Here is a 56,722-nt window from a genome sequence, read left to right on the forward strand (position 1 = left end):
CTAATTTATTACTGACGGAATTAATTCTTAATTCCTTACCTTTGCTTTTGTTCAGTTTTCAAAGAACTTGTTTGTTTAAAGCTTGTCGCTCGTTTTGGCGACTTTATTAGGTTATCATGCCGCAACCCTTGTTGTCAACAGCTTTTTCGAAAAACTTTAAATCGTTTTTGATAAGCAATCAACACGTTAGTATTCCTTGCGACGAAGAATAATATACCACCATTTTCACTCTTGTACAATAGTTTTTCTTAAAATAGTTAAACATTTTTTCTTCAAACAATCCCGCCTTAAAGCTAATTACAATATGGGCTAAACAATTAACCTTCAAACACAAGATATTGTGAAATGGCAATTATTCTACCAGCACCTCAATTATCTTTCTCAAAACAAAAACAATTCATTCCTGTATAAATAAAAAAACCAGCACAGGGCTGGTTTTAAAATAACTATTTCTCTGAATGGCGCATTTGCGGGAATAACAATACGTCACGGATAGATGGTGAGTTCGTTAATAACATAACCAGGCGGTCAATACCGATTCCCAGTCCGCCAGTTGGAGGCATACCATATTCAAGTGCTTCTACAAAATCTTCATCCATCATGTGTGCTTCATCGTTGCCTTCAGCACGTTCTTTTAATTGTTCTTCAAAACGTTCGCGCTGATCAATCGGATCGTTAAGCTCAGAGAAAGCATTAGCATGTTCGCGCCCTACGATAAATAGTTCGAAACGGTCAGTAAAGCGCGGATCCTCTGGATTCTTTTTAGCAAGAGGAGAAATCGCAACCGGATGTCCGTATACAAATGTTGGCTGAATAAGCTTTTCTTCAACAAAATGCTCAAAGAATTCATTTACAACATGTCCATAAGACATATTATCTTTTACTGGCACGTTATGCTTTTTAGCTAGTTCGCGAGCTTCTTGATCTGACATTTCCGGCCAGAAATCCACACCCGCTGCTTCTTTAATAGCATCGACCATATGAACTCTCTTCCAGCGAGGCTTAAGGTCTACTTCATAATCACCATACTTTACAGTGGTTGATCCGAGCACATCTTCCGCAATATGTGCTATCAGGTTTTCAGTAAGTTCCATAATATCAAGGTAATCAGCATAAGCTTCATACAGTTCAATCATCGTAAATTCCGGGTTGTGGCGAGTAGATACACCTTCATTACGGAATACACGGCCGATTTCATAAACTTTTTCAAGACCACCTACGATCAGACGCTTTAAGTGAAGCTCGATCGCAATACGCATGTAAAGCTCCATGTCCAATGCATTGTGATGTGTAATAAACGGGCGGGCAGATGCTCCCCCAGGAATAGAATGCATCGTTGGTGTTTCAACTTCCAAATAGCCATGGTCATCTAAGTAACGGCGCATAGAACGAATAATCTTTGAACGGGAGATAAAAGTATCTTTTACTTCTGGGTTCATGATTAGATCGACATAACGCTGACGGTAGCGCTGTTCAACATCTTTTAATCCATGGAATTTGTCTGGAAGAGGACGCAAGGATTTAGTTAAAAGCTGAAAGTCTTTTGCTTTAATAGAAAGTTCCCCGACTTTTGTTTTGAATACCAATCCGGTAACTCCTACCCAGTCACCGATATCAATAGTATTGAACAAATCATATTGATCTTCGCCGACTGCATCCTGTCTTACGTAAATCTGAATTTTACCTGTTAAGTCCTGAATATGAGCAAAACCAGCTTTACCTTTTCCGCGCTTAGTCATGATACGTCCAGCAAGAGTAACTTCGATCTCCTGGCTGTCCAGTTCTTCTTTTTCAACTTCTCCATATTCAGTTACAAGATCAGCAGCTGTATGAGTACGGCTAAACTTTGTACCAAACGGATCTAATCCTTTTTCTGTTAGAGAAGCTAACTTTTCGCGCCGCACACGCAGCAAATCATTTAATTCTACTTCTTGACTCATGGGAACACTCCTACCTTTAGCAGTTTTGAATATCTATTATGTTATAAGTTAAATTTTCACCCGCCGGTACTTGAATACAAATTAATGTATTTACCGTTTTACCAATAGCGGCTTTTGCAATCGGGGAATGAACAGAAATCATATTATCACGGGGATCCGCTTCATAAGGATGAACAATTGTATATGTGTATCTCTCTTTAAAGACGGTTTCCTCTATTGTAATGGTTGAACCGGCTTCTACAAAATCTCCCGCTTCCCTTACAACTGGCCAAGTAACAGAAGATGATAATACTCTCTCTATCTCTTCCATCCGGCTTATTATGAAATCTTTTTCCGGTGAATTCCGGAATTCCTTTTTGCGTTTTTTCAGGTATTGAAGTTCTTTCTCAAGCTTCCTGGTGCCTTCTTGTGTGAGTTTTAGCATATTCATATGCTATTCCTCCTCAGTTTTTAATAAAAGGAAACACCGGCTGCTGTTTTGAGCACTTAAGCAAACAACAGCCAGTCATCTGATGATCTGGCTGTATGTCACTTTAATCAGCTGATTTTTTGCTGTATTTCTTCGACCTGTTCTACGTAATTGAACAATAACTTGCTCATGTCGTCACGTGTCGTCATCTGGTTAATTTCATTTCGGACAGATCCTGTCTTCGGTAACCCTTTTAGATACCAAGCTGCATGTTTTCTCATTTCTCGGACTGCAACATCTTCGCCTTTAAGTTCGATCAAACGATCCATGTGGAGCATGCAGATATTCATTTTTTCACGAGCATTCGGTTCAGGAAGGATCTCTCCAGTTTCAAGGTACTGAACGGTACGGTAGAGCATCCAAGGATTTCCGAGAGCCGCTCTCCCGATCATTACACCGTCAACGCCATATTTCTGGAGACACTCTTTCGCTTCTTGAGGTGTTGAGATATCACCATTTCCGATTACAGGAATCGAAACATTTTCTTTTACTTGTTTGATGATGTCCCAATTTGCTGTTCCTTCATACATCTGAACACGTGTACGGCCATGAACCGCTACTGCTGCGCCGCCTGCACGTTCGACTGCCTGTGCGTTTTTTACAGCAAAAATGTGATCTTCATCCCAGCCAACACGCATCTTTACAGTTACCGGCTTTTGAACAGCATCTACTGTTGCTGCTACCATTTCATAGATCTTGTCTGGATCAAGCAGCCACTTTGCTCCTGCATCACACTTTGTAATTTTAGGAACCGGGCATCCCATATTAATATCAATAATATCTGCATTTGTATGCTTATCAACATATTTAGCCGCAGCTACCAATGATTCACGTTCTCCACCGAAAATTTGAAGGCTTAACGGTTTTTCACGTTCATCTACATATAGCATCTTAAGCGACCTTTCATTTTCATAAAGAATTCCTTTGTCACTTACCATCTCTGCACACACAAGTCCTGCTCCAAACTCTTTTGCGATCAAACGGAATGCAGGGTTGCACACACCTGCCATAGGGGCAAGGACAACAGGATTTTTCAACGTAATATCACCGATTTTCAACGTCCATATCACCTCGTTTCCAATCAATTAATAAAATCTATCTGCTTACTGTAACTCTTCAACGTTAATACTAAATTGATTCGCTATTTTGTGAAGCAAATCTACTTTGGGCTTTCGGCTGCCCCTTTCAACCTCGCCAAGAACCGATACTGAAATACCGATATCTTTAGCAAGCTGCTCTTGCGTATAGCCTTTTAATTTTCTGAACGCACGGATGCGTCTTCCAAGTCGGTCTTCTTCCATATGCGTACACCTTCTTTATCTCTTTGTTCGCAAAGGACTTGATGTAAAGAAATTGTTTTATCCGGATAAACGTCATCTGGAGCAATTTCGCTAAGAGGTATCAGAACAAATGCCCTTTCAAGCATACGTGGATGCGGAATTTCTAAGTCTTCCGTCTGTATACTTACACTATTATACAATAAAATGTCAAGGTCTATTGTTCGAGGTCCCCATTTTTGAACTCTTTTTCTATCCAAATCGTTCTCTACCTGTTGCATTTTACTCAATAATGCCTGTGGAGAAAGACTGGTTTTGAGTTTTATAGCTAAATTCAAAAAGAGCGGCTGATCAGTAAATCCTACTGGATCTGTTTCATATATAGAAGATACACTCTCTATCAAAACTTCTGGATATCTGCCAAGAAGCTCTATTGACTTTTTTAGCAGCCCTTCCCTGTCTCCCATGTTCGATCCGACAGACAAGAAAGCTGTATTCATTGGCTCCATTTAACTCCGTCCTCTTGTGATTTCAACAGCAACCGAGTCATAATGCCCTGGGATCGGAGGATCTGGTTTTATTACTTTTACCGTTGTTTCATCGACAAAAGTGAATTTACTGAGCAGAGACGCTGCAATGCTTTCAGCTAAAGACTCTAAAAGCTTGACCGGATCTCCCTCAACAATTTCTTTTACTGCATCATAAACTTCTTTATAGTTAACCGTTTGATCTAGTTCATCAGTAAGTCCCGCTTTTGAAAGATCAAGCGACAGTGTTACATCTACGTTGAACCGCTGGCCGAGCTTTTGTTCCTCAGCAAAAACGCCGTGATAGCCATAAAATTTCATGCCGGTCACATACATTTTATCCATGGCTCTCAGCACCTTTCCCAAGCATTATATCCATCATTTTAGCCATTCTGCTTATTTCTTTAACATCATGCACACGTACGATTGAACAGCCTCGTTCAATTCCTAGGCAGACTGTAGCCCCTGTCCCTTCCATACGTTCATCAACTGGAAGATCCAGTGCTTTTCCGATCATCGATTTTCGGGAAGTACCTAGTAATACTGGATAGCCAATGTTTGTTATTTCATTTAGTCTTCTCATTGTTTCAAGATTTTGCTGAAAGGATTTAACGAACCCGATTCCAGGATCAAGGATAATGTTTTCCGGTTTAACTCCTGCCTTAACAGCTATTGCTATACTGAGTTCCAAGTCAGCAATTACATCGGCCATGAACTCCTGGTAATTGGTGTCGAACCGGTTATGCATTAAAATCACAGGTACATTTGTTTCGGCCATAACACGCGGCATATCAGGATCCAGTTTAGCCCCCCATACATCATTGATGATATGAGCACCAGCTTGAACAGCTTGTCTTGCCGTTTCTGCTTTATACGTATCGATTGAAATCGGCACATTAACTTCCTTTTTCAATGCTTCAATGACAGGGATCACCCGTTCCAGTTCTTCTTCGAGGGTTACTTTTGCAGCACCAGGTCTAGTGGATTCACCGCCAACATCGATAATGTCAGCTCCGTCCCTCACCATCTCTTTTGCGTGGAGGATGGCTTGCTCAATCCGGTTATGATGTCCGCCATCTGAGAAAGAATCAGGAGTTACGTTCAAAATCCCCATCACATATGTTTTTTTCGAAAAATCGAGTACGTATTCTCCGCAAATCAGCTTAGGCTGGTTCGTGATCATTTCATGCATAGACTATCTACCCTTTCTTAAAACCTTAAATCGTTCGGTGTCTATTATTCGTATCTTCCGTGTAATTCGTTTTTAGTTTTTGAAAAAGTTGCCCTTCCGCACCAGGAAAGTGTTTTTGTTCGAACCGGTTAACCGGGACAAGTTCCTGAATCGAATTTGTTAGAAAGACTTCATCCGCATTATGAAGTTCATTTATTTTATAATTCCCCGTTTCAAAAGGAATGTTCATTTTCTCTGAAGCATTTAAAACCCATTTTCTTGTAATTCCGTTTAGAATACCCGTTGACAACCCCGGAGTGAACAATGTTCCATCTTTAAACCAAAAAAGGTTGGAGACTGTGCCTTCGCTGATAAACCCTTCTTTTGTTAGAAACACACCTTCTTGTCCTGCTGGATCCCTAAGCTCTCTTTTGCCAAGTATGCTGTTTAAGTAGTGATGTGATTTTATCCTTTGATTGCCCTCTGGAGTGTTGCGGACGGTCTTGAGTATTACCAGTTCTTTCGCAGAAGCCATAGATTGCGGAAGCGGCTTCGTAAAAAGAATAATAGCGGGATTTTCATACGGATCGGTTTGCAATCCTATATCACCTTCACCGGCTGAGACGTTTAAACGAAAATATGCATCTTCCAGTTTGTTTTTTTGCAGAAGGGTTTGAACCATTTCTATAACATGATCTGTATTTATTACTGCATCAATATTTAACTCTTTTAGTGCTTCTTGAAGCCGTTCCATATGCTCATCAATCAAATAAGGGAAGCCATTATACGTTCTGAACGTTTCAAACGCTCCAAGACCATACATAAACCCGTGGTCATAAGGTGAAATTACGGCCTCTTCCTTTGTTAGAACTTTTCCATTTATATAGATGTACATACGTTTTTGCCTTTATAGAAATCAATGAAGTTTCTTAAAAGTTTCTTTCCATCCTCCGTTAAAATGGATTCAGGATGATATTGCACCCCTTCGATCGGGAGTTCTTTATGGCGGATTCCCATAATCTCGCCTTCTTCTGTCCAAGAGGAAATCTCAAAACAATCAGGCAGCGTTTCTCTTTTTACAATTAGCGAGTGATAGCGCGTTGCAGGAAATTCCTGCTCTAAGCCTTTATATACTGTTTTTCCATCATGGAGAACAGGAGAAACTTTGCCATGCATCAATCTGTCGGCACGAACTACATCTCCTCCAAAAACCTGGGCAATTGCCTGGTGTCCTAGACACACGCCGAATACAGGAATCTTCCCAGCAAAATGTCGTATCGCTTCCAGACTGATACCCGCTTCATTTGGAGAGCATGGTCCAGGTGATATCATCAGAAATTCTGGATTTAACTGTTCGATCTCTTTAATTGTAATTTCATCATTTCGTTTTACGACTAGCTCCTCACCCATCTCACCTAAGTATTGAACGAGGTTATACGTAAAAGAATCATAGTTATCAATCATTAAAATCATCTCGTCTCTTCTCCTCTCATGTGCTGTTTTTATACCAATATTGACCCGAGCTCACTTTGCTCTTTGGCACGCCACAGCGCCTCTGCTTTTTTCAAACTCTCTTTATATTCACTTTCTGGTATCGAGTCAATAACAATACCTGCACCTGCTTGAACATGCGCAGTTCCATTTTGACATACCATCGTGCGTATTGCGATATTCATTTCTGTATCGCCGTTAAACCCGATCCATCCGATGCTTCCTGTATAAACGCCTCTTCTGACTGGTTCAAGCTCCTCGATGATCTCCATCGTCCTTACCTTCGGAGCTCCTGTTATCGTTCCGCCTGGAAACGTAGCTTTTATACAATCAAAAGCATCACATTCTGGTCTTAATTTCCCAACTACATTTGAAACGATATGCATGACATGTGAATACCTTTCAATAACCATAAACTCGTCCACTTTAACTGTTCCGTATGCTGAAACCTTGCCAAGATCGTTTCTTTCCAGATCAACGAGCATCACATGTTCTGCACGTTCTTTTTCATTTTCGATGAGCGTATTTGCTAGCTCCAAATCTTCCTCTTCCGTTCTTCCGCGCGGGCGTGTACCCGCAATAGGCCGAGTGCTTACACAATCGCCTTTTTTCTTTACTAATAACTCCGGGGAAGCACTGACAAGCTGGAAGTCAGGAGTTTCTAAATATCCCATATAAGGTGAAGGATTAATCCTTCTTAGTTCTTCGTATATACGAAAAGGCTCCGTCTGCAGTGCTTTTGATTGTCGAACAGACAGATTCACTTGAAATACATCTCCGTCCGAGATATAGGACTGAACCTTTTTGACAGCTTCAACAAAAACATCTTCTGTCATAGATACGTGCTTAAAGTCCTCATCGCTTGAAAGGCTCTGATCATAAATTTTTGTAGGCTGCGGGGAAATAGTTGTATGCCACATTTCCTTAAACGCACGCAGCTTGTCCAAACTATATAGATTATCTTTTTCTGCACTTAAAACGAGAATCCAAAGCTTGTTCGTCTCATGATCATAGACGAACACATCTTTAAATAATAAGAAATATAAATCAGGCAATTCTAGGTCATCATCTGAACGTGCAGGAAGTTTCTCGAATTCACGAGTCAGGTCATAACTTAAATATCCGATTGCGCCGCCTGTAAAGTCCGGCAGACCTTCAACTGGTTCGATCTCAAAATGCTTAAACCATTGCTGAAACTCTTTGTAAACAGGTCCTTTTTTTACAGTGATCCCGTCGTCTGTTTTTACCGTTAAAACATTTTCTTTTCCAGAAACCTCAGCGAATGGAGAAAGTCCGATAATGCTGTACCTTCCTGTTCTTCCGCTCTCCAATAAAACATGACGCGGTTCGGTTGCTGACAAAGTTTTATATTTAAAAAACCACTCTTCTTTAGAAAGCGGAATATTAGTATGCAGCACATGCCATTTCTTGTTCTTCCCCATAAGGTCACTCTCCCAAAAATCTTCTGCTTACATTGTACATGAGGCGTTTCACTTTGGCACACCTTTCTGTCAATTTCCTGCATTTTCAAATGTGTTTATGAATGCTTTGCTGCCATAGGAGTGGTTGATTTCCGCTCCAGGTTGCTCGCTTTCCGCGGGGCGTGCGGTGAGCCTCTTTGCGCTTCGCGCCTTTAAGAGTCTCACCTGCCACACTCGTCCCGCAGGAGTCTCGCACCTTACGCTCCAATCAACTTCAATGAAGTATCTTCGCAAAAAATTCATCAGCAAAAATCATTTAGTAAAGAAACAACGACCTATACATAAAAAAAGCCCCCATAAGGGAGCGGTAATGTTAGTCTTCGAATTGGTAAAGCGGTGTGCTTAAGTACCTTTCACCGTTACTTGGTATAACAGCGAGTACCTTTTTTCCTTTTCCGAGCTTTTTGGCTACTTTTAACGCAGCTGCAATTGCTGCACCTGAAGAGATGCCTCCTAATAGCCCTTCTTCACGTGCTGCTCTTCTCGCCCACTCAAATGCTTCATCATTTGAGATCGTCAAGACTTCATCATAAATATCTGTTTTTAAAATATCGGGAACAAAACCTGCACCTATTCCCTGTATCTTATGGGGTCCTGGTTTACCGCCTGAAAGAACTGGAGAGTCAGTCGGCTCTACAGCATAGATTTTAGCTTCAGGATATTTTTCTTTTATAACCTCGCCTGCACCCGTAATTGTTCCGCCTGTACCAATGCCCGACACGAAAGCGTCTAAACCATCAGGAAATTGTGCAATAATTTCTTTTCCGGTCGTATTTCTGTGAATTTTTGGGTTTGCTTCATTTTTAAACTGCTGGGGCATGAAATAGTCTTTTTCTTTCGATAGTTCCTCGGCCTTCCGGATCGCTCCGCCCATTCCTTCAGGTCCAGGAGTCAATATAAGTTCCGCTCCGTATGCTCTTAACAAATTCCGTCTTTCCATACTCATTGTTTCAGGCATAACAAGAACAGTTTTGTATCCTTTTGCAGCTGCAACCATCGCTAATCCAATCCCGGTATTTCCGCTTGTAGGCTCAACGATCGTGTCGCCTGCTTTTAACTTGCCGCTCTCTTCAGCATCTTCGATCATCGCTAATGCAATACGATCTTTTACACTGCTTCCTGGGTTCATAAATTCTAATTTCAAATATACATCTGCCATATCTTCTGTTGTTAATCGATTCAATTTCACAACAGGGGTTTGACCGATTAAATCTGTAATCGATTGTGCCACACGAACCATTCGCCATCACTCCTAAAACCGAGTATTTTTATTGGATTAATTGTATCAACTATGGAAATCAAGTGTCAATTTAAAAGCCTGTGAAATCCGTCCTATTACAATCGTACGCAAAAAAAAAATTTTCATGTGTAAATCAAAACCCGGAAAAATTCCGGGTCTAGGATTTTGCTTGTTCAAGCAAAGTTTGAAGTTCTTCTTTTGTGAATACATAGGTAGCATTGCAAAACTGGCAATTTGTCTCCGCTTGCCCGTCTTCTTCAATAATATCTTTGATTTCTTGTTCTCCAAGACTTACAATTGCTTGGCCGAAACGTTCGTGTGAACACGTACATTGGAATCGAACTGGTGACTTTTCTAAGATTTGAACTTGATCTTCTCCTAAAAGCTCAAATAAAATCTCTTCAGGAGTCAATCCTTTTTCAATTAGCCGTGAGATTGGCGGAATGGCTTTAATACGCTCTTCTAAAAGATCGATAATACTATTTGATGCATTTGGCATCACCTGAATGATAAAACCACCCGCAGCTTTAATAGAATTATCCGGATTTACAAGCACGCCTACACCTACTGCAGAAGGCACTTGTTCAGAAGAAGCAAAATAATACGTAAAGTCTTCACCTAGTTCACCTGAAACCATTGGTACTTGTCCTGTGAATTTTTCACGCATTCCGATATCTTTTAATACAGACAGATATCCGTTCTTTCCGACAGCGCGTGCTACATCCAGTTTCCCTTTGCTGTTTAGATCAAAATGAGTTTGAGGATTCGTAACATAACCACGTGTTTCACCCTTCGTGTTGCTGTCAACGATGATTACGCCGATCGGACCTCCGCCTTCAATTTTAACTGTAATTTTATTGTCTTCGCCTTTTAGCATCATTCCCATCATGGTAGAAGCAGTCATCGCCCTTCCAAGTGCAGCTGATGCGGTCGGCCACGTATTATGTCTTTGTTGCGCTTCGCTTACCATCTCTGTTGTTGAAATAGCATATGCACGAATTTGCCCGTCGAATGCAAGGGCTTTAATTAAATAGTCATTCATTACAACTCATCCTTTAGCCGTTCTTGTTTTTATCGTAAATAAACAATAGACCTTTTAATGTTAAGAAAGGATCTACATGATCAATAACACTGCTTTCGGCTGCGATCAGATTCGCAAGACCGCCTGTTGCGATTACAGTTGGCTCAATCGGTGATTGTTCCTTCATTCTTTTTACAATACCCTCTACTTGTCCTACATATCCATAAAGTATGCCGGCTTGCATTGCATTAACTGTATTTTTCCCAATTACACCTTCAGGCTTTGCGATTTCGATACGCGGAAGCTTAGCTGCTTTCGTGTAAAGCGCTTCTGTAGAAATATTGATACCCGGGGCAATTGCTCCGCCCATGTATTGTTTATTTTCATTAATGTAGCAGTATGTTGTAGCCGTTCCAAAGTCGACAATGATCAATGGTGAATCGTATTCATGAATTGCAGCAACTGCATTCACGATTCTGTCAGCTCCAACTTCTCTTGGGTTTTCATACTTTATATTCAGCCCGGTTTTAATTCCAGGACCAACAATCAGCGGACGTTGATTAAAATATTTTAAGCACATACGCTCTAATGCGAACATGATTGGAGGAACAACAGATGATATGATGATTCCTTCGATTTGTTCTTTATTAATATTCACATGCCGGAACAGATCGAGTATCAGCATGCCGTATTCGTCTTCTGTTTTTTCACGTGATGTATGAATTCTCCAATGGTGCTTCAGTTCATCGTTCTCATATAGTCCTAAAACAATATTCGTATTTCCGACATCAAACACAAAAATCATGAATTTGTCCCCGCTTCTTATCTTAAGTTTCTATAATAGTTATAACATAAAACGTATAGGAGTAAAGTAACGCGGTTTATTGGAGTATTTGTAGAGTATTCATTGGTGCTCTTGAAAGTCGTTGATTTCCACTCCAGGTTGCGCGCTTTCCACGGGGCGTACGGTGAGCCTCCTGCCGCTTTGCGCCATTAGGAGTCTCCACCTGACCGCTCGTCCCGTAGGAGTCGGCAACCTTACGTTACAATCAACTTTTCAATGAAGAAAAAGAGAAACATCAATAGCAATAACCCCTTAAAACATCCATGTAAAAAGCGAAGTTACTAAGCTAAATAACTTCAGTGATAACAAAAGATCTTTGATAAATAGACTCTCCTCTTAATTGTTGGTCTTTCAATTCTTTCCCTCCACTGACAAGTTGATTGGAGTGAAAGGTGCGAGACTCCTGCGGGACAAGCGGTCAGGTGAGACACTTTAAGGCGCGTAGCGGCAAAGGGGCTCACCGCCTGCCCCGCGGAAAGCGAGTACCTGTAACGGAAATCAACTGCTTTCAAGACCCACCACTATGAAATCAAACAGACTTACAAAAAAAGGACACCTCAAGATCTGAGGCATCCTTTTGTAAAAATTAATCTTGTTTTGGTTCTTCTTCATCCTTTTTGTTAAGAGTAACCTTAACATCATCAGATGGTTTAGAAATTGTCTTTTTGTCAGGGAGCTGACCTGTTTTAACAAGTTCTTTGATTTGTTCTTCATCAAGCGTTTCAACAGTCAGCAATGTTTGAGCAATGATTTCTAACTTAGAATTGTGCTCTGTAAGAATCTGGCGGCAGCGCTCATAAGATTCTTTAATGATGCGCTGTACTTCTAAATCAATCTCATGTGCAATTGCATCACTGTAGTTTTGCTCATTATTGAAATCTCTTCCTAAGAACACTTGGCCTCCTTGAGAAGAACCAAACTGCATAGGTCCGAGACGTTCACTCATACCAAACTCCGTTACCATGCGACGAGCGATACCCGTTGCACGCTGGAAGTCATTATGAGCACCTGTACTTACTTCCTTGAATGTAATCTCTTCGGCAACACGGCCTCCAAGCAATCCAACGATCTTATCTTCTAATTCTGGTTTAGTCATGAAATAGCGATCTTCTTTAGGAAGCATAACCGTATATCCTCCAGCTTGGCCACGAGGAACAACTGTTACTTTATGAACGGTATCGGCACCTTCAAGAACAAGACCAATTACTGTGTGACCAGCTTCATGGTAAGCGACAATGTTCTTTTCTTTTTCAGAAATAACACGGCTCTTCTTGGCAGGGCCTGCGATTACACGGTCAATCGCTTCATCTACATCATCCATATCGATCTTTTTCTTGTCAGAACGAGCAGCAACTAACGCCGCTTCGTTTAATAAGTTTTCAAGATCCGCACCAGAGAAACCTGGAGTACGCATCGCGATCGTTTTTAAGTTAACGTCTTCTGCAAGCGGCTTATTGCGCGCATGCACTTGAAGAACTTCTTCACGGCCTTTTACATCTGGGCGGTTAACCGGAATCTGGCGGTCAAAACGTCCCGGACGAAGAAGTGCCGGGTCAAGAATATCAGCACGGTTTGTAGCTGCGATGATAATAATTCCTTCATTCGCACCGAAACCATCCATCTCAACAAGCAATTGGTTCAGGGTCTGCTCACGTTCATCGTGGCCGCCTCCAAGACCAGCACCACGCTGGCGTCCTACAGCATCAATCTCATCAATGAAAATGATACAAGGAGCGTTTTTCTTGGCGTTCTCAAACAAATCACGGACACGGGAAGCACCGACACCGACGAACATTTCAACGAAATCAGAACCTGAAATCGAGAAGAACGGAACGCCAGCTTCACCTGCTACAGCACGTGCAAGAAGTGTTTTACCAGTACCCGGAGGTCCGACTAAAAGAACACCCTTAGGAATACGTGCACCAAGTGCAGAGAATTTGCGAGGATCTTTCAAGAATTCAACAACTTCTACAAGTTCTTGCTTCTCTTCATCCGCTCCAGCTACATCTTTAAACGTAACTTTTTTCTTTTCTTCGTTATAAAGTTTTGCCTTGCTCTTCCCAAAGTTCATTACACGGCTTCCGCCACCCTGGGCTTGATTAAGCAAGAAGAAGAATAAAATAAAGATAATGACAAACGGGATAATTGATGTAAAGAACGTAACCCAGCCGCTCGTCTGTTCCTGCTGTTTGAATTCAACATTTGCACTGTCTGCAAGCTGTTCAATTTCAGCAAGTGTATTGCCGGTTAACGGAGCATTCGTCTGGAATACTTCTCCTTCTTTCGCTCCCTCCAGCTTTCCTCGGACAACATATACGCCACCCTCTGGCTGGTAAACAATGCTTTCTACTTTACCGTCTTCAATGTACTTTGTCAGCTGGTCATAACGGATTTCTTTTACTTCATTGTTGTTGCCGTTGAAAAAGCTGACAACTCCAACTACAACTAAAAAGATTAATAAATAAAATATAGTATTACGGAAGATGCGATTCATTCCTTACCTCCTTAGGCGAACAATCAAATCTTATGCGGTTCTGTTATTCTTACTTTTCGTAGATCTCTGGCTTTAATACGCCAATGTAAGGCAAGTTGCGGTACTTCTCGATATAATCCAAGCCGTAGCCGACAACAAAAGCATCAGGAACGATAAAGCCAGCTAAATCTGGTGTAATATCTACTTTTCGTCCTGTTGGCTTATCTAACAATGTTACAATCTTAACCGTTTTGGCCTTGCGTGCTTTGAACAAGTTAACCAAATAGCTAAGAGTCAATCCGCTGTCAATAATATCTTCTACAATGATTACGTCTCGACCTTCTAAGGAAGTATCTAAATCTTTAACGATCTTCACTTGACCGGAAGAAACGGTAGAAGCTCCATAGCTGGAAACAGCCATTAAATCGATCTCAAGGTGGATATCCATTCGTTTAATCAGGTCTGCCATAAAAGGTAATGCACCCTTTAAAACTCCAATTACTAATGGAAAACTGTCCTTATATTCCTCTGAAAGCTCTTTTCCAAGTTCTTTAATTTTCCCTTGAATGGCTTCTTCAGATATAAGTGTTTCTAAAATTTCATCATGCATAGTTCAACAAGCCTCCTAGACGTCATGGCGATTTTTTTGAAAGCGTAAGATAACCCACTGTTCAGAATGATTTAAAGATTTGCGTCCAGTGTGTTTCAGTCCGGGAAGCCAAATTATATCGCCGTTTGCATTAACAACGACAGGCCAAACTTTCCGTTCTTCCTGTGCCACTTTAGCATCAATAAATATATCTTTTAATTTCCGCGTACCGACGCCGGCAATCGCCATCCGGTCACCTGGTCTGCGGTTTCGAACTCGTAAAGGGAGACTTACATCATTCGGTGAAAACACAAAAACATCTTTTCCTCTAATTGAAGCTGGTTCACAATCCGTTATTTCAGCAGTTAATATTCCAATCGGCACTTCTGCTATGCCAGGCAGATCCATTGAAAACTCATAAGATGGTTCTTCATTTTTTACCGGCTCAAAACTTAACGTACATCTGTCATAAGTTCGGCTGACAAAAAGGCCTGACGGAAAATGCAAAAATCCGGATGGATGCTCACTTCCGAGCAAACTAAGAAAGTTTTCCTTATGTACAGAGGAAAGAGATGAAGGATTTAATTTATACAGATAGTTCAATATTAGTGTAATCCCTCTTTTTTGTAAAGGAATAGGCATCTTGTTAAATGCGGATACAGATAACTCTATTTTCCCCTCTGTTTTGACTATTAAAACCTTTTCTAACTCTATTTCAGCCTGATGTAATATATACGCTTCATCTTCTGTAATGGTTTCACTTAAATACTGAAACCTTTCATGAACATTTGGATTTTCCTGTTTTAAAAAAGGCAGTACTTTTTTTCTGAACCTGTTTCGCACATATTTTTCGCTTTCGTTCGACGGATCATAAACAGGATAAAGATCTTCTACTTTACAATAATGCTCGATTTCGGCTTTCGTTATTCCTAAAAACGGCCGAATAATTTCACCTTTTGCAAAAGGACGTTTAACAGGTATTCCTGCAAGACTGTATCCTTCGCTTCCTCTTGTCATCCTCATCAGCATCGTTTCTACTTGATCATCACCATGGTGAGCGAGTGCAAGAACATTTGCTTCGTGCTTCTTCATCACCAGCTCAAAAAAATTGTACCTGCATGTTCTGGCTGCTGTCTGTAGTGAGAGATGGTTCTCTTTTTGATAGTCTGCCACATCTGCTTCTCCGCCTTCAAACGGGATGTTTCTTTCTGCACAAAACTTTTCGGTAATCGCCAGTTCACGAGCAGACTCTTCTCCCCTAAGCTTATGATTAAAGGATGCCGCAACTACTGCAATGCTGTACATGGCTGACCGTTTCCATAAAAAATGAAGCAATGCCAATGAATCAGGTCCTCCGGAAACGCCAACAACAACTGTTTTCGCAGATGAAAGAAGCTGGTGCTTTTTTATGAAATTTTCAACATGCTGCAACCTAACCCGCTCCTTCATACTGATTTCTCGATAAAATCATATCAAAGAATGATGCTGACTTACACTCTTACATCGTCTGGCCGAGCATATAAAATAAATAAACGACAAATACAAAAGTAAATACTAAAAAAGTTTCGACAAAAAAACTTTTTTGTTTCTTCTTTTGTGACTGCCTTGTCTGCTTTTGTACAGCTGACTTATGAACAGCAGGCTTTTTATTTTGCTGAACCGTGCGTTTATCTTTTTCATTTAATAAAAGCACAAGTTCATTTCTCATTTCTTCAGCATATCTATATTTTCCGTTCCATGCCTTCTCAAGAATATCTTCATATGGTCTAAGGATGGGACTGTTTTTTCTTATATCCTGCATCTGTCTGTCAGGATCACTCTTTTTCGTAAAACGTGATGGATAAGCCAGGTTGACCATAACCATTCCAGCTGAAAATAGATCATAAGAAGGCTCCGCTTTTCGTGATCCCTTTCCCCAATACCCCCGGTCAAAGAACTCTGTGTACTCTTTTATTGACCGGTCCATGACGGTTGTGCCGCCAACATCAATCCACCTGATCCTGTATGGGGGACCTGTAACAAGCAGGTTGTCAGGCTTTAAATCACCAAAAGCCCAGCCCGCCTGATGAAGAGTGTGCAAATCCGTTAAGAGCTGAACGAGCAGAATTCCCGCCCATTCGGAAGATTTCGGCCTCATAAAATCAAAAAGCGTCTCACCTTTTAAATATTCCATCACATAAAACGGGTATGTTCCGCTTCTAATCTGCCAATCATCCACATCGATTAAAGAAGGTCCAAGGACTTTCCCCTGGACCTTAGAAAAACGCTTCAGCACATTAACTTCTGATGTAATCGACATCTGGTCATGTCCGATCTTTAAAGCAACCGTGCCTTTAATAGAATCTGCAAGATACACTGCGCCTGTCGCACCATAACCTAAACGGCGGCGTATACGATAAATGAAATGATTCCATTTTCCGCGAATTTCTTCTCCTGCAGCTAAGTTACATACCGGACTCTTCGATATATCCTGAGGCATCATCGGACAAGAAGCTCCTTTTCGAGGATCGTTTACGAGTGAACGCAGCAATCCCTTCTTTTATTGCCGGTCCTGTCGGCGTAATTCCGCCAAGTGTAATCTTTGAAAAAATTTTGCCGATTGAATCTAGTTTAGAAGACCAGCTTAACAATTCTTCCACTTCTTTCTTTTTGCCAGGAAAAGCAAAGATCGAAAACTCATTTTCACCGATTCTCGAATTTAACGAGATAGATAGATCGAGCAATGATTCCTGAACTGTCAGCATCTTATCTTCCATTGAGCCGGATGCATCTATTAATACCAATACTTCGAGGTTCATAGTTTCTCCCATTTCGTCAACAACTTCCATTACCTCTCCGCGTTTATCCGGAGGAAGGTCATCCATCGTAGACTTGCTTCCTAGGATTTGCTGCAACTCTGCGTTAACGACACCTTTAATCGTTTGGGCCATCGCTTTTTGCGTTACCATCTTCACCGTTTGTGCAAGCTGCTTCGTATAAACGACCTGACTGATTCCGCCTCCAGCCATCGCTATGTCTTCTACCTCTTTTAATCCCTGTCTGTGATACTCAGGAGCATTTTCATTCAATACGCCGATTACATTTACTGCAATGCCTTGTTCATGAGCAAGTGCCGCCATCGCTACTGGATCTTCACCTTGATTTGAACACCCGTCTGTAATCAGCAGAATCTGCCTTAACGTTCCTTTTTTACGCATTTCGCTAACCCCTCTCAAGTACGATTTTTAACGTATTACCATCATCGACAATAAGCTCTCGGAATATACGCTTAAACGGGCTTTTTGCTCATGAAAAAGAGGCATGACTTAAAACTAAAAACGTTTAAAGTCATGCCTCTTTTTATATATTCGTAAAAAATTGTTGCTATAAGAAGATGTTGATTTCCGCTCCAGGATGCTCGCTTTCCGCGAGACAGGCGGTGAGCCTCCTCGTGCTTTGGAAAAAAAATTGAGGCTGCCGAAAGTAAGTTTACTTACTTTCGGGACAGCCTCTCATTCTTTTAAACTATTGAGCTTTCTTTCTGTTTAAGTTTACTTTCGGGTAATGAGGGACCGTTGCCCATTTTGGAATATTTTTTTCGATCTTCGTTACCGCTACTGTCATATCGTCCTCTATACCGTTATTTCCTGACCGGATAACCTCCTCCATAATAAGATCTGCGATTTCCTGAGGATCCTCTGTATCGATTTCTCTTATTTTGCGCTTTAACCACGCATCAATATTTTCAATGTGGCGAGGTGCTTCATAGATCCCGTCACTCATCATAATCAGAATATCTCCTGCTTTTAATTGCTCGTCCACGACATCCACGTCAAAATCCTGAATGATGCCCATCGGCAGGTTGCTTGCTTCCACTGTTTTTACTTGGTCACCGCGCTTAATAAAACTTGGAGTCGAACCAATTTTCAAGAACTTAGCAGATGCGTCCTGAAGATCGATCATGGCCAGATCAAGCGTTGAGAAGATCTCGTCTGTTGTTCTTAGTGATAAAACGGAATTTACTGATTTTATCGCTACCTCTTCTTCAATGCCTGACTGCAGAATTTTCTGCAGCAGCTGAAGGGTTTCGTTGCTTTCTATGAATGCACGTTCTCCGTTGCCCATTCCGTCAGCTATAGCTACAGCAAATTTGCCGGCACCAATTTCAATCGTCGAGTGGCTGTCTCCAGAAAGCCACGCTCCCCCTTTTGCCGCTGAAGCAATCCCTGTTTCAACCACATATTCTCTTGCTGAATGGAACGATAGATGACAGAAGCCTGTTGCATAATTGGCACATTCCTCATGCGTGACAAGAATCGTCTCTTCTAAAATATCCGATAATATAGGCGCAATAAGTTTCTCTGCAATTCCGGAATTGTTGCAATAAGGGATCGTCATCTCGATATCAACGTTTGACGCTTCCAAGCTATAAATATCAACATGTCCAACATCAATCCCTGCCTGGAACAATGAATCCTTAATCTGTTCTTCCTGCATCTGGTGGTTCTCTTGTTCCCGCTGAATTTCCTTTGCGAAGTTACCCATGACTTGAGAAACACCCATTAGCTGATCAGCCACCAATCTGCGGCTTTCCTGAACTTGAATTTTTAATTTTTGGCTTGCTTTATATTGAGATAGTTCTTGTTTCATTAAATCTGTTACTTTTTGCGGTTTAATACAATGTTTTTCCCAATCCCGTTTTAGTTTCCGGTCTTTTATATCTCCGTAATCTTCTTGTTCAACCATGATTTTTGTCATTAAATCATAGGTGGAAGTGAAATTTTGAGCCCAGCATTGTTCCTTCTTAAAGCATGTTTGACATGTTTTTTCCGTAATATTGCTTAAAAATAAATCAACTTCCCGCGAGCTCTCTTCTTCATTCAAAGACAAGCCAACTGAACCAAACGAATGGGACAGCGCCTGGAAAAGAGAAGAAAATCTTTCAACACGGCTCGCCGTAACATCACGAATCTTTTTTAAGTATTGCTGCTGCTGCATCGAATGCTCTCTTGTTCCCGGAACATATTTTGATATATTGCTGATCGCTGTTTTTGGTGTTAACAGAAACAGAAGGATCGCAAAGCCTGATTCCATCAAGGTAGATGTAATTTCTGCCCTGCCCTCACCATACAAACCGATCAATACAGTACCAATTATAAGCCCTAAACTTACCCCGAATCTCTTTCCTTCTTTTAAAAGTCCGCCTAGCAATCCAGAAAACGCGAGCAAGCTCATTTGAGACAGACTTGCCACTTGAGCCAGACTGAGTATTAAACCAGTGACTACACCAACCGTAGAACCGATAGCAGCTCCACCAACAAAAGCAAACAAAAGCACTAGATAACGGGATACGACATGTTCAACGGAGACATCATTGATTTGCCAGCCGATTGTTCCTGTCATTACCGAGGCGAGAAGGATCATCAAACAAACAATTTCTTCATTCTTCAGTGACTGAGGAATCTTCTTATACGTTAACAAAGGAATGGATTGAAGGAAGATTAATGTGAGCACTAAGCTCAGTCCACCCTCTACAAGAGCAAGCATCGTATCGACCCGCTCAAGTCCGCCTTCCCCAAATAAAGAAAATAACGTTCGAGTTATCAAGCTTGATCCAAATACCAATAGAGGCAAGCTTTGAATTCTATTTTTTATAAAAAGATCTGTTCCTCTTTGCAGACAAGCATATACAAGCAAGGCACTTATGAAGAACAAGGCATTGATCGGCTGATGTGTCATCGCACCAGCTAGTACTGCAAATACGGCAATGCCTGTCCGTTCTTTTCTTAAGACAAATACACTCGCTGCAAAAGGTAATGCAAATGGAGACATTTCAGCTAAAATCATAGCTCGTCCTAACAAAAAGCCAATTCCAAACAACAGCATTCTCCAATTAAAAATGCTCTGGTTCAAAAGCTGAAGCCATCTCTTACTCGTCTTAAAAACTGCCTGCTGTCCTTTTTCTACCCACACCATGCCTCTAATCGGTTCGAGTACTTCTTGTTCTACCTTTTGCCACATCCCATACACCACCCGTTTCCAATTTGTGTAACCATTATAAACAGGTTTAGAACAAAGATTTTGTCAAAAGAGCAATGTTTACTAGAAAAACTTCTCGACGGTCTTCCCCACAATTTCACGAAAGAAAAGCAAAAGAGGACAGCATTCGTATAAAAATAAAATCTTAAGCATTGAATTAAAAGAGATTAAGAAGAATTATGATGAAAAATAAATGGTTAAACCTTGAAAACTTCGGGGATTAAATCCGGATAACGATGAAGGAAATTATAAAGATCAAAAAAAAGAGCACCCTAAGCGGATACTCTTGAAAATTTAAATATGTAAGTGTCAAAAAAAATGGTAGCGGCGGAGGGAGTCGAACCCACGACCTCACGGGTATGAACCGTACGCTCTAGCCAGCTGAGCTACACCGCCATTTGTAAAAGACACAAGTAGTATATTACAAGAATCCTAGATATCTGTCAACGGTTCTTTTCAATTTTTGTCGAAAAAGTTTTTATAAGTGCTGTTTTCGTAATTTCTGTTGGTATTTGCAGTAGTTAATTTCCGTTACAGGCGCTCGCTTTCCGCGGGGCGTGCGGTGAGCCTCCCTATCACTTCGCGCTGGCGAGGTCTCACCATCAAGGAAGTTTTTGTGCTCCTGCGTCTACAAGCAAATCCTGCAGAAGCGTGTTCCTCGTCGCATGCCTTACAAGAAGTATATGCAGGTGGCTGGCACGCAGGAGTCTCGCACCTTACACAATTAACTTGTCTACGATGACTCTTATAAAAACCACAATAAAAGCTCTGTTAAACAACTAGAAAAAAAACTGTAAACAAAAAGCATCCTAATGAATAGGATGCTAGCCATATATAGATGAATGAGCATTAAAAATGCATCAATTATCCTCTTCGGCCGCCGCGGCCACCTCTTTTTGATTCAGTACTACGCTTTAAAGTTGTGAGTCGGTCTTCACTATCTTTAAGGAACTTACTCATCTTATCCTCAAAAGATAATGCAGTAGGATGATTATTTCCGCCGCGATTTGGACCTTTGCGGGATTTGTTGAATCCGCCTCTTGATGGTGCAGGTCTAGTGGAAGCAACATTTTCTTTTGCTTTCTTAATAGACAGACCGATCTTTCCGTCCTTCTCGATACTCATAACCTTTACTTCGACTTGATCACCAACTTTAAGAAATTCGTTGATGTCCTTTACGTAATTATCCGCAACTTCGCTAATATGCACGAGTCCTGTAGTACCCCCTGGCAGCTCAACAAACGCTCCAAAATGAGTAATCCCAGTAACTTTCCCTTGCAACTTGCTGCCTACTTCAATTGACATGCAAAAAATGCTCCTCCTTAAAAAATCTCAAAAGATATCAATACTTATTATACATTCGAAAAAATCTGCGTGTCAATGAACGCTTCTTGCTTTATTCTGGAAGTTTAAAGATTGTTTCACCAGGCTTTGACATAAAAAAGTCGCGTCTGGCGATTTCTCCAATGTATTCTTCGTCTTTTAGTTTATTCACTTCGTCTTTAAGTTGTGCCTTTTCTTCTAAAAGAGCTTTATATTCTTCGGTCAGCTCTTTCTGTTCCGTCTGTTTTTCATTTAAAAGGGAGAGTTGCTCTGCAATACCCGTAATAATTAAAAAAGCAAAAAAGGAAAATACGATAAAAGCCCCCGTTAAACGCCGGTATAGCCCGCGTTTACGTTTAGCGATCACCTTCTCATGGCGTTCTTTATTCTGGATGTATTGTGAGTGAATCTCTGTTATCTTCTTTTGGCGCATTTGTTCGCTCTTCCCCTCCTTTACTTCTTTTTTCCCTTCCAATTGCTGACTTTATTCTTCACAGAATTAAAAAACCCTGCAACTTTTAAATATTTCTCTTTTAAATTATACCATTTTTGTTTTGGAATGAAACGCCATACAAGCGTTCCGATCCACTTAAAAGGAGAAAAAAGAATTTTTAATAAAACAACGACTATTCTTTGTAAAAGCTTTAATACATATAAAAGAATACCCGAAATAATCATAATCAACCATTTTATCGGCATCACAAGTAAACTGTTGAACAGATTGTATAAGAAGCGGAAAATTGCTGCAGCAGCTGACACAAACCATTCCAGCAGCTTTTTATATATGTTTTCTAAAAGAGCACGATAAGCAGCATAACCGCAAATTAAAGCTATAAAAATATAAAAACGAATTTCCGCGTGATTAACATGAAGAAGAACATAAAAAACCAGCAAAGCCTGTACCAGCCAAAAGAGCAAATCATTTAAGAAATGTAGCCAGTGCCACTTTCGCTTTTCATGGATGAACCGGCTGTAGGTATCAACAGCCATACCGATCCATATCCCCATGAAGACCATAGCCAGCATGGTTTGAAACTGAACGGTCAATGTCATTTGAACAATTTGCCGAAGAAACCTTTATTCTTTTCACCGGTTTGCTGGTCAAGGTAAACAAGATCGAATACTTTCCCTTCGATATTCACTACACCAGATTCTACATCCAAGTTCTTCATCTTCAAGTTTGTCCCGCGTATTGCCAGAAAACCCATGGTTGTTTCAAGCAAAAATTCCTCATTATCAAAGCTTTCAACCTGTTTAACACCTGTGATCTCCAGATTCTTACGGCCTATCATTCTTACATCATGATTTGGAGTGCTTACTTTTTGATTATAGTTGTTATTAAAATCATATCGTTGGTCCATACATTCCCCTCCTCTATTCCATACAAATGTATGAAACAAGCTGGGGGAATAGAACAAGCTATAATGAACCAAAAGGGCTGTTTACGAAATCAGGGATGTTTTGCTAAAAGTTGATTTCCGTTCCAGGTACTCGCTTTTCGCGGGGCGTGCGGTGAGCCTCCTTGAAGCCGCATATATAGAAATGAGCTAAAAGGAAAAAGAACCTGAAGAATTCAGGTTCTTTACTCAGTCGTTTCGATGCGGTTTTCTTCGAGGACGGTATACATGTTGTCAGCGTCCTCTTTTTTGGTCGTATCTTTAAGCTCGTTGATTTTCACCTTTACAAGCTTTTGGCCAAAGCGGATCGTAAGCTCGTCCCCAACTTTTACATCAGAAGAAGCTTTCGCCTGCAATCCGTTTATTGTGATACGGCCTTGATCTGAAATCTCCTTCGCCACGGTTCTCCGTTTAATAAGACGGGAGACTTTCAGAAATTTGTCTAGGCGCATGCTTACTTAACAGCTTCTTTCAGCTTGTTGCCTGCTTTAAATGCTGGAACAGTAGCAGCCGGGATTTGAATTTCTTTACCTGTTTGAGGGTTGCGGCCAGTACGGCTAGAACGCTCGCGAGTTTCAAAAGTTCCAAATCCAACAAACTGTACTTTTTCTCCGCCTTTAAGAGCAGAAGTGATTTCATCGATTACGCCATTAACGACTGTTTCTACATCTTTCTTAGTAAGACCTGACTTTTCTGAGATATTTGTTACCAATTCATTTTTGTTCATTTTTATTACCTCCTAAAGTTTCTTTCAAAGAATTCGCTAGAAACCCTTTATAATTAAGGGTTCATGATATTTCTCGAGAAAATATTCTCTATTTCTCACTATAATCCTTCTTTGTTGAAAAAAAAATTATTTTGCTTCGTCCCAAAGACGGTCCATTTCTTCCAATGTTACATCTTCAAAAGAGAGGTTCTTCTCCTTAAGTGCTGACTCTATATAACGAAATCGCTTATAAAACTTCCTGTTCGTTGCGTTAAGAGCTTCTTCAGGGTCTATTTTATAGAAACGGGCTAAATTCACAACTGAAAACAGCAGATCACCAAGCTCTTTCAGCTGTTCTTCACCTTCAGCTTCCTGAAATTCTTTTAATTCTTCTAAAATCTTATCATAAACCGGCCCTGTTTCTTTCCAGTCGAATCCAACCTTGGCGGCTTTTTTCTGAAATTGAAAGGCTTTTTGAATAGCCGGCATACCTTTAGGCACACCATCTAATAAAGACTCTCTTTTTTCCTTGCCCGCTTCTTGTGCTTTTATAGCTTCCCAGTTAGCTACGACTTCATCAGCATCTTCTGCACTTACATCACTAAACACGTGAGGGTGACGGCGGATCATTTTCTCGGTTAAGACAGAGATCACATCCTCCATTGCAAAAAATCCTTCTTCCTCACCAATTTGAGCGTGCAGGAGCACCTGCAGCAGAACATCACCGAGCTCTTCAGCTAAAGTCTCATCATCTTCCTCATCAATCGCTTCTAGCACTTCGTATGCTTCTTCAATTAAATATTTCTTCAAACTGACATGTGTTTGCTTCTGATCCCACGGACAGCCTCCAGGACCTCTCAGTCTTTCAATAACACTTTTTAAAAATGAAAAATCTCTGTACATCAACGTTTCTTCTTTGACAGGAGGTACGTATACAGCGGTTAGATTGTTTAATGTTACAGACTGATCTAACTCGAATAGCGGAACTCTTTTGATCGTCTCACTTGAGCTTCCGGCTGCTGTTACAACAGCCACTTCATAATCATCTGGATACTTCTCCATGAGTGTCAATTTTACTTCTGATGCGATAAAAGCATCATACACTTGAACAATAACAAGATGATGACGAATTTGGATTTCTTCTTTTTTTAGTGATGTGCCATCAAGAATTTGGCACCCTTCAATCGGGTCAATCTTTAGGGCCGTGTACATTTCATCGAGAAAACTTTTACCGCCAGCAACTGTAACCTCTGTTTTATTTCGATCAGCATTGTGCAGCAAAAGCTGAACTGCCTGCTCAGCAACTAAAGGATGACCTGGTACGGCATAAATGACATGTCCGTTTTCTTCCGCAGCTTTAAATAATAGTTCTGCAATTTCCTCATATACAGGCTCAAACTGATCATGCTTTTCATAGATATCATCAAATGTTATAAATATTTTACCTTGTGCGATAAGATCTTCTACAGCAGGGTGATGAATCGTTCTCGCATATACTGTTTCTGCTGATTCGAGCAACCGATATATACCGAGCGTCATTTGATCTAGGTTCCCTGCTCCTAAGCCTATAATCGTAATTTTCTTATTCATTTTGGCCTCCTTTTTTTCAGCCGTTCTACTAACTTCTTAACCGTGTCGACCGAATGGAATACTGATTCCCACTCTCCTTGAGAAAATATTTTAAATTTTATAATGACTGTAAGATAGATCGCTCCGCCTAGCACCGAAGAAGTTATGCTGATAAACATAGCATCTAACCTAGAAACATCTTCAAAAATATTTTCGGCAATAAATACCCACAACATAACACCAGCAGCCATAACACCTAATGAAAATAGATAAGAGAATAGGTTAACCGCTCGTACATTGTTCAAAAACTTTGTTGCCATTTGGAGCTTTATTAACTGGAGCACTGCAGCAATACTTGTAGCAATGACAGTTGAAAGTGCTGCTCCTTCCATTCCGAATTGCGGTATCAGTATCAGGTTCCCCGCAACTTTTACGAACATTGCAGCCAGGATGGATAGCGCTGCATACCTTCCATGACCAATCCCCTGCAAAAGACCTGTAGAAGTATAAATAATAGATACTGAAACAATGGACAGACACAATACAGCAAGTGCAGTTGATCCTTCTGCATTCTTAAAAAGCATAGTATTTAGAGGTTCCATAATACAGATGAGCCCAACTGCTGCAACACCGCCAAAAACAACAGAAATTTTCACTGACAGCTTTGTGAGTGACTGAATATCAGCATTTCTTTTTTGCTGTACCAAATGAGCCATTTCTGGGACGACAGCAAGTGCTACAGATGCTGCGGCTACAGTTCCAAGCTGGAGAAGAGGTTGCCCCCGGTCAAATACCCCTTTTAACAGTTTGGCGTCATATGCCTGCATACCGCTTTCGACCCACACATTTACAAAAAGGAATGCATCAACCAGCTGCATCAACGCTAAAACAAGTGCGCTTAAAGAAAGATAAATACTCGATTTCAGCAGTTCAGCTCCATATGTAACCCTTATTTTTGCTTGAGGTTGATAAGCGGGAGTAATTCCTTTTCTCCAGAAAAACAAAAGGAATAATCCTGAAGCTGCAGCACCTAAGACAGATCCCGATAAAGCACCTGCTCCTGTTTCATAGCTGGAATAGCCTTCTTTAACAAAATAAAATGAAATTAATAATATACCTGAAACTCGAACGATTTGTTCGAGCAACTGCGAAACAGCGGTAAGCTGCATATCACCATACCCTTGATATGTACCTCTGAGAAAAGCTGACAGCGGTATAAATAAGAACAGTACGGATATAACACGAATAGGCAATGTAAGGTGGCTGTCACCCATTAAATTTGCTATGTAAGGTGCAGATAAAAACAAAGACACAAAAGAAATAATCCCTAACAAAAAGGATGTCCAAATTGACGTTTTTATAAGATGATCATTATTGCTTTTTTCCGAAACGATCATTTTAGATAGTGCCATTGGAAATCCTGTAAAAGCAACAGCAGCGGCTATCGCATAAAAGGGATATGCTTGCTGAAATACATAAAAACCGAAATCACCTGTCATGTTTTGATAGGGAATCCGGTAGACGGCACTCAATAATTTAACAACAAGGGCTGCTGCAGTAAGCAGCAAAGCACCTTCCCAAACAGAAGACTTTTTTGTGTTCATTCTAGTACCTCAAAAATCCTTAACGTTTTACTTACAATTTTAAAGGCCGTTTTCGTAAACTTTGTTGCTCTTGAAAGTGGTTGATTTCCGCTCCAGGATGCTCGCTTTCCGTGGGGCGGGCGGTGAGCCTCTAGAAGAAAATGTGATTTTTCATTTTCGAGGAGGCTCGCACCTTGCTCTCCAATCAACTTGCAATGAAGAGAATGGAAAAAAGACTAAAGGCAACATTTTTTAGAGAAGAGCCTTTTTAAAAGAACCTATTCAGATAAATATTTCCCGGGACGACACATGTCGACATATCTCATTACAATTCTTTTTAATTCAACGTATTATACCATAGTTACCTGTGCTTTTTGTTGTTGGATATTACGTATCACCTGGCGATACACAAGAGCACAAACAAAAAAAGAAAGGGCGAAAAAAGCCCTTCCTTATTGCTCCATCTGTCTGGCTAAAAATCCTGCAGCTGTTTCAGCAAGTTTCTGCTCCAGTTCATTAAGCTTCTTTCCTTCTTTTCCGATCATAACGACCGCTCCGATTGGATCGCCACCCGCTATGATTGGAGCGATAACATGAGATGTATTTTCTTTAATTCCATCTATAAGCTCTGCTTCTGTTCCGTTTGATTCAACCAATGTCTTCCGGTCACTCATAGAAGATTCCACTACTTTGCCGATCGCTTTATTATGATAGTCTTTTTTGGATCCGCCAGCTACCGCAATATATGTATCGCGGTCAGCAATTAAAACAACATGACCTGTACTGTCTGCAAGGCTTTCCGCATATTCTTTCGCAAAGTCGCCAAGCTCATTGATAGGAGAATATTTTTTCAAGATGACTTCTCCATCTCTGTCTACAAAAATCTCAAGCGGGTCTCCCTCACGAATCCTCAGCGTTCTGCGGATTTCTTTAGGTATAACAACGCGCCCAAGGTCATCAATACGTCGAACGATACCAGTCGCTTTCATATAAATAATGCCCTCTCTTTCGGATGATGATAGTGCACTGATGTAACAACAAAATGGTTCCTTCTCTGAAAGAATGTTCCATTTTCTAGGTTTATTATTTGTTACATCTCCTGTTCTATTCACGAAAGAGAGGGCTTATTAAATTTTAGCGTGTATTTGTTGTCTTTTCTTTCCTCGCATGCTTTATTTCTTTTAGGAAAAGGTCAATTTGTTTTAACAGTTCTAAGTCTTTTAGGCGTTTTCGGTTAATAACCACTTTCATAAAGTTATTTTGCATCCCAAGGTTCACATGTCTTCCGATCTTATTTGCGATCTCAAACATTTTTCCTCCATCGACTGAAGCTGTTGAACTTTCGGTGAGGAGCATATTAACCGTGTCTTGCTTCTGTTCGATCGATTTAATGCCTTCACGTTTAGCACGCAGCTTTATTCCTGCTGCTAGAAGCAAGCATTCAACTTCCACAGGATAATCGCCAAAACGATCGATGAATTCTTCCTGCAAGTCAGAAATATCTTTTAGCGACTTAGCAGCCCGTACATGCTTATACATTTCGATTTTTTGCTTCTCATCTCCAATGTAACTTGAAGGAATATAAGCATCCACTTCTATATTGAGGTCCACTTCTTCTTCCACTTCTTTTGGTTTTGTTCCTTTGCGTTCCTCGATAGCTTCTTCAAGCATTTGCGAGTAAAGGTCAAAACCTACAGAATCAATAAACCCATGCTGCTGAGCACCAAGAAGGTTTCCTGCACCGCGGATAGACAGGTCGCGCATCGCAATCTTAAAGCCTGAACCTAACTCTGTGAATTCTTTAATTGCCTGCAGACGTTTCTCAGCGACTTCTGTTAATACTTTGTCACGCTGATAAGTAAAATACGCGTAAGCAACACGATTCGATCGTCCTACACGGCCGCGGAGCTGATAAAGCTGGGATAAGCCCATCTTATCCGCATCATAGACGATTAGCGTATTCACATTCGGAATATCTACACCCGTTTCAATAATCGTTGTTGATACTAATACATCATAGTTTCCTTCTAAAAACTCAAGCATGACCGTTTCAAGCTCGTTCTCTGACATTTGACCGTGTGCATATGCCACCCTGCAATCAGGAACAAGCATGGAAATCTGTTCAGCCATTCGCTCTATGGAATCAACCCGGTTATATAGGAAATATACTTGGCCGCCGCGTCCCATCTCTCTTTCAATCGCTTCACGGACCAGTGAACCGTTATACTCCATTACATAGGTCTGAATTGGGAAGCGGTTTTCAGGAGGTGTTTCTATGACCGACAGATCACGTACTCCAAGCATTGACATATGGAGTGTGCGCGGAATTGGCGTTGCTGTTAATGTAAGTACATCTACATTCGATTTCAGCGTTTTAATCTTTTCTTTATGCGTTACTCCAAAACGCTGTTCCTCATCGATAATTAATAATCCCAGGTCTTTATATTGCACGTCCTTTGAAAGAAGACGGTGTGTACCGATCGCAATATCTACAGTACCTGCTTTTAATCCTTTTATTACTTCATTCTGTTCTTTTTTTGAACGGAACCGGCTTAAGCTGCCAATCGTAATCGGAAACTCTGAAAACCGCTCACGAAATGTTTCGAAGTGCTGCTGAGCAAGAATGGTTGTCGGCACGAGGAAAGCTACTTGCTTGCCATCCATAATAGCTTTAAAAGCAGCACGGATAGCTACTTCTGTTTTACCATAGCCTACATCTCCGCAGAGCAGCCGGTCCATAGGACGAATGCTTTCCATGTCCTTTTTAATCTCTTCGATTGTACGAAGCTGGTCTTCTGTCTCCTGATACGCAAAGCTGCCTTCGAATTCACTCTGTTCAGCACCATCCTCTGAGAAAGCGTATCCTTTGCTTGCTTCACGTTCAGCATAAAGCTTAATTAAATCATCTGCTATATCCTGTACAGAAGATTTAACTCTGCTCTTTACTTTTTTCCAGTCGCTTCCGCCTAATGAATAGATCTTCGGCTCTTTACCTTCAGAGCCTACATACTTTTGCACTTGATCGATCTGATCAACAGGTACGTAAAGCGTATCATTGCCAGAGTACTTAATGTGCAGATAATCCTTATGCACACCTTTGATCTCGAGTGTTTCAATACCTAAATATTTTCCGATCCCGTGATTAACGTGAACAACATAGTCCCCAACTTTTAACTCCGAGTAGCTTTTTATGCGTTCAGCATTTGTCATCCGCTGCTTGCGGGCAGGGCGCTTCGCTTTTTTCGTGAAAACTTCCTCTTCTGTTATGACAACAAGCTTTTGTTTGGTTGATTCAAAGCCACTAGCAAGGTCTCCAAGCAATATCTGGCTTGTTTTCGGGCGAATATCTTTATCGTCTTCTATTATCCCAGCATCCATCTCATAGTCAGCCAGGGCTCTTTCCAGACGGTTTGCACGCTCTTTGTTCAGCGCAACAAAAACGATCGCAAAGCCAAGCTTTTTCCAGCGATCCATTTCTCCTTTTAACACATTCATCTGTCCATGGAAGTTCTGCATACTTTTGCATTCTACATTTAATATGTTTTGCGGTTGAGTATGAGGAACATGCCTTAAGAAAAGGGATAGATAAATAATCGGGAAACTCTTTTTGTCACCGAGGAGTGCATTTGTGTCTGGCGATATCGCGAGACCCCGGACAAGCTCACCATGCTCCAATAGAGCTGTCTGCCACTCTGCTTCTTCCTTATCAAGCTGCTGGCTCGTTTCCTGGATTCGACCGATCTCATCCATAATGATTAAGCAGTCAGGAGAAACATAATCCAAAAGACTTGCCGGTTTATCATAAAACAAAGAAGCGTACTTATACATGCTTTGGAACTGTTGATGCTCTCTTAAACGTCCTGTTTCATAGCTTATATTTTCAACAAGCATCTCTTTTAGTGAATCATCTTTAATATTTTTTAGTGTATCTGCCAGCCTCGCATCAATCCGTTCAGCTGCTTGTTCGTAATGTTCTTCAAACAAAATGAGTTCTTCTGCAGGAGCAATTGAGATCTCTTGTACTTTATCTTTTGAACGCTGCGTTTCTGCTTCAAAGAACCTGATAGAATCAATCTCTGTATCAAACAATTCAATACGAACAGGGTTCTTAACGGTTAAAGGAAAAATATCAATAATTCCCCCGCGCACACTAAATTCACCAGGGGTTTGAACCATCGAAGTTCTTTCATACCCCATAGCAACAAGCTTATTCAAAATTTGATCAGGATCGATCTCCTCTCCCATTCGAAAAGACAGACCTGCTTGTTTCCAAATTTCAATTGGCGGCAAATATCTTCTTAATCCTGCAATCGGTGTAATGATGACACCTGAAGCAGACTTACTTAAATAGTTCAAAGCCTCGATACGCTGACTTTTTAATTCTGGACTGGATATCGCCATTTCTGAAGAGATCAAGTCATTAACCGGATATAAATAAACCTCATCTTCAGGTAAAAGAGAAGTTAAATCTTCATATAACTTTTGTGCCTGAAATAAGTTATGTGTGACAACCAGTTGAGGCTTACCCGTTTTTTCATGCAGGCTGCTGATCAGCATTGTCCGTGCAGAACCTGAAAGACCCGCAACTAATTGTTCTTTCAGTCCAGCATTTATACCATTTAAAATGGAATCAAAATCTTCTCCCTGACTAAAATATCTCTTTAATCCGAGCAATTCTTTCTCCCCCTCTCAAACGCCGTTCATAGCTGTAAACTATGACATGTAAACAGAAAAAGGCTTTGGTCCGCATCATAGCCTGCGGCCAAAGCAATACCTTATTGAATAAAAGATTTCAGTGTATGAAATTCAGGGTACCGTTCTAATGTATCCTGACAATCCTCACAAGTAGTCGTTACTTCTATATCTCCATTCTCTTTGTAGGAGAGTAATTCCTGCCGTTCTTCTGCAGTTAGTGTTTCAAATCCAAGATTCGCTGCGTTCACAGTATGATGATCAATAGTGCCAACATGTGTTTTACAATGCCTGCACCGGTAATGAATAGCCATATAAGTTCCCCTTTCGGTTAGCATTCTACTAACCATTATGAGCGGAACATGTGTAATCTATTCTTTACCCGTTAAACTTATTCATCACCTTATCAAATGATGTATCAATAAAAGCTTCACTTGCTTTAATTGCACGTTCAATTCCATTCTCTACATCAGGCTGCTCTTCTTTTGAAAAACGATTAAGTACAAAATCAGGAACAGGCTGCTGATTTGCTGGACGTCCGATACCGAAACGGATTCGCTTAAATTCCTGTGTTCCAAGATGGGCAATCATAGATTTAATTCCATTATGACCGCCAGCACTGCCTTTTGTTCGAAGTCTTAGTTTACCTGGCTGAGTATCGAGGTCGTCATAAATCACAAGAATGTCCTCAACAGGTATTTGAAAATAATCCATAAAAGGACCAATACATTCACCAGACAAATTCATGTATGTCAGCGGTTTAAGTAAAAAGATTTTTTCCCCGCCAATGTTTGCTGTTCCGTATATTCCCTTAAATTTTGTTTGCTGCATTTGAATGTTCAGAGAATCGGAAAGTCTGTTGATTACTTCAAACCCAATGTTATGTCGGGTTCCATCAAATCTTGATCCAGGATTCCCGAGTCCTATAAACAATTTCACTTTTGGTTCACCTAACCTTTTAATGTCTTACGAACATTATACATCAATTCTGATAAACAGAATAAAAACGCAGCGGCCGCTGCGTTTTATATATATCTATTCGTCTTACTTTTCCTCTTCCTGGCCTTTCTGACTATCGTCAGCTACAGATTCAGAAGACTCTGGAGCATCTCCAGCTTCGTCCGCTTCTTCTGTTTCTGGATCAGTTTCTTCATCCTGAAGCTTAGGCGGTGTTACACTCGCTATCACTTCATCTTCTTCATGAAGAATTTCGTATTTGCTGCCAGTTGGCAAGTCCTTAACGTATAAGGAATCACCAATGTTTAATTCTTCAACGGAAGCTTCCAATTGCTCGGGGAAGTCAGACGGGAGTGCTTTAACGTTTACAGTTGCGTGTATACGCTGCAGAATTCCGCCTTCCTTAACACCAGCAGATTCACCTGTCAGTACAACTGGCACCTCAGCTTCTGTTTCTTTATTTAGATCAATAGCAATAAAATCAATGTGAGTAACTGCATTCTTTAAAGGATGTACTTGCATTTCCTGTACCATGACAGAATAATCTTTTCCATCCACTTTAAGTTTAAGTACGCCGTTTTTACCTACTTCTCTATAAGCTTTAATAAATTCAGGTTCATCAACGGACAGTGCAACAGACTCTGTTCCGTAACCATAAAGGTTTGCAGGAACATGTCCTTTATTTCTTAACTCCGTCAAAAATGAACGTTTTTCAGTTTTTCGTTTTTCGACTGTTAGATTCGTTGCCATATTGAGATCCACCTTTCCTATTTCGAGTCTCTTAAAAGGATTACCCGAAGTGAAAGATTTTAAAACGTGAAGTTTTTTATCTCAATTTAGAAAGGGTTGATTTCCGCTTCAGATGCTCGCTTTCCGCGGGGCGTGCGGTGAGCCTCCTCGGCTATTCAGCGGCGTCTTACCTGTCCCGCTGGTCCCGCAGGAGTCTCGCATCTTACGCTCCAATCAACTAGTCAACGAAGACTTCAAAAAGTCATTCAAAAGTACAGAAAAGAACTTAGTCAAATAATTTAGAAACTGAAAGCTGTTCGTGAACACGGATGATCGCTTCACCTAATAGCGGCGCTACTGAAAGCTGTGTAACTTTGTCGATTTTCTTTTCTTCAGGAAGAACGATTGTGTTTGTCACAACTAGTTCTTTAATTGAAGAATTTTGGATTCGGTCCATAGCTGGTCCTGAAAGTACTGGATGCGTACAGCATGCATACACTTCTTTCGCTCCGTTTTCCATTAGTGCATTAGCAGCCAGAGTTATCGTACCCGCTGTATCAATAATGTCATCGATTAAGATAGCTGTTTTGCCTTCAATGTTACCTACGATGTTCATTACTTCTGAAACATTCGGACGAGGACGTCGCTTATCAATGATGGCGATCGGAGCTTTAAGACGGTCAGCCATTTTACGTGCTCTTGTAACACCGCCATGATCTGGTGATACGATAACGATGTCATCTAAGTTTTTATTTGAGAAATAGTTAGCAAGAATCGGTACACCAAGCAGCTGGTCTACAGGAATATCGAAAAAGCCTTGAATTTGAGTTGCATGAAGATCGATTGCAATTACACGAGTAGCTCCTGCTGTTTCAAGCAAGTTTGCAACAAGCTTTGCAGTAATCGGCTCACGTGCACGTGCTTTTCGGTCTTGGCGTGCATAGCCATAGTAAGGAATAACGACATTAATCGTTTTAGCAGATGCACGTTTTAAAGCATCAATCATAATTAAAAGTTCCATTAAATGCTGGTTAACAGGGTCGCTAGTGGATTGAATAACATATACTTCACACCCGCGGATACTTTCTTCAATGTTAATTTGAATTTCCCCGTCACTGAATTTTGTTACTGAACTTTCTCCAAGTTCAATTCCAATATGCTCGGCAATCTCTTTTGAAAGTTCCTTATTGGAATTTAAAGTGAAAACTTTTAATGTAGGATCTACATACGTACTCATTGATGGCTTCATCCTTCCCCACTCTTAATAATTATTGATTTTGTTTTTCGTTAAGCTTTTGAACATAGTTTTCTTTAACGGTCTGGCGCGATCTTGCGATGGACAGCGACTCAGCCGGAACATCATTAGTAATGGTAGAACCTGCTGCAACATAAGCGTTTTTCCCAACTGTAACAGGTGCTACTAAGTTGGAATTACAGCCGATGAATGCACCATCTTCAACTTTTGTCAGGAACTTATTCTTACCATCATAATTCACAGTAATAGATCCACAGCCCAAGTTAACATCTTTGCCAATTTCGGCATCTCCAATGTAGCTTAAATGTGAAGCTTTGCTTCCTGTGCTCATAACAGATTTCTTTATTTCGACAAAGTTTCCGATCTTCACATTATTCTCAAGAACAGACTTAGGGCGAATGTGGGCAAAAGGTCCGATTGCTGTTTCATTGCCCACTTCACTGTCATGGATGACAGACTGGCGGATTGTGTTTCCGCTTCCTACCACACTGTCTTTTATTTCAGATTGAGGACCAATGATATTCTCTTCACCAATCTTCGTGTTCCCTAAAATAACAGTCCCGGGGTAAATAACTGTATCACTTCCGATTTCTGCATCATCAGAAATATACGTTTGTTCGGGATCGATTAATGTAACGCCATTTCTCATATGACGCTCATTAATTCTCTTTTTCATAAAGCTTTCCGCTTTGGAAAGGGCAACTCGGTCATTTACACCCAGCGTTTCATTAAAATCAGGAGTTTGATATGCCGCTACAACCTCACCGGCTTTTTTCAAGATCTCAATCACGTCAGGTAAATAATATTCACCCTGTACATTGTCATTGCTTACTTTCTTTAAAGCTTCAAACAACGCTTTATTATCAAAACAGTATGTTCCTGTATTAATCTCCGTAACTTTGCGCTCTTCCTCAGATGCATCCTTATGCTCAACATTTCTCTCAACCGTACCTTCACTGTTGCGAATGATACGGCCATAGCCTGTTGGATCATCTGCCTGCGCTGTAAGGATAGTAGCTTTTGCTCCAAGTGATTCATGTTCAGCAATAAGCTTTTCCATAGTTTCAGATGTAATAAGCGGAGTGTCACCACACACCACAAGAGTAACTCCTTCTTCTTTAGCTAGAACCTCTTCTGCCTGCATAACAGCATGCGCAGTTCCGAGCTGCTCTTCTTGAAGGACATACTGAATGTGATCGCCCAGTTGTTCCTGAACCTTTTCTGCCCCATGGCCAACTACAGCCACCATTTGCTTCATTTGAAGTGAGCTGATCTGGTCAACAACATGCTGAACCATCGGCTTACCACAAACAGGATGTAATACTTTATATAATTTGGATTTCATCCTTGTTCCTTGACCCGCAGCAAGAATGACCGCATAGCGATTTGTCATAGTGAACCTCCATCCATTTTCCTAATTCTTAATATACCATTACGAATATATCTTAAACGCGGGGGCTTTTCAAGAAGTGACGCGGGATTGTCAATGGTTTGATATAAATAGAGAAGAATTTGGAGGAAATGAGCTTATTTTTTTGCGGAAGGTTCAGATTATTATAAAAATGGGCAAATAAAAAGAACCTAATCATTTGCGACCAGGCTCTTGATTCTTATTAGGATATTAAGAAGCTCCTGCTTCTTCCAAAGCAGACTCCATTTCTCCCATACGGTGATATTCTGTTAATACCGCATTTTGAATTTTTTCCCGAGTACTTGAAGTAATCGGATGTGCGATATCACGGAATTCCCCATCTGGTGTTCGTTTGCTTGGCATAGCTACGAACATTCCATTATTGCCATCAATTACTCTGATATCATGAATAACAAATTCATGATCGATTGTAATGGAGGCAATCGCTTTCATACGGCCTTCTGTATTTACACGGCGTAATCTTACGTCAGTCACTTCCATTCACAAACACCACCTTTTTCCAATAATAAGAACGTAATACTACAATTCTTCAACATTTTACAAAATCCTTCTTTGAAAAATAAAAATTTTTAAAAAATTTATAAAAATGCTGTTCTAGCAGTGTTTTTAGGTTTTTTAGCTATATATTGTGCATCAGTAAAATAAGATGATAGCTTATCGATGATTGGATCCAGCGCGTTTTTGTCGAAAAGTCTATAAACGAATAATTACGGATTGAAAAGTAAGAATTACAGCTTATAAAAATTATTTACGGCTCATAAATCAAAATTACAGCCTAAAAGCTTATTTTTCTTTCGAGCCGCTCCTTTACAAATGAGGCAAAAAAAATAAGCCCCCAAAAGGAGCTATTTAACAAGCGCGATCACTTCGATTTCAACTTTAGCATCTTTAGGAAGACGTGCAACTTCCACACAAGAGCGTGCTGGCTTATGGTCTGAAAAATACTGGCCATAAACTTCATTGATATCAGCGAATTCATTCATATCTTTAATAAAAACAGTAGCTTTGATTACCTGCTCAAGAGATGAGCCTGCTTCATTTAAAACCGCTTTTAAATTGCTGAATACTTGATGTGTCTGTTCTTTCACATCTCCATCGACCATTTCGCCTTCTTTTGTCAGTGGAATCTGGCCTGAACTGAAAAACAAATTGTTGTAGACGATTCCTTGGGAGTACGGCCCGATTGCTGCTGGAGCTTCTGTAGTATGAACCTTTTTCATTATGAATGACCTCCGTTTAGAGAATAATTGCCTTTTTCAACTTCAATACGGTTTTCTTTTTCGTTTACTTGAGAAAGACGTGCGATCGAAACATAATCATCTACAAGGCGTTCGGATACTTCCTGCGCTTCCACTAGTACGCCAATTCCTTCGATTTGTGCCTGAAACTCTTCTATTAAACTGATCATGCCTTTAATCGTACCGCCAGCCTTCATAAAATCATCGATAATCAAAACACGGGATCCTTGCTTGATGCTTCGTCTTGCAAGAGCCATCGTTTGAATGCGTTTTGTGGAGCCGGAAACATAATTGATACTAACGGTGGATCCTTCAGTTACCCTGCTGTTGCTCCTAACAACCACTACAGGAACGTTCAAATGTGTAGCTACCGCATAAGCAAGGGGTATACCTTTCGTTGCGATCGTCATAACAACATCTATTTTTCGTTTAGAGAATATAGAAGCAAACAAACGCCCGATCTGATTAACAAGCCTTGGGTTACCGATCACATCAGTAACGTACAGATAGCCTCCGGGCAATATACGGCTTGGATCTTCCAGAAGCTGAACAAGCTCTTCAACTGTTGCTTCCGCTTCTGCCTGATCGATGCCTGGAATGTATTTTACACCGCCTGCTGCCCCTGGAACGGTTTGAACTTGTCCTAATCCGTGCTGTTCAAAATGTTCCTTAATGATAGCAAGGTCTTCACTAATAGATGATTTAGCCGATTCATAGCGTTCTACAAAATAAGATAAAGGAATAAGCTGATGGGGATGATGAAGTAGGTAGGCTGTCAAATCCACCATTCTTCCGCTTCTTTTTAATTTCATATTTTCCTCCAAAACCGAATGTTTGAAGTTAATATAACATTTTTATACGGATTTTATCAATCATTCCCCTAATAGTCTTACTGCATAAACTTCATTGCAAAAACCTCTTAAACCGTTATAAACCCGCTGAAGCCTTGATTCATGCTGAAATAGCCCAAACACTGTCGGCCCGCTTCCACTCATCAAAACGGCATCTGCTCCAAGTTTCATCATCTGTTCCTTAATATGTTTTACTTCAGGATACATTTTAAGGGTCACAGTCTCTAACACGTTGCCAAGGAGGCTGCAGATCTGGTCATAGTCTTTATCTTCAATTGCCTTAACCATTCCTTCTACATCAGGATGTTGGATTCCTGAAAGCTTCAAGTTCCGATATACTTCACCTGTCGAAACACCGATTGGAGGTTTAGCTAGAAGTACCCAGCAAGGGGGCGGGGAAGATATGTGATGAATTTTTTCACCGCGTCCTGTTGCCAGTGCGGTTCCTCCGTATACACAAAACGAAACATCTGACCCGATTTTTGCTCCTAGTTCAGCGAGTTCGTCCAGTGACAACCCTAAGTTCCAAAGCTGATTCAGCCCTTTTAATGCAGCTGCAGCGTCACTGCTTCCTCCAGCAAGACCAGCAGCGACAGGAATATGCTTTGAAATATGTATAAAAACACCTTGTTTAATTCCGTATGTCTTCTTAAGAAGCAATGCAGCCTGATATGCCAAGTTCCGTTCATCCAAAGGCACGAAGCCGCCTGAGCTTTCTATTCTAATTTCGTCTTTTTCTAATAAAGTCAGTTCGATCCGGTCAGCTAAATCAACCGTGGTCATGACCATGGCTACTTCATGAAAGCCATCTTCTCTTTTTCGCAATGCATCAAGAGACAGATTGATTTTTGCTGGTGCTTTAATGGATACTTTATTATTAATCATCTTTATCCCTGCCTAAAAATCTTACACAATTTTGATATTTTTAATAGTAACACAGTATGAACACTTAAATATAGTTAAAATCGTTCTTCTCAGGATAGCGGAAAACCGGAGACTTAACACCTCCGGCTTCGTTATATCGCATATTTACTTAGTTTTGTCTTTGCTCAGCTAATTCAAGTGCGCGCTTAACCATATTTCCTGCGTCTTTTGAAGAAATACCGCCCCATCCATCACGCTGAACTTTATCGTAAAAACCCAGCTCTTTGGCAATTTCAGTCTTTAATCCTTCAGACATCATTCCATGCTTGCTTCTTCCCATAATGATGAAAACCCCTTTCATATGCGATACGTTATAGTATCTCCAAAAGGGGTTAATTCTTGCTGTATTTCGTATATGTATGTTTAAATCCAGCCCCAGAGGGTAAAAAAAATAGCAGTAAAGAGTTCTTACTGCCCGATTGCTGCTTGTGTATCTTCTAAGAATGTAAGTTCTACTGTTTCTGTGAGTACATCCGCGTAACTATAAGAAACACGTTCAAAAGCGTTGGTGTCCTGATCTAATTTGATAATAAAAACTGCTGGGTATGTTTCTTCCAGTGTTCCTAAACGTTCGATCGTTTTGCGTCGACCGCCATTTGCACGTAAAGAAAGTCTTCTACCCACGTTGGACTCTAAAGAGCGTCTAATGTCCACTATTGTTTTACCCATTTTAGGCTCCACCTCACTTAGACAAATTGTAACACAAATCGTGCTTTTTTGTCAAATTAAAATTTTCATTATAGCAAGCAAAGCATTTTCATGTCAATGACCAAATATCCTTTTTTTGCTTTTTTTAGTATGTCTTTTTTTTCGGCAGATATGTATAAATTGAATAAATGATACAAATAATCTTTTGTTTTGGCTGTTTTCGTAAGCTTTGTTGCTCTTGGAAGTTGTTAATTTCCGTTCCAGGAGCTCGCTTTCCGCGGGGCGTGCGGTGAGCCTCCCTATCGCTTCGCGCTGGCGGGGTCTCACCTGTCCCGCTGTTCCCGCAGGAGTCTCGCACCCTGCACTCCAATTAACCCATCAATGAAGAAAAGTAACAAAATAATTAAAAGCTCAAATCAAAGAGTCTTTAGAAAAGAAATCTATGTTTTTTAGAATATCGTCTTAAATCCGCTGAAAATAAAAAAACTCCGGCAGTCCGGAGTTCTATTTTACGGCTTTGTTTTGATGGGCATCCCTGTCCGGAGAAACCCTCTCGTCTCTACACCGCCTAATCCTTCTTTTCCAGTCAATGTGTTTCTCAAAACATCCATTACATTCACACGGTCCATAAAAGACGTTAAACTTATCTTTGAAACGATATAGACAGGATCGAGTGCATGAATGTTTATCCGCGCAGGAGAACTTGCAAAGTTTGAGCCAACCTTAATCAGCGATTCAAAATGAGACTGGCAAGCACCAGCAAAGATCATCAGATGATCAAGATTCGTATACTTCCTTCTCACTTCACGGACCGTCCTAATGAAATATTTCGTATGGCGATAAGCATTAACATCTGTTACATCGCCTTTTGATTTCATGTAAGCATCATGACCTGTGATAACAAGAATGTCTGGTCTTACTTCATCTACAAGTGCTGGAACTTTTTCAGGCATTTCGGTTTCTTTCATATGAATGCCATAAACAGGTACACCCAGCTTTTTATAAAGCTCCAGACATTTATTTAAATATAAGGGATCGCCGTCAATATGGAGCACTCTTCCAGGCAGTTCAAAATAGGATTGATCATATTGATAGCCGTTTGTTGAAAGGTATTCCCTTTTTTGTCTTAGCAGATAGTAATCCTGTCTGAATAATTTAAAAGACGATTCTTCTTTTTCCTTCACTACTTGCCTGTGTTCAGACATGTGCTTGTCGTCCACGACAAATAAATCGTCCACCGGAGCATCAGCCCAGAGTCTGAGCTCTTCTCCTGCGAGTTCCGCAATGGTACGATCTTCACTAAATCCTACAATACGAAAAAGTAAATCCCGCTTGTAAGAGTTCCTGGTTACAATCGATCCAATCTCTAGTTTCATTTTACTCCCCCTATTTGGAGTAACAAGCTCCACTGCTCCCAATGTTCCTTTTATAAGAGTATGAGAGGATAAGGGGAAAAATGAGGTTTATTTTACAAGCGGCAAAAGAGAATCTGCCAATTTGCCGAATTCTTCGATTGTCAGTGTTTCTCCTCGGCGTTTAGGATCGATCTCTAACTTCTCTAATACAGATAGGAGTTCATCTTTCTTTTCTTTTGAAACAAGCTGGCTTGTCAGGTTGTTCCATAGAGTCTTCCTTCTTTGTGCAAAAGAAGATCTGACTACCTCAAAAAAGAACTCTTCATCTTGTACGTTTACTGCAGGTTCTTTGCGAATCGTAAGTTTAATAACGGACGAATCCACATTAGGTGCTGGAACAAAAACTGTTTTAGGTACTTTAATCATCGTCTCAGCTGTCGCATAATATTGAATGGCTATAGAAAGGGAATTATAATCTTTTGTACCCGGAGATGCAGCCAGGCGGTCGGCTACCTCTTTCTGGATCATACAAACGATACCGCGAATAGGAAGTTTGTCTTGAAGAAGCTTCATAATGATTGGTGTTGTCACATAATAAGGCAGGTTTGCAACTACCATTAAGTCTTGTCCTTCTTCAAAATGCTCTCTGATCACTTGGTGAATATCAGCTTTTAGCACATCAGAATGGATAACTTCTACATGCGGGTATGGAGCCAGCGTTTCTTTTAATATCGGCAGCAGCCTCTGATCGATCTCAAAAGCAACGGCTTTCTTTGAAGCTCTTGCGATAAACTCTGTCAATGCACCGATTCCAGGACCGATCTCAATAACTCCTGAATCCTCCGTTAAATCAGCAGCATTAACAATATTATTAAGTATGTTGCGATCAATTAAAAAATTTTGCCCCAGACTTTTCTTAAATGTAAAACCATGTTTTTCAAGTATGGCTTTTGTGGATTGCGGGGTTGAGATATCTTTTCTCATTACTTTTTAGTCCTCCTCATTTCTGTAGAGCGTCTGTAAAGCTTTCTGAAATTCTTCCTGTGTGACACGAAACATATTTAAACGTTTATATAATTGTTTTGCATTCATATATCCTAAACGGAGTTCTGCACCAATTATTTCACGCCTTTTTTTCGAATCTGCTCTTCCTGTTAAACCAGCTGCGATTAAATCTTCCCATGCTATTAATTCACTTTCTTCTGATTGCAGCATTTCTTCTCTCACATGTGAAAGAGCTTCAATAATAGCCTCTTTAGATGCATGCTCTACACCTACACCTTTATCACCTTTAGCAATGGCATCTTGTTTTGCTAAGTACGCGTGCTTACAACCCGGAACAAACTCAGAAATGATCTGCCGAATTCTCTTTCCAGGAAAATCAGGATCCGTAAATACGATAATTCCCCTGATGTCATGCGCTCTCTTGATCCGATTCAAAGTATCTATACTTATTTCTGAACCATTTGTCTCAATCGTATCCGCTTCAACTGAACGTTTTATAGCGAGTGTATCGCTCTTTCCTTCAACGATAATAATTTCTTTTATTTTTTTCATGATTTCCTCCAAAACGGTGAAACCTTTTTAGGCATTGCAGCGTCTAATAATTTGAACGAAAAAACATCTTTTACTAGTATACCCCAGGCGTCAAGAAAGTCTAGGATTGACTAGCCTTAACTTCTTAGTGCTTCGGTTCTATGCGCAAAAAAAAGCACAGGGAATCATCCCCATGCTTTGTTAAATCAAATTAGTTTATTATGCGAATCTTAACTGTTTTTCTTCCCCAAGCCTCTGCCTGTGATTGAGAAGAAAAGAATACATCAATCTTGTTACCCTTTATAGCTCCTCCAGTATCTGATGCAATGGCATATCCATACCCTTCAACATACACTTTTGTGCCAAGAGGAATAACATTCGGATCCACTGCGATTACTTTCGCATTCGGATTAGCTTTTAAATTATAACCTGAAGCTGTGATCCCAGAACATCCGGAGCAGTTAGCAGTATAAGCTGTACTTGTTACAGTTAGCTCTCTTCCGCCAGAATTACTCGAAGCTTTACTACGGGATACTACAGGCTGCGGCTGTACTTTTGTACCGATAGCAACAATCTTATCTTTGCTGTCACTTAACGTTTTTTCGCCAACAAGTTTTCTGGAAACTTCTTTGCCGTTTTCCATTACAACTTCATAGCGTTTTTCAAGCTTGCCTTTCTTGCCATCTTGCACGACACGCTCTTTGCCTTTTGTTAATCCACTGTCTTTACGGTTAACAGTAGCAAATGGTGTTTCTTCTTCCACTACATCGGTGACCTTTTCTACTCTGATGACTTCAACCTGCGTTTTGCCAGTAATTTTTTCTGTTTTGGCAGGTGATACTCGGTCTATTTCACCTAATGATACCTTTTGTTGCTTCAAAAGGTCAGCGACGGTAGTCGAAGTGGTCCAAACTTGCTGTGCTTTTCCGCCTACAACAAGCTTTACCGGAAATGCTGATTCGATCTTAATCTTGCCTTGATCTTGAATATCAGCAGTCAGATTTGGCTTAATGACATCATGCTCTTTCAGCGATAACTGCTGTTCTTTTACGAATTGCTCAACAGTCTTTGCTGTCGTCCATACCTTTTTGTCTTTGCCATTTACGGTAAGGACAATTTCCTTAGCCTTTAAATAATCAACCTTCATGTTATCTTCGACCTTTGCTGAAAGCCCAGGCTTTACAACATCATGCTGATTAGGTTTTATATTTTGTTCGCGTAGAAGTTCTCTTACTGTGCTAGCATGTGTTTTAACTTGGCTTTTCTTTCCGTCAAGCATTAGTGTGACTTCTGCTTTCGTAGTTTCATAACCTACGAATCCAGTAGTTACCGCTAAAACGAGAAGAGCAGCTAAAGAAAGATAAAGTTTCTTTCTCGTAAAACTCGAGAACAAAGCTGTAATATTCTTATACATCCAATTTCCTCCCCTACAAGGACTGCATTATAAATACCTTTTTTCTCTCTGTCAAATCCCTCCTTTTTCGTCATTAATTGACCCAAGGCTAATTATGAACGGATAAGAAGGAAAAAGGGAAGAAAAAACGTTTGACAATTTTCCTGTCCCTTTTGTCATTTCTTGAAAGATTAACGCGATATTCTTCATGCTTCGTTTGTTTCCGACAACATATCCTATCGAGATATGTTAAAAATTCGAAAAGCATTGTCGGAAGTTTTCTTTATGATGTCTTCAAGTGGAAGATCTTTTATTTCTGATAAAGATTCTGCTACATACTTTACATAAGATGGTTCGTTTCTTTTGCCTCTTAATGGATGAGGACTAAGATAAGGACAATCAGTTTCAATTAAAAGCCGGTCCATCGGAATGTCTTTCGCAACTTCCTTAACCTTTTTTGCATTCTTAAATGTTACTGGTCCACCAAAACTTATGTAGAAATTCATTTCCATACATTGGCGGGCAACTTCTATACTTCCGCTGTAGCAATGCATGATGCCGCCAACTTCATGGGCTTCTTCTTCTCTAAGTATGTCAACAACGTCTTGTGTCGCTTCCCGGTTATGAATAACGATGGGGAGCTTCACTTTTTTCGCAAGGCGTATTTGGCGTCTGAAAACTTCTTTCTGAACATCTGCAGGCGACTTATCCCAATGATAATCCAATCCCATTTCGCCAAGAGCGACAACTTTTGGATGCGCTGCAAGTTCTTCAATCCAGGCCAAATCTTCTTCCGTCATGTCGATTGCATCGACTGGATGCCAGCCTACGCAAGCATAAATGAAGTCATATTCTTCAGCAAGTTCCATAGCACCTTTGATCGTTTCCCGGTCAAAGCCGACAACCACGATGTGGTGAACTCCTTCATCTAAAGCCCGCTGGATAACTTCCTGACGGTCTTCTTCGAATTGTGCTGCATTCAGATGTGCGTGTGTATCAAACATAGTGTACAATCCTTTCAACTTTACAAATCTTATCACATTTTCCATTCATTCGGGTAACAGTAGGATTACAATATAATTACATTGTGGGTATTAAGACCTATTTTTATTATTGATTTACAAGTATTTCCTCTATCTTAGGCACTAAAAAAGCAGGGATATCCTCCCCGCTTTTTCTCATTATTTAACTTTTGAACCATTTGGAAGTGATTGATCAACTGTCGCCAATGTTAATTGACCATCAGAAGAACCTGCTAAAATCATTCCCTCTGAAAGCTCTCCGCGCAATTTCACAGGTTTTAGGTTCGTTACGCAAATCACTTTTTGTCCAACAAGATCGTCCGGCTTATAGTACTGGGCAATGCCAGAAACGACTTGGCGTTTTTCGTACCCCAGATCCAGTTGAAGCTTTAACAGTTTATCAGCTTTTTTTACTGGTTCAGCTGCTATTACTGTTGCAACCCTTAAGTCTACCTTCATGAAGTCATCGATGGAGATCTCAGGTTTTTGGTCGGCTGCAGATGGAACTTCTTGCTTCACTTCTTCTTTTGGCGCTTCTGCCGGTGCAGAAGTGCTTCCCATAGAATCTTTAATGAACTGTACTTCAACTTCTGTTTCAAGTCGAGGGAAGATCGGATCCCCTTTTACAACTGAGGTATCTGCCGGAATGGTGCCGAATTCTTTTAAAGAATCCCAGTCTGTCAGTTTAGAGTCATTCAATCCAAGCTGGCTCCAAATTTTCCCTGGAGTTTCTGTCATGAACGGCTGAATCAGAACAGAAACGATGCGGATTGACTCTGCCAGGTGATACATAACGCTTGCAAGTTCACCTTGTTTTGCTTCATCTTTCGCAAGCACCCATGGCTGCGTCTCATCAATGTATTTGTTTGTGCGGCTGACAAGCTGCCAAATGGTTGAAAGCGCGATTGAAAACTCAAGGTTCTCCATCGCTTCTTCTGTTTTTCTAACTGTTTCCATCGCAAAATCTTCAAGGGTTCCATCAAACTCTGTAATACGGCCGTCATAAGCTGGAATTTTGCCGTCAAAGTATTTACCGATCATGGCAATCGTACGGTTTAAAAGATTTCCTAAGTCATTTGCGAGATCTGCATTTACTCTGTCTACAAAGCTTTCAGGTGTAAAAACGCCATCAGAGCCAAATGGCACTTCACGAAGCAAGTAATAACGTAGTGGATCTAGACCATAGCGGTCGATCAGTACATTAGGATCCACTACATTTCCTTTGGATTTGGACATCTTTCCGTCTTTCATCAAAAGCCAGCCATGGGCAATAACTTGTTTCGGTAAAGGAAGCCCTAAAGCCATAAGCATGATCGGCCAATAAATCGTATGGAAACGTACTATTTCTTTACTCATTAAATGAACATCTGCCGGCCAGTATTTTTGATACTTCTCATCGTTATCACTGCCATAGCCAAGTGCCGTTATATAGTTAGATAGAGCATCGATCCATACGTAGATTACATGCTTTGGATTTCCTGGAACTTTTACGCCCCAGTCAAAGGATGTACGGGAAACCGCAAGATCCTCTAAGCCTGGCTTAATAAAGTTATTAATCATTTCACGCTTTCGTGACTCTGGATAAATAAAAGATGGGTTCTCTTCATAATAAGCAAGCAAACGATCTGCATATTTGCTCATGCGGAAGAAGTAACTTTCTTCTTTTACCTTTTTCACTTCACGTCCGCAATCAGGACACTTGCCGTCTTCAAGCTGGCGTTCTGTAAAGAATGATTCACAGTCCGTGCAATACCAGCCTTCATATTCACTTAAGTAAATATCATCTTGGTCGAGAAGCTGCTGAAAGATTTTTTCGACAGAATTTTTATGACGGTCATCAGTTGTACGGATGTAATCATCATATGAAATGTCCATCTTCTTCCAAAGAGCTTTAATATCATCAACGATTCCGTCTACATACTCCTGCGGATGAAGACCTTGTTCATTTGCTTTCTTTTGAATCTTCTCCCCATGCTCATCAGATCCAGTAAGGTACATAACATCGAACCCTTTTAAACGCTTGTATCTTGCCATCGCATCTCCCGCTGTCGTTGTATACGCATGGCCGATGTGAAGCTTTCCGCTTGGATAATAAATTGGTGTTGTAATATAAAATGTTGGTTTTGCCACTAATACCGCCTCCTCAATGTATTCTGTAATAAGGAAAAAAGCCCCTCCATTTAGGGACTGTTCGTCTTTTTAAGTTATAGGGAACATTTAACTGTTCCGGAAAATGTATCTTTTTTACAAAAACTATAAAAAACTGTTTACTCTAGGACATAAAAGTAAAAAAGCAAGCGAAAGATTTCTATGTAAATACTTTCATTATTCTCTTTTCTTCCTTCAAAATATACCTAATGCATTTAAAGTGTGTCAAGGTGTAGGAGCTAAAGGTTTAAAAGGAGAACATGGATAGTATTTTTTCATTGTTAGTTTTGTCGAAATTTGACGATTAATCTAAACCTTATTTCCAGTTAAATTTTTTCATCTTTTACACTTATTTGAATTTTTTATGACAATATATGAATATATCTTCCATTTACCGGTTTCAAAAGTATTATTAAACGGGTATATACTAGAGAATTCACTTGGTAAAAGAAATAAAAATGTTTAAGTCAAAACTATTGACGACAATTGGAAATCTTGGTAAGATGTTCTCGTAGGATTTTGTCGAATTCTGACGATTAAAATAGATAGGGAAATTTTTTTATATATTCGGGAGGAGAGATTTTATTATGAAATCTACAGGAATTGTACGTAAGGTTGATGAACTAGGACGTGTGGTTATTCCGATCGAACTGCGCCGTACTTTAGGAATTGCAGAGAAGGATGCTTTAGAAATCTACGTTGATGACGACCGCATCATCCTTAAGAAATACAAGCCAAACATGACTTGTGCAGTAACTGGGGAAGTTTCAGATGATAACTACACTGTAGCAGGCGGAAAAATCATTCTTAGCCGTGAAGGTGCTAAAGAAGTTATGGATGAGCTTCAAAAGCAGCTTCAAACATCAAAATAAGAACATAAACAATAAGAGCCTTCATTTAGAAGGCTCTTTCCCTTTGTATTGAAAAATTATAGGCCATGATATTCCTGATAAACGGAACGCTTTGGAACATTCCGGTCAACAGCTGCTAACTTAATCGCTTCTTTTGGCTTCTCACCTTGGTTAACATAATGATCGACATGTTCAGTCACCGAAAGAGACTCCCACCATTGCACAGCGGTTTCACTCTCGAACTCTGCATTCCCGCTTCCCTCGACTACTAAGCAAAATTCTCCCCTGATTTCAGCATCTCCCTGACTTATGTAATCAGTAACTTCAGTAAGTGTACCGCGGATAATTTCTTCATATTTCTTTGTTAACTCCCGGACCACTGCAATTTTCCGGTTTTCAAATATTCCATTCATAGCCTGAAGTGTTTCTTTTAGACGATGAGGGGCTTCATAAAATAAAAGCGTCGATGGAAAGGGCTTTAATCTTTCTAATTCAGCTTTCTTTTCTTTTTTACCCCGAGGAAGAAAACCATAAAATGTGAAAAGTTCCGTATTTAATCCTGAAGCGACCAGTGCAGGCAAGGCAGCATTTGCTCCAGGCAGTGGTATGACAGGTATTTTTTCTTCTACACATTGGACCACTAGCTCATACCCAGGGTCTGAAATCCCTGGCATCCCGGCATCAGTAACTAATGCAATTTGCTTTCCTTCTTTTAATGCTTCTATAAGCTTTTGTCCGCTCTGCATTTTATTATGATCATGATAACTCGTCAATGGTGCACTAATTTCAAAATGGTTGCATAACTTCTTTGTTTGCCGCGTATCTTCTGCTGCTATCATATCAGCCTCTTTTAATGTGCGAACAGCACGGAACGTCATATCTTCTAAGTTTCCAATCGGTGTGGGAACAAGATATAATGCACCAGTCCCGCTCTCGTCATGGTAGCTCTTTTGCTGCCACATATGAAACACTTCCCTCTTTAATTATTCTCTCTTTTGCGGCTCTGTTCAGTTTCTTTATGGCAAATTCCAAGCGCATTGCTTCTTGTTTCGTAGAAAAAGACTGCTGAAATACAAGCTTAAGAGGTCCTCTTCCTCTTGTATACTTAGCACCTTTTCCTTCTTCATGTTTACGCAGCCGCTGACTGATCTCATTTGTATAGCCTGTATAGTAAGTTCCGTCACCGCACTCCAAAATATACACAAAATGATTATTGCTCTTGTTCACCGTAGAACATCCTTTTTAGCTCAGCCGTATATTCCCCATTTTCTCCGTATACCGTAAGAGGCGGAAGAATATGCAGGTCAGGCTTTCCGTTTTTCATTCCTTCTATTAAAAGCATGTTAGCTTCACTTCCGGCTTTTGGATAAATTAGCTGCAGTTTTTTAGGTTCAAGCTTATACTGACGCATAAATGCTAAGATCTCCATGAGACGGTTCGGACGATGTACCATCGCCACCTTTCCGCCTTGCTTTACAAGCTGGCTGCTAACACGAATTACATCTTCTAAGGAACAATGAATTTCATGGCGTGCAATTGCGAGATGTTCATTCTGATTGAAATCTTCTTCATGGACTGAAGCAAAATACGGGGGATTGCACGTTAACGCATCAAATGTGCCATGACCGTATTTAGCAGGTGCCTCTTTTATATCCGCGAGATCCATTTTTATCTGGTCATCTAGTTTGTTGAGCAAAACACTTCTATTTGCCATACTGTATAGTCTTTCTTGAATTTCAACACCGGTTATGTGGGCTTTGGACCTTTTGCTCAGTAAAAGAGCTACTGCACCGTTGCCGCTGCATAAATCTATAATTTTACCTTTTTGAATCGGAACCCATGCAAAACGGCTTAAAAGAACCGCATCAAGTGAAAACGAGAATACAGAGGGACTTTGGATTATTTTTAAGTCTTCATGGACTAAGTAATCAATTCGCTCATCTGGCAGAAGCTCAGTCATAATGATTCCCTCTCTTTCTTTTATAAAATAGTTGATAGAGGTTGATTTCCGTTCCAGGTGCTCGCTTTCCGCGGGGCGTGCGGTGAGCCTCCTCGGCACTTTGTGCCATTAGGAGTCTCACCTGTCCCGCTGATCCCGCAGGAGTCTCGCACCTTCTACTCCAATCAACTTGTCAACGATGCACTTTCCATACAATCTTCTGGATGAAAATATCACCCATATAAAAAGAAGCCTTCCCCTCAGGAAAGGCGTTTATTTCTTATTTAAAAATGAAAGACAAAACAAACAATCTCCCTCTGAACGTACGCTGCCATAATGAAGGTTGCAAATGTGGAATCCTTCTTGGTAGAGACGTGCCAGGTTATCATAGCCCTCACCGATATCGGTAGGCTCTTTTTTCCCTTTAGAAGCTGGAGATTTTTTAGCAGAAACTCGTGTTCCCTCAGAGTTCAGCTTGTTTCGAAGATTTTCATTTTCCATCACGAGATGGTGGTTTTCTTCAATTAATGCGGCCAAATGGGTCTTAAAATCTTCTAGTTGCTGTGACAACTCCGTGATTTGTTCTTCCATTTGCACCACGCGGGAAAATATAGTCTTCTTTTCCACGAATTCCACCTCTTTTACTCTGTGGCCTGACTGAATAATTCCTCTTTCTTGCCTTCTGCCAGCTCGTCCAATGTAAACTCTGTCGTTCTTTCCATTGAAGGAATGTTTACTTGAATGAGCTTTTCAAGCAAGTTCAAGCCGACAACGCGACCAACACCATGAGGGGTCATAATTTCTTCACCAACATCAGGCATTTCTTCTTTAGCTTCTTCGTAATAGTCATTTTCGTACTTCAGACAGCACATTAAACGTCCGCATAATCCTGAAATCTTAGCTGGGTTTAATGAAAGGTTCTGATCTTTTGCCATTTTGATTGAAACGGGCTCAAAATCTCCTAAGAAAGTTGAACAGCAAAGCATACGGCCGCATGGTCCAATTCCCCCGAGCATCTTCGCTTCATCTCTGACACCAATCTGTCTTAGTTCTATTCTTGTCCTAAAAATAGAAGCAAGATCTTTAACAAGTTCACGGAAATCTATTCTTCCGTCTGCTGTAAAGTAAAAAATGATTTTATTTCTGTCAAACGTATATTCAACATCGACCAGCTTCATGTCCAGCTGGTGTTCAATGATTTTTTCCTCACAACTTTGAAACGCTTCCTTAGCGGCTGCTTTATTTTCATCCACAGATAAAATATCTTTCTGTGTCGCGAGCCGAACGACTTTTTTTAAAGGAAGAACTACATCGTTCTCCCCGACTAGTTTCTTATCGATAACTACCTTGCCATATTCTATTCCACGCGCTGTTTCCACAATAACGAACGCGTCTTTCTTCACTTCAAGGTCGCCGGGGTCGAAATAATATACTTTACCCGCTTTCTTAAAGCGGATGCCCACTACCTCATACAAGGTTTTATCCCTCCCGTAATCGTAAAACCAACTGCTCCATCACCATAAGGGGGCTGACGTTGCTCCTTATTCTGGCTTGAGCAGTCAGTATAGCTTGCAGAGCTTCTCCTGTTTTCTTTTGAGACGTTTGAAGCGCCTGCTGCTCTAATGCTTGAAGCTGGTCGAAAAAAACCACTTTTTCCGACTGTGATAAATGTATAGATAAAAGATCCCGATACCAGATCAAAAGTAAGTTTAAAGCTAAACGCAGCTGTTCTTTCTCTTTAAAAAAGCTTAAATACTGGTCTTGCAGAACAACAAGACAATAATCAGGCCGCAGCCGCAGTTCCTCCGTCAATTGTATCACTTTGGCTCTTGCTTGTGCAAACCACTCTTCCCTACAAATTTCGAGTGCTTCTGCATAATCTGACGTAAGTGAAGAGGCCAAAGCAGCAATTGGCTTTGGTATTTCCTCCTCTAACAGCTTCTGTAAAATTCCTTCAGGAGCAAGCGGCGAGAAAGAAAGAGTCTGTGCACGCGAACGGATGGTATCAAGCAAACTATGAACCTGTTCCGTTAATAAAATAGCAATCGTATCTGAACTCGGCTCTTCTAAAAACTTCAGCAGGCTATTTGCTGCTTGAACGGTCATCTTATCAGCGTGCTCCACAATATAAACCTTTTTAGAAGACTCCATTCCGCTGTATGCAAATTCCTTCTGCAGTCCTCTGATCTGGTCAATCTTTATCGACTGTCCGTCGGGTAAGATGATATGTACATCCGGATGGTTGCCTGATGTGATTCTTTTGCAGTTGGTGCAGTTCTCGCACGGATTTCCATCTTCAGCATTTCTGCATAGAAAGGTTTTAGCTAATGCAGTCGCGACTGCCATCTTGCCTGTTCCGTGTGCTCCTTCAAAAATATATGCATGAGCAAGGCGCTGCTTTTTTATACTGTTTTTTAATAGTTTTACAACACGGGGCTGTGTCTTGCTGCTTATTTCCCAGCTCATCATACATTTCACCTGCTACGTATATAAATTAACTAATAATCCTTTGATTTCACCTATCTTATCTAATAAGGATATTGAGTCTTTTTCCTGGCTTAATACTGCTTCTGTAATTTGGATCAACTGTTCATCAATTTCTTTAACAAGTTTGAGTGTTCGTGATCGCCCTTGTTCATTCCAGCTTTTGTTTTGTTTTAACTGCATACCGAAATTAACTGCTTCTTTTACGAAGCGCTGAACCAAATTTTTATAAAGCTGCAGATCCCGTACAGTTTGGGACTGCAGCAATCTTTTGCCTTGTGTCTCGATATCGCCTAACAGCCTTGTCAGCTGTTCAGAGTGGAGTTTCTCACTCTGCTTGGATACCGTCTCTCCAAAGGAAAGGGATGTTTTCTTTCCCATTTTCCCCTCATTTTGCTTTGTATCTAGAACTGGTCTTATGTCCTGTCCGATTTTCATAATAACCCCTCAATTTTGAAGCTTAAATTTATTAAAATTGCTGGAAGCTTTCAACAGGCAGTACGAATACCGTTGCTCCCCCAACTTCTACTTCAACTGGATACGGAACATAAGCATCAGCGTTTCCGCCCATCGGAGAAACCGGTGCAACCATCTGGTTACGGCTTTTGCAGTTCTCACGAATAATATCCATGACTTCATCTATCTGAGCATCTTCCACACCAATCATAAACGTTGTATTTCCGGCTTTGAGAAATCCGCCTGTTGTTGCGAGTTTTGTGGCACGGTAATTCTTTTCAACAAGCGCATCCTGCAGTCGGCTGCTGTCTTTATCTTGAACAACGGCTATAATCATTTTCATGGCAAATGCCTCCTTTTACTTTTCCTTATGATTCGCTAAAAGCTTATCTAAATCCTTTACGATCTCTGCAAACACCGTCTCAGGATCCTGCTCACCGTTAACGCGATGAATTCGTTTCTCCTGATTAGCAAAAATATGCTGAAATCCTTCTCTTACCCTTTCATGATAAGAAAGATCTTTTTGCTCGATCCGGTCGAGGCTGGCTGTTCCGTATCTAGCTTTCATTCGCTCTCGTCCCACTTCTGGAGAGACATCGATAAAATAACTGCGGGCAGGTACTAGTCCGCTCGTTGCAATGCTGTTCACCTGTAGTACCGGTTCTTCACCAACACCGAGCCCAAATCCTTGATAAGCGAGTGAAGCATCAACAAAACGGTCACATAAAACAACCTTGCCTTCTTCAAGGGCAGGAAGGATTTTTTCATGAACATGCTGTGCCCTTGATGCCGCATAAAGAAGAACTTCCGTAAGGTCATGCATTTCTTTATGTTCTGGATTTAAAATAAGTGAGCGAATCTTATCACTGATTCTAGTACCGCCTGGTTCGCGTGTTTGAATGAAGTCAATTTTATTTTGTGTTAAGTATTCGGCAATCTTTGCAACCTGAGTTGTTTTTCCTGATCCGTCTGGACCCTCTAGCGTAATAAATAAGCCTTTCACAATTGCTGCTCCTTACTTATATCAAATACATGCATCTTATTCTGCTCACTGATTCCCTGGAATCGAGCACCCTTCTCCTTAAGGAATAAATAATGACGGATGGATTCTGATGTAATTTTTTCTCCTTTTGCAATCAAAGGAATACCTGGAGGATAAGGAATTACAGCTTCAGCTGCCGCATATCCGCCAGCATCCTCTATTTGAACATGTTTGACGCGCATTCTCTTCATTTCACTATAGGAAAGTCGTAACGTACTCACCGGAGGGAATAAAGATACCGTTTGAATCGATTCTGTTCTATTTTTATATAAAGAAAGTTTTTTCGAGATTTTATAAAAAACTTCCTTAATTTCAGTAAGACCATTTATTGTTCCAAGCGGCAAAATAAGTAATACATTCCGGTCATCGGCAAGCTCTGTAAACAAACCTGCTTTTTCAAAAAGATGCTGCAGTTCAAACCCTGATATATCTTTATCTGACTGAACTGTTATCTTGAGAGGATCTAAAATGTAACCTGCAGGAGTTTTAACAGTATGAAGATGATGGAGCGAATTGATAAATACTCTAAAATCATCAGCTTGAAGAATAATATTATCTAAATCCGCATCTGACAAGTTCTCCATATATAGACGGCTCAAATCCAGTGAAGCCATAATCAGATAAGAAGGGGAAGAAGATTGAACGATCTGAAGAGCTTGCGATAAACGATATTCATCAACTTGATCACTGTTCACATGTAAAAAAGCACCCATCGTTAAAGCCGGAAGTGTTTTATGTGCAGATTGCACAACAATGTCTGCTCCTCTATGTATCGCACTATGCGGCATATTCTTAAGCCCGAAATGTGCTCCATGTGCTTCATCGACCAAAACGATGCCGTTATGAGCGTGGATTTCTTCTGCTATATCTTCTATACCCTGCTGCAAGCCGTAGTAAGTAGGATTTGTTAAAATAATTCCTTTAAACTCTGGATAGCTTTTTATAGCTTTCCTTACTGTATCTAGGCTGACTCCTAAAGGAAATCCTCCGTCTTCATCCATTTCTGGTGATAATAATACTGGTTTCACACCAGCAAGTTCAAGTCCGTTCAGAACTGATTTATGGCAGTTCCTCTGAACAAGAACGATATCGCCCTGAATAAATGAAGAAAGAATCATAGCGAGATTCCCAGAAGTACTTCCTCCAATAAGGAAATAACTTCTCTTCACTTTATAAAATGAAGACAGCAAATCCTGCGCTTCCAGGATTGCTCCTTCTGGATGATGCAAATCATCAAGCCCTGTCAGTTCTGTAGCATCTAAGGACAAGACAGGCTGAAAAAAAGGTTTAGCAGTCTTTTCAAAGATATGACCATTTTTGTGTCCAGGTACGTGAAAAGACCACTTATTATTCTTTGAATGTTTAATTAACGCCTCATATAGCGGTGCATGTTTCATAGTTAAAAACCCTTTTGTTTTCAAACGTTTCTCGTCTTTTGGTATATCTCCATTCTATCACATGTTTCATCCCCAAAGAATTTATCACATAAAAAAACAGACTGTTTAACCAGCCTGTTTTTATGAAGACGCATTTACTAATTTTAATTTTCTTAATTGTGATAAGTAATGTTTATAATAGTCATCATTTGTTTTGGCAGTAAGGATTTTCTGCTCACATTCCCGGCAAATAAATTGATGAAGAATGTGTAATCCCCGATCCTTTTGCTCCTCACAAACCATACACGTTTCCCCGTACTGTCGTGTGTTTTTCATTCTTCCACCTCCATAATGCCATTGTTGCCAGAATTGTTTATTCATATACGTTTTTTCAGATTATTTTAAGGTTCTTTTAAAATGTATGAGACTCTGGCTCTCGTTGTGTCTGTCTTTATTCAATTCGGTAAAATAAACCGAGTATGCGTCCTCATGTTTCCTTAAATCCCCGCTGCAATAGGATTTAAAACCGTTCGATGTGCTGCTTTTAAGAGTTAAAGCAATTTAAATGCAGATTGGGGCAGTGATTTGATTTTAGTTGGTGTGGACTTTTGATTGGTGTACGGAATAGGTGGTTTTATGGGGTTGTTGGGATGAAAAGCGTTTTCAGGCCGTAATTTTGTTTTCTAGGCTGTAATTTGGATTAATAGGCTCTAATTAAATTTTCTAGGCTGTAAATCTTTCTTTCCAGGCCGTAATTTTTCATTTATAGACTTTTCGACAAAAGTGCTCTGAAGGAAGATGGTTCACATCTTCTACCTTACTTATGTTTTCTTCTTATGTGTTCCTTAATGGACAGGAGGAAGTGCTTTTAAACTTTTACGGTACGTGTTCTTTTATTTGTTACACGTTCGCTCAAGATTATCCTCTTTTCACTCAAAATCACCAAGTTACGCTCAGAATCGTCGTTTTACGCTCAAAATGCCTCACCTACGCTCAGAATGGTGTCCTGTTCGCTCAAACTGCAGATTCGTTTCATGCTATGCACCTTCTCTTATTATAAAAACAGCTATATAAACAGCCTTCCATAGAACCACGGGCGTGTAATTTTACAGACAAGGGCTTATCTTTCTTGTTTAAATCAAAAAACGGTGCTTTTTTGATTTAAATACAAAAAAAAGAAGATGGATCTTCATCCATCTTCCTCATTGCCTAGCGACGTCCTACTCTAACAGGGGGAGACCCCCAACTACCATCGGCGCTGAAGAGCTTAACTTC

General features: G+C 40.4%; 58 protein-coding genes and 1 tRNA gene. 1 reads left to right on the forward strand and 58 read right to left on the reverse strand.

Going from position 1 to position 56,722, the window contains the following annotated elements:
* Nucleotides 1-446 precede the first annotated feature (446 nt).
* The 47 genes from lysS to metG form a co-directional block, all read right to left on the reverse strand.
* Nucleotides 447-1,940: a lysine--tRNA ligase gene (gene lysS, locus ACFQ4X_RS19085; RefSeq protein WP_379838005.1), complete on the reverse strand. Its 1,494-nt coding sequence runs from the start codon at nt 1,938-1,940 to the stop codon at nt 447-449.
* 16 nt (nt 1,941-1,956) lie between these two features.
* Nucleotides 1,957-2,370 (reverse strand): GreA/GreB family elongation factor, encoded by a 414-nt coding sequence (locus tag ACFQ4X_RS19090; RefSeq protein WP_379838007.1) that lies wholly within the window; start codon nt 2,368-2,370, stop codon nt 1,957-1,959.
* 107 nt (nt 2,371-2,477) lie between these two features.
* A complete protein-coding gene (gene dusB, locus ACFQ4X_RS19095; protein WP_379838009.1) occupies nt 2,478-3,467 on the reverse strand; it encodes a tRNA dihydrouridine synthase DusB in 990 nt (329 codons plus the stop codon).
* 45 nt (nt 3,468-3,512) lie between these two features.
* Nucleotides 3,513-3,710, reverse strand: a complete 198-nt coding sequence (locus ACFQ4X_RS19100) for a helix-turn-helix domain-containing protein (protein WP_066238222.1) — start codon at nt 3,708-3,710, stop codon at nt 3,513-3,515.
* Nucleotides 3,662-4,186 (reverse strand): 2-amino-4-hydroxy-6-hydroxymethyldihydropteridine diphosphokinase, encoded by a 525-nt coding sequence (gene folK / locus ACFQ4X_RS19105; RefSeq protein WP_379838088.1) that lies wholly within the window; start codon nt 4,184-4,186, stop codon nt 3,662-3,664. Before folK ends, ACFQ4X_RS19100 begins: the two co-directional genes overlap by 49 nt.
* A 9-nt stretch (nt 4,187-4,195) precedes the next feature.
* Nucleotides 4,196-4,558 carry a dihydroneopterin aldolase gene (folB, locus tag ACFQ4X_RS19110; RefSeq protein WP_379838011.1) on the reverse strand — a complete coding sequence of 121 codons (363 nt, stop codon included), beginning with the start codon at nt 4,556-4,558 and terminating at the stop codon, nt 4,196-4,198.
* On the reverse strand, nt 4,551-5,396 hold the full coding sequence (folP, locus tag ACFQ4X_RS19115) for a dihydropteroate synthase (RefSeq protein WP_379838090.1): 846 nt from the start codon (nt 5,394-5,396) through the stop codon (nt 4,551-4,553). Before folP ends, folB begins: the two co-directional genes overlap by 8 nt.
* Before the next feature lie 34 nt (nt 5,397-5,430).
* Nucleotides 5,431-6,279, reverse strand: a complete 849-nt coding sequence (gene pabC / locus ACFQ4X_RS19120; protein WP_379838013.1) for an aminodeoxychorismate lyase — start codon at nt 6,277-6,279, stop codon at nt 5,431-5,433.
* Nucleotides 6,264-6,857 carry an aminodeoxychorismate/anthranilate synthase component II gene (gene pabA, locus ACFQ4X_RS19125; protein WP_379838015.1) on the reverse strand — a complete coding sequence of 198 codons (594 nt, stop codon included), beginning with the start codon at nt 6,855-6,857 and terminating at the stop codon, nt 6,264-6,266. Before pabA ends, pabC begins: the two co-directional genes overlap by 16 nt.
* 29 nt (nt 6,858-6,886) lie before the next feature.
* On the reverse strand, nt 6,887-8,317 hold the full coding sequence (locus ACFQ4X_RS19130) for an anthranilate synthase component I family protein (RefSeq protein WP_379838017.1): 1,431 nt from the start codon (nt 8,315-8,317) through the stop codon (nt 6,887-6,889).
* Between the two features lie 352 nt (nt 8,318-8,669).
* The gene (gene cysK, locus ACFQ4X_RS19135) at nt 8,670-9,596 is read right to left on the reverse strand and encodes a cysteine synthase A (RefSeq protein WP_379838019.1); all 927 of its coding nucleotides are present in this window, start codon (nt 9,594-9,596) and stop codon (nt 8,670-8,672) included.
* A 157-nt stretch (nt 9,597-9,753) separates the two neighbouring features.
* Complete coding sequence (hslO, locus tag ACFQ4X_RS19140) at nt 9,754-10,638, reverse strand: Hsp33 family molecular chaperone HslO (protein ID WP_379838021.1); 885 nt, start codon at nt 10,636-10,638, stop codon at nt 9,754-9,756.
* Nucleotides 10,639-10,651: 13 nt separating this feature from the next.
* Nucleotides 10,652-11,422 (reverse strand): type III pantothenate kinase, encoded by a 771-nt coding sequence (locus tag ACFQ4X_RS19145; RefSeq protein WP_379838023.1) that lies wholly within the window; start codon nt 11,420-11,422, stop codon nt 10,652-10,654.
* Nucleotides 11,423-12,047: 625 nt separating this feature from the next.
* Complete coding sequence (gene ftsH, locus ACFQ4X_RS19150) at nt 12,048-13,955, reverse strand: ATP-dependent zinc metalloprotease FtsH (protein ID WP_077365625.1); 1,908 nt, start codon at nt 13,953-13,955, stop codon at nt 12,048-12,050.
* A gap of 49 nt (nt 13,956-14,004) precedes the next feature.
* Nucleotides 14,005-14,544 (reverse strand): hypoxanthine phosphoribosyltransferase, encoded by a 540-nt coding sequence (gene hpt, locus ACFQ4X_RS19155; protein ID WP_066285441.1) that lies wholly within the window; start codon nt 14,542-14,544, stop codon nt 14,005-14,007.
* A 15-nt stretch (nt 14,545-14,559) separates the two neighbouring features.
* Complete coding sequence (tilS, locus tag ACFQ4X_RS19160) at nt 14,560-15,954, reverse strand: tRNA lysidine(34) synthetase TilS (protein WP_379838026.1); 1,395 nt, start codon at nt 15,952-15,954, stop codon at nt 14,560-14,562.
* A 67-nt stretch (nt 15,955-16,021) separates the two neighbouring features.
* Nucleotides 16,022-17,005: a serine/threonine protein kinase gene (locus ACFQ4X_RS19165; protein ID WP_379838028.1), complete on the reverse strand. Its 984-nt coding sequence runs from the start codon at nt 17,003-17,005 to the stop codon at nt 16,022-16,024.
* Nucleotides 16,968-17,720 carry a vWA domain-containing protein gene (locus ACFQ4X_RS19170; RefSeq protein WP_379838030.1) on the reverse strand — a complete coding sequence of 251 codons (753 nt, stop codon included), beginning with the start codon at nt 17,718-17,720 and terminating at the stop codon, nt 16,968-16,970. Before ACFQ4X_RS19170 ends, ACFQ4X_RS19165 begins: the two co-directional genes overlap by 38 nt.
* 307 nt (nt 17,721-18,027) lie before the next feature.
* The gene (spoIIE, locus tag ACFQ4X_RS19175; protein WP_379838032.1) at nt 18,028-20,523 is read right to left on the reverse strand and encodes a stage II sporulation protein E; all 2,496 of its coding nucleotides are present in this window, start codon (nt 20,521-20,523) and stop codon (nt 18,028-18,030) included.
* Between the two features lie 337 nt (nt 20,524-20,860).
* Nucleotides 20,861-20,937 (reverse strand) — tRNA-Met (locus tag ACFQ4X_RS19180).
* Between the two features lie 468 nt (nt 20,938-21,405).
* Complete coding sequence (locus ACFQ4X_RS19185) at nt 21,406-21,846, reverse strand: S1 domain-containing RNA-binding protein (protein WP_066285431.1); 441 nt, start codon at nt 21,844-21,846, stop codon at nt 21,406-21,408.
* 91 nt (nt 21,847-21,937) lie between these two features.
* Nucleotides 21,938-22,297, reverse strand: a complete 360-nt coding sequence (locus tag ACFQ4X_RS19190; protein ID WP_066285430.1) for an FtsB family cell division protein — start codon at nt 22,295-22,297, stop codon at nt 21,938-21,940.
* A 20-nt stretch (nt 22,298-22,317) separates the two neighbouring features.
* Nucleotides 22,318-22,917, reverse strand: coding sequence for a spore cortex biosynthesis protein YabQ (gene yabQ / locus ACFQ4X_RS19195; protein WP_379838035.1), 600 nt, complete (start codon nt 22,915-22,917; stop codon nt 22,318-22,320).
* Entirely contained in the window at nt 22,914-23,225 is a 312-nt protein-coding gene (gene yabP / locus ACFQ4X_RS19200; protein ID WP_066285426.1) for a sporulation protein YabP, read from the reverse strand. Before yabP ends, yabQ begins: the two co-directional genes overlap by 4 nt.
* A 221-nt stretch (nt 23,226-23,446) precedes the next feature.
* The gene (locus ACFQ4X_RS19205; RefSeq protein ID WP_077365610.1) at nt 23,447-23,713 is read right to left on the reverse strand and encodes an RNA-binding S4 domain-containing protein; all 267 of its coding nucleotides are present in this window, start codon (nt 23,711-23,713) and stop codon (nt 23,447-23,449) included.
* A 2-nt stretch (nt 23,714-23,715) separates the two neighbouring features.
* The gene (locus tag ACFQ4X_RS19210; protein ID WP_066285421.1) at nt 23,716-23,988 is read right to left on the reverse strand and encodes an HU family DNA-binding protein; all 273 of its coding nucleotides are present in this window, start codon (nt 23,986-23,988) and stop codon (nt 23,716-23,718) included.
* A 126-nt stretch (nt 23,989-24,114) separates the two neighbouring features.
* Nucleotides 24,115-25,557 (reverse strand): nucleoside triphosphate pyrophosphohydrolase, encoded by a 1,443-nt coding sequence (gene mazG, locus ACFQ4X_RS19215; protein WP_379838038.1) that lies wholly within the window; start codon nt 25,555-25,557, stop codon nt 24,115-24,117.
* A complete protein-coding gene (locus tag ACFQ4X_RS19220; RefSeq protein WP_379838040.1) occupies nt 25,554-27,140 on the reverse strand; it encodes a putative polysaccharide biosynthesis protein in 1,587 nt (528 codons plus the stop codon). The genes mazG and ACFQ4X_RS19220 overlap by 4 nt, the downstream gene beginning before the upstream one ends.
* Before the next feature lie 431 nt (nt 27,141-27,571).
* Nucleotides 27,572-28,108, reverse strand: a complete 537-nt coding sequence (gene spoVT / locus ACFQ4X_RS19225) for a stage V sporulation protein T (protein ID WP_379838042.1) — start codon at nt 28,106-28,108, stop codon at nt 27,572-27,574.
* Nucleotides 28,109-28,253: 145 nt separating this feature from the next.
* The gene (gene mfd, locus ACFQ4X_RS19230) at nt 28,254-31,793 is read right to left on the reverse strand and encodes a transcription-repair coupling factor (protein WP_379838044.1); all 3,540 of its coding nucleotides are present in this window, start codon (nt 31,791-31,793) and stop codon (nt 28,254-28,256) included.
* A gap of 101 nt (nt 31,794-31,894) precedes the next feature.
* Entirely contained in the window at nt 31,895-32,125 is a 231-nt protein-coding gene (locus tag ACFQ4X_RS19235) for an anti-sigma-F factor Fin family protein (RefSeq protein WP_066285412.1), read from the reverse strand.
* A 64-nt stretch (nt 32,126-32,189) separates the two neighbouring features.
* Nucleotides 32,190-32,750 carry an aminoacyl-tRNA hydrolase gene (gene pth, locus ACFQ4X_RS19240; protein WP_379838046.1) on the reverse strand — a complete coding sequence of 187 codons (561 nt, stop codon included), beginning with the start codon at nt 32,748-32,750 and terminating at the stop codon, nt 32,190-32,192.
* A gap of 105 nt (nt 32,751-32,855) precedes the next feature.
* Nucleotides 32,856-33,518, reverse strand: a complete 663-nt coding sequence (locus ACFQ4X_RS19245) for a 50S ribosomal protein L25/general stress protein Ctc (RefSeq protein ID WP_379838048.1) — start codon at nt 33,516-33,518, stop codon at nt 32,856-32,858.
* Nucleotides 33,519-33,783: 265 nt separating this feature from the next.
* Complete coding sequence (locus tag ACFQ4X_RS19250) at nt 33,784-34,734, reverse strand: ribose-phosphate diphosphokinase (protein WP_379838050.1); 951 nt, start codon at nt 34,732-34,734, stop codon at nt 33,784-33,786.
* 31 nt (nt 34,735-34,765) lie between these two features.
* Complete coding sequence (gene glmU / locus ACFQ4X_RS19255) at nt 34,766-36,145, reverse strand: bifunctional UDP-N-acetylglucosamine diphosphorylase/glucosamine-1-phosphate N-acetyltransferase GlmU (RefSeq protein WP_379838052.1); 1,380 nt, start codon at nt 36,143-36,145, stop codon at nt 34,766-34,768.
* 228 nt (nt 36,146-36,373) lie between these two features.
* Nucleotides 36,374-36,664 carry a septation regulator SpoVG gene (gene spoVG, locus ACFQ4X_RS19260; RefSeq protein ID WP_066238133.1) on the reverse strand — a complete coding sequence of 97 codons (291 nt, stop codon included), beginning with the start codon at nt 36,662-36,664 and terminating at the stop codon, nt 36,374-36,376.
* A gap of 365 nt (nt 36,665-37,029) precedes the next feature.
* The gene (ridA, locus tag ACFQ4X_RS19265) at nt 37,030-37,407 is read right to left on the reverse strand and encodes a 2-iminobutanoate/2-iminopropanoate deaminase (RefSeq protein ID WP_379838092.1); all 378 of its coding nucleotides are present in this window, start codon (nt 37,405-37,407) and stop codon (nt 37,030-37,032) included.
* On the reverse strand, nt 37,404-38,234 hold the full coding sequence (gene purR, locus ACFQ4X_RS19270; protein ID WP_379838054.1) for a pur operon repressor: 831 nt from the start codon (nt 38,232-38,234) through the stop codon (nt 37,404-37,406). The genes ridA and purR overlap by 4 nt, the downstream gene beginning before the upstream one ends.
* 60 nt (nt 38,235-38,294) lie before the next feature.
* A complete protein-coding gene (gene ispE / locus ACFQ4X_RS19275; protein ID WP_379838056.1) occupies nt 38,295-39,158 on the reverse strand; it encodes a 4-(cytidine 5'-diphospho)-2-C-methyl-D-erythritol kinase in 864 nt (287 codons plus the stop codon).
* A 148-nt stretch (nt 39,159-39,306) separates the two neighbouring features.
* Nucleotides 39,307-39,477 carry a small, acid-soluble spore protein, alpha/beta type gene (locus ACFQ4X_RS19280; protein WP_379838058.1) on the reverse strand — a complete coding sequence of 57 codons (171 nt, stop codon included), beginning with the start codon at nt 39,475-39,477 and terminating at the stop codon, nt 39,307-39,309.
* A gap of 128 nt (nt 39,478-39,605) precedes the next feature.
* Nucleotides 39,606-39,866 (reverse strand): biofilm formation stimulator Veg, encoded by a 261-nt coding sequence (veg, locus tag ACFQ4X_RS19285; RefSeq protein ID WP_066238125.1) that lies wholly within the window; start codon nt 39,864-39,866, stop codon nt 39,606-39,608.
* A 488-nt stretch (nt 39,867-40,354) separates the two neighbouring features.
* Entirely contained in the window at nt 40,355-41,221 is an 867-nt protein-coding gene (yabG, locus tag ACFQ4X_RS19290; RefSeq protein WP_379838060.1) for a sporulation peptidase YabG, read from the reverse strand.
* A gap of 87 nt (nt 41,222-41,308) precedes the next feature.
* Nucleotides 41,309-42,184: a 16S rRNA (adenine(1518)-N(6)/adenine(1519)-N(6))-dimethyltransferase RsmA gene (gene rsmA / locus ACFQ4X_RS19295; RefSeq protein ID WP_379838062.1), complete on the reverse strand. Its 876-nt coding sequence runs from the start codon at nt 42,182-42,184 to the stop codon at nt 41,309-41,311.
* Nucleotides 42,185-42,190: 6 nt separating this feature from the next.
* Complete coding sequence (gene rnmV, locus ACFQ4X_RS19300) at nt 42,191-42,757, reverse strand: ribonuclease M5 (protein WP_379838064.1); 567 nt, start codon at nt 42,755-42,757, stop codon at nt 42,191-42,193.
* Between the two features lie 190 nt (nt 42,758-42,947).
* On the reverse strand, nt 42,948-44,150 hold the full coding sequence (locus ACFQ4X_RS19305) for a ubiquitin-like domain-containing protein (RefSeq protein ID WP_379838067.1): 1,203 nt from the start codon (nt 44,148-44,150) through the stop codon (nt 42,948-42,950).
* Between the two features lie 215 nt (nt 44,151-44,365).
* On the reverse strand, nt 44,366-45,133 hold the full coding sequence (locus ACFQ4X_RS19310) for a TatD family hydrolase (protein WP_379838069.1): 768 nt from the start codon (nt 45,131-45,133) through the stop codon (nt 44,366-44,368).
* A 177-nt stretch (nt 45,134-45,310) separates the two neighbouring features.
* Complete coding sequence (metG, locus tag ACFQ4X_RS19315; protein ID WP_379838071.1) at nt 45,311-47,281, reverse strand: methionine--tRNA ligase; 1,971 nt, start codon at nt 47,279-47,281, stop codon at nt 45,311-45,313.
* A 605-nt stretch (nt 47,282-47,886) separates the two neighbouring features.
* Here metG and ACFQ4X_RS19320 point away from each other — a divergent pair.
* Nucleotides 47,887-48,171: an AbrB/MazE/SpoVT family DNA-binding domain-containing protein gene (locus tag ACFQ4X_RS19320; protein ID WP_066285380.1), complete on the forward strand. Its 285-nt coding sequence runs from the start codon at nt 47,887-47,889 to the stop codon at nt 48,169-48,171.
* Nucleotides 48,172-48,227: 56 nt separating this feature from the next.
* Here ACFQ4X_RS19320 and rsmI read toward each other — a convergent pair whose 3' ends face one another.
* From rsmI to ACFQ4X_RS19375, 11 genes are all read right to left on the reverse strand, one after another.
* Nucleotides 48,228-49,112 (reverse strand): 16S rRNA (cytidine(1402)-2'-O)-methyltransferase, encoded by an 885-nt coding sequence (rsmI, locus tag ACFQ4X_RS19325; RefSeq protein WP_379838073.1) that lies wholly within the window; start codon nt 49,110-49,112, stop codon nt 48,228-48,230.
* The gene (locus ACFQ4X_RS19330; protein WP_379838075.1) at nt 49,087-49,377 is read right to left on the reverse strand and encodes a GIY-YIG nuclease family protein; all 291 of its coding nucleotides are present in this window, start codon (nt 49,375-49,377) and stop codon (nt 49,087-49,089) included. The genes rsmI and ACFQ4X_RS19330 overlap by 26 nt, the downstream gene beginning before the upstream one ends.
* A complete protein-coding gene (locus tag ACFQ4X_RS19335) occupies nt 49,361-50,110 on the reverse strand; it encodes a tRNA1(Val) (adenine(37)-N6)-methyltransferase (RefSeq protein WP_379838077.1) in 750 nt (249 codons plus the stop codon). The genes ACFQ4X_RS19330 and ACFQ4X_RS19335 overlap by 17 nt, the downstream gene beginning before the upstream one ends.
* A gap of 252 nt (nt 50,111-50,362) precedes the next feature.
* Complete coding sequence (gene yabA / locus ACFQ4X_RS19340) at nt 50,363-50,716, reverse strand: DNA replication initiation control protein YabA (RefSeq protein ID WP_379838079.1); 354 nt, start codon at nt 50,714-50,716, stop codon at nt 50,363-50,365.
* A 14-nt stretch (nt 50,717-50,730) separates the two neighbouring features.
* Nucleotides 50,731-51,564 (reverse strand): PSP1 domain-containing protein, encoded by an 834-nt coding sequence (locus ACFQ4X_RS19345; protein ID WP_066285372.1) that lies wholly within the window; start codon nt 51,562-51,564, stop codon nt 50,731-50,733.
* Between the two features lie 4 nt (nt 51,565-51,568).
* Complete coding sequence (holB, locus tag ACFQ4X_RS19350) at nt 51,569-52,555, reverse strand: DNA polymerase III subunit delta' (RefSeq protein WP_379838081.1); 987 nt, start codon at nt 52,553-52,555, stop codon at nt 51,569-51,571.
* 15 nt (nt 52,556-52,570) lie between these two features.
* Nucleotides 52,571-53,011 (reverse strand): YaaR family protein, encoded by a 441-nt coding sequence (locus tag ACFQ4X_RS19355; protein WP_066285370.1) that lies wholly within the window; start codon nt 53,009-53,011, stop codon nt 52,571-52,573.
* Between the two features lie 31 nt (nt 53,012-53,042).
* A complete protein-coding gene (locus ACFQ4X_RS19360) occupies nt 53,043-53,372 on the reverse strand; it encodes a cyclic-di-AMP receptor (RefSeq protein WP_077365562.1) in 330 nt (109 codons plus the stop codon).
* A 15-nt stretch (nt 53,373-53,387) separates the two neighbouring features.
* A complete protein-coding gene (gene tmk / locus ACFQ4X_RS19365) occupies nt 53,388-54,032 on the reverse strand; it encodes a dTMP kinase (protein ID WP_379838084.1) in 645 nt (214 codons plus the stop codon).
* The gene (locus tag ACFQ4X_RS19370; RefSeq protein ID WP_379838086.1) at nt 54,029-55,468 is read right to left on the reverse strand and encodes an aminotransferase class I/II-fold pyridoxal phosphate-dependent enzyme; all 1,440 of its coding nucleotides are present in this window, start codon (nt 55,466-55,468) and stop codon (nt 54,029-54,031) included. Before ACFQ4X_RS19370 ends, tmk begins: the two co-directional genes overlap by 4 nt.
* A 120-nt stretch (nt 55,469-55,588) precedes the next feature.
* Nucleotides 55,589-55,783, reverse strand: a complete 195-nt coding sequence (locus tag ACFQ4X_RS19375; protein ID WP_066285362.1) for a sigma factor G inhibitor Gin — start codon at nt 55,781-55,783, stop codon at nt 55,589-55,591.
* Between the last annotated feature and the right edge of the window lie 939 nt (nt 55,784-56,722).

Origin of the sequence: Fictibacillus halophilus, from assembly GCF_042680145.1 — a bacterium.
Classification (GTDB): domain Bacteria; phylum Bacillota; class Bacilli; order Bacillales; family Fictibacillaceae; genus Fictibacillus; species Fictibacillus halophilus_A.

Excerpts from the sequence above, each read along its gene's own strand:
- spoIIE (WP_379838032.1), bottom strand. The coding sequence starts at position 20,523 with ATGTGGCAAAAGGTAGAACAAGAAGTACTCGAACCGATTAGAGGCATG.
- purR (WP_379838054.1), bottom strand. The coding sequence starts at position 38,234 with ATGAAATTAAAAAGAAGCGGAAGAATGGTGGATTTGACAGCCTACCTA.
- ACFQ4X_RS19170 (WP_379838030.1), bottom strand. The coding sequence starts at position 17,720 with ATGCGTAAAAAAGGAACGTTAAGGCAGATTCTGCTGATTACAGACGGG.
- hslO (WP_379838021.1), bottom strand. The coding sequence starts at position 10,638 with ATGAATGACTATTTAATTAAAGCCCTTGCATTCGACGGGCAAATTCGT.
- ACFQ4X_RS19320 (WP_066285380.1), top strand. The coding sequence starts at position 47,887 with ATGAAATCTACAGGAATTGTACGTAAGGTTGATGAACTAGGACGTGTG.
- mazG (WP_379838038.1), bottom strand. The coding sequence starts at position 25,557 with ATGAATAAGAAAATTACGATTATAGGCTTAGGAGCAGGGAACCTAGAT.
- pabA (WP_379838015.1), bottom strand. The coding sequence starts at position 6,857 with ATGATTTTAATGATTGATAACTATGATTCTTTTACGTATAACCTCGTT.
- ispE (WP_379838056.1), bottom strand. The coding sequence starts at position 39,158 with ATGATTAATAATAAAGTATCCATTAAAGCACCAGCAAAAATCAATCTG.
- cysK (WP_379838019.1), bottom strand. The coding sequence starts at position 9,596 with ATGGTTCGTGTGGCACAATCGATTACAGATTTAATCGGTCAAACCCCT.
- rsmI (WP_379838073.1), bottom strand. The coding sequence starts at position 49,112 with ATGTGGCAGCAAAAGAGCTACCATGACGAGAGCGGGACTGGTGCATTA.
- ACFQ4X_RS19360 (WP_077365562.1), bottom strand. The coding sequence starts at position 53,372 with ATGAAAATGATTATAGCCGTTGTTCAAGATAAAGACAGCAGCCGACTG.
- veg (WP_066238125.1), bottom strand. The coding sequence starts at position 39,866 with ATGGGTAAAACAATAGTGGACATTAGACGCTCTTTAGAGTCCAACGTG.
- ACFQ4X_RS19335 (WP_379838077.1), bottom strand. The coding sequence starts at position 50,110 with ATGACTGAGCTTCTGCCAGATGAGCGAATTGATTACTTAGTCCATGAA.
- pabC (WP_379838013.1), bottom strand. The coding sequence starts at position 6,279 with ATGTACATCTATATAAATGGAAAAGTTCTAACAAAGGAAGAGGCCGTA.
- ACFQ4X_RS19305 (WP_379838067.1), bottom strand. The coding sequence starts at position 44,150 with ATGTATAAGAATATTACAGCTTTGTTCTCGAGTTTTACGAGAAAGAAA.
- ftsH (WP_077365625.1), bottom strand. The coding sequence starts at position 13,955 with ATGAATCGCATCTTCCGTAATACTATATTTTATTTATTAATCTTTTTA.
- ACFQ4X_RS19250 (WP_379838050.1), bottom strand. The coding sequence starts at position 34,734 with ATGAGTACGTATGTAGATCCTACATTAAAAGTTTTCACTTTAAATTCC.
- ACFQ4X_RS19280 (WP_379838058.1), bottom strand. The coding sequence starts at position 39,477 with ATGGGAAGAAGCAAGCATGGAATGATGTCTGAAGGATTAAAGACTGAA.
- ACFQ4X_RS19310 (WP_379838069.1), bottom strand. The coding sequence starts at position 45,133 with ATGTTTGATACACACGCACATCTGAATGCAGCACAATTCGAAGAAGAC.
- ACFQ4X_RS19090 (WP_379838007.1), bottom strand. The coding sequence starts at position 2,370 with ATGAATATGCTAAAACTCACACAAGAAGGCACCAGGAAGCTTGAGAAA.
- spoVG (WP_066238133.1), bottom strand. The coding sequence starts at position 36,664 with ATGGAAGTGACTGACGTAAGATTACGCCGTGTAAATACAGAAGGCCGT.
- ACFQ4X_RS19190 (WP_066285430.1), bottom strand. The coding sequence starts at position 22,297 with ATGCGCCAAAAGAAGATAACAGAGATTCACTCACAATACATCCAGAAT.
- ACFQ4X_RS19130 (WP_379838017.1), bottom strand. The coding sequence starts at position 8,317 with ATGGGGAAGAACAAGAAATGGCATGTGCTGCATACTAATATTCCGCTT.
- lysS (WP_379838005.1), bottom strand. The coding sequence starts at position 1,940 with ATGAGTCAAGAAGTAGAATTAAATGATTTGCTGCGTGTGCGGCGCGAA.
- holB (WP_379838081.1), bottom strand. The coding sequence starts at position 52,555 with ATGAGCTGGGAAATAAGCAGCAAGACACAGCCCCGTGTTGTAAAACTA.
- yabG (WP_379838060.1), bottom strand. The coding sequence starts at position 41,221 with ATGAAACTAGAGATTGGATCGATTGTAACCAGGAACTCTTACAAGCGG.
- glmU (WP_379838052.1), bottom strand. The coding sequence starts at position 36,145 with ATGACAAATCGCTATGCGGTCATTCTTGCTGCGGGTCAAGGAACAAGG.
- hpt (WP_066285441.1), bottom strand. The coding sequence starts at position 14,544 with ATGCATGATGAAATTTTAGAAACACTTATATCTGAAGAAGCCATTCAA.
- folB (WP_379838011.1), bottom strand. The coding sequence starts at position 4,558 with ATGGATAAAATGTATGTGACCGGCATGAAATTTTATGGCTATCACGGC.
- yabQ (WP_379838035.1), bottom strand. The coding sequence starts at position 22,917 with ATGACATTGACCGTTCAGTTTCAAACCATGCTGGCTATGGTCTTCATG.
- spoVT (WP_379838042.1), bottom strand. The coding sequence starts at position 28,108 with ATGAAAGCGACTGGTATCGTTCGACGTATTGATGACCTTGGGCGCGTT.
- rnmV (WP_379838064.1), bottom strand. The coding sequence starts at position 42,757 with ATGAAAAAAATAAAAGAAATTATTATCGTTGAAGGAAAGAGCGATACA.
- ACFQ4X_RS19355 (WP_066285370.1), bottom strand. The coding sequence starts at position 53,011 with ATGAAAATCGGACAGGACATAAGACCAGTTCTAGATACAAAGCAAAAT.
- ACFQ4X_RS19165 (WP_379838028.1), bottom strand. The coding sequence starts at position 17,005 with ATGATGCCTCAGGATATATCGAAGAGTCCGGTATGTAACTTAGCTGCA.
- ACFQ4X_RS19185 (WP_066285431.1), bottom strand. The coding sequence starts at position 21,846 with ATGTCAATTGAAGTAGGCAGCAAGTTGCAAGGGAAAGTTACTGGGATT.
- rsmA (WP_379838062.1), bottom strand. The coding sequence starts at position 42,184 with ATGAGAAAAGATATCTCAACCCCGCAATCCACAAAAGCCATACTTGAA.
- ACFQ4X_RS19375 (WP_066285362.1), bottom strand. The coding sequence starts at position 55,783 with ATGAAAAACACACGACAGTACGGGGAAACGTGTATGGTTTGTGAGGAG.
- yabP (WP_066285426.1), bottom strand. The coding sequence starts at position 23,225 with ATGGACCAACGATATGATTTTAATAACAACTATAATCAAAAAGTAAGC.
- ACFQ4X_RS19210 (WP_066285421.1), bottom strand. The coding sequence starts at position 23,988 with ATGAACAAAAATGAATTGGTAACAAATATCTCAGAAAAGTCAGGTCTT.
- folP (WP_379838090.1), bottom strand. The coding sequence starts at position 5,396 with ATGATCACGAACCAGCCTAAGCTGATTTGCGGAGAATACGTACTCGAT.
- ACFQ4X_RS19205 (WP_077365610.1), bottom strand. The coding sequence starts at position 23,713 with ATGCGCCTAGACAAATTTCTGAAAGTCTCCCGTCTTATTAAACGGAGA.
- folK (WP_379838088.1), bottom strand. The coding sequence starts at position 4,186 with ATGAATACAGCTTTCTTGTCTGTCGGATCGAACATGGGAGACAGGGAA.
- ACFQ4X_RS19145 (WP_379838023.1), bottom strand. The coding sequence starts at position 11,422 with ATGATTTTTGTGTTTGATGTCGGAAATACGAATATTGTTTTAGGACTA.
- ACFQ4X_RS19220 (WP_379838040.1), bottom strand. The coding sequence starts at position 27,140 with ATGAACACAAAAAAGTCTTCTGTTTGGGAAGGTGCTTTGCTGCTTACT.
- ACFQ4X_RS19370 (WP_379838086.1), bottom strand. The coding sequence starts at position 55,468 with ATGAAACATGCACCGCTATATGAGGCGTTAATTAAACATTCAAAGAAT.
- ACFQ4X_RS19100 (WP_066238222.1), bottom strand. The coding sequence starts at position 3,710 with ATGGAAGAAGACCGACTTGGAAGACGCATCCGTGCGTTCAGAAAATTA.
- ACFQ4X_RS19235 (WP_066285412.1), bottom strand. The coding sequence starts at position 32,125 with ATGGCTATTCATTACCGGTGCAGGCATTGTAAAACACATGTTGGCACT.
- ACFQ4X_RS19245 (WP_379838048.1), bottom strand. The coding sequence starts at position 33,518 with ATGGCAACGAATCTAACAGTCGAAAAACGAAAAACTGAAAAACGTTCA.